Below are 45,834 nucleotides of genomic sequence, written 5' to 3' on the forward strand. Positions count from 1 at the left end.
TTCGGCGGTCGGACAGCTTCCGGGGCGCACGGGCGGCACCGAGAGGCTCGCGCGCGCCTCCGGCCCCTGCCCGGAGCCGGTACGGGTGCTGCACGCGCCCTTCGACGAACAGTGGCTGATCCCGGACCACCGGCTGATCGACGCGGCCCGGCCCGAGCTGTGGCGGGTGGCGGACGGCGACCAGGTGTTCGTGGTGGAGACGCCCACGGACGGTCCCGGCCCCCAGCTCCTCGCGACCTCGCTGCTCCCCCTGCTCCGCCCGGGCCGCATCCGCCCGCTGTACCGCCGCCCGGGGGGCACCGAACCCAACCTCGCGCCCGGTCTCCTCGAGCACCTGCGGACCCGCCTGGGTGTCCCGGTGGAGCCCCTGGACGTCCTCGCCTGGATCCTGGCGGTGGTCCGCCCGGACCTCGCCGTCCCGCTCACCGACGACGCCGAACTGTGGGCCCGTGGCGTCGAGTCGGGCCGCCGCGTCCTGTGGCTGATGCGCCGTGACGGCGACCGTCCGAAGCTGCCCGGTGGCCGCCGCCCGTACGTCCGTGCGCCGCTGCCGTCCCGGCCCCTGATCCTGGACTACGACCGCGACGAGGAGGCCCTGCTCCTTGACGAGGGCCGCGTCTCCCCCGTACCGCCCAAGGCCTGGGACTACGAGGCGGGCGGAGTGCGGGTGCTGGAGCAGTGGTTCGCGGCCCGGATCGCGGAACCGGAGCCGGGCACACTGGCCGCGATCCGCCCGGCGACCTGGCCGCAGACGTGGACGTCGGAACTCCTCGAACTGATCACCGTGCTGGCCCTGCTGGCGGATCTTCAGCCGCTCCAGGACGAGGTGACGTCACGGATCACGGCGGCCGGCCTGCGCGGGGCGGGGGTGCTGCCGGTCCCGGACGCGGCCCGCAGGCCGGCGTCGGTCCTGGACGGCCACGAGGAGGGACCTGAGGGCCAGCTCGCGCTGCTCTAGGCCGCTCCAGACCGTCTAGGCCCTGGGCTCGAAGCCATCCAGGACCCGATCCAGCATCCGCTCGAACACCGCGTCCAGATCGATCGGTCCCGCGTCCTCCATGAACGACGCCGCCAGCCGCGGATACGCCCCCGACGCCACCTGGCTGCCCAGATAGGCGATCCGCACCGCGTTCTCCTGCTCCTGCGACCACGGCAGCGACCGCACCCGCTCGGCCGTGGACAGCTCGTTCGAGACATACGTCGTCACACACCCGTTGAGCATCGCGACCAGCTCGATCTTCGTGCCGTAGGGGGCGTCCAGCGGATCGAGACAGGCGAGGCAGTGCTCCAGATAGCGCAGGGCGTTGGGGCTGAAGCCGTACGCCCCCGACATGAGCCGTGGCATCCAGGGGTGCCGGTGCATCAGCGCCTTGGTCCGGCGGGCGTTGCGCAGCATGTCGGCCCGCCAGTCACCCGTGGGCTCGAAGAGCTCGTGCTCGCCGCTGACCGCGTCCACCATCAGCTCGTGCAGGTCCTCCTTGCGGGGGACGTAGTTGTACAGCGACATCGTCCCGCAGCCCAGTTCGGCCGCGACATGGCGCATCGACACCGCGTCCAGCCCCCCGGCATCGGCCAGCCGCACCGCCGCCGCCGCGATGTCCGCCCTGGTGAACGCGGGTTTCGGGCCACGCCCCGTCCGCTCGGGACGCGACCAGATCACTTCGGGTACGGCCGCTCGGCCCGCCATCGATCATCACCTCGGCCACCATCCTAGTTACGTACAGCGTACGTAGTGCGCTATGGTCCTGCCATGACTTCTACGTACTCTGTACTTAGTGAAGGTCTGGAGAAGCGGTTCGGGGAGGTCCATGCCCTGCGCGGCCTCGATCTCGCCGTGCCCTCGGGCACGGTCTGCGGCCTCCTCGGCCCCAACGGCGCGGGCAAGACCACGGCCGTACGGCTGCTGACCACGCTGCTGCGGCCGGACGCCGGCTCCGGGCGGGTCGCCGGACACGACCTCGTCCGGGAACCGGAGGCCGTCCGGCGCGCCATCGCCGTCACCGGGCAGTACGCGTCGGTCGACGGGGACCTCACCGGGCGGCAGAACCTCAGGCTGTTCGCCCGGCTGCACCGGGTACGGGGGCCGGCCGAGCGGGCCGCCGAGCTGCTGGACCGCTTCGGGCTGACCGGGGCCGCCGACCGGGCCGCGTCCACCTACTCGGGGGGTATGCGCCGCCGCCTGGACCTGGCGGCGAGCCTGATCCGCCGCCCGGAGATCCTGTTCCTCGACGAGCCGACGACCGGCCTCGACCCGGCCGGCCGCACCCTCGTCCGGGACGCCGTGCGCGAGCTGTCGGCGGACGGCACGACCGTGCTGCTGACCACGCAGTACCTGGAGGAGGCCGACCAACTCGCCCACGAGATCGCGCTGGTGGACAAGGGGCGGGTCGCGCACACGGGTTCACCGGCCCAGCTCAAGGCCCTGATCGGGGCGTACGTCGAGATCGTCGTCGCGGACGCGGACGTCCTGGTGACGGCGGCAAGGGTGCTCGACCGGCTCACCGGCGGGGAACCGTCGTTCGACCACGAGCGCAACGCGGTCGGCGCGGTCACCCGGGACACCACGCTCACGCTGCCCCGGCTGGTGCGTGAACTGGACGCGGCGGGAGTGCCGTTGCTCGACGCGAGCATCCGGCCGCCGACCCTCGACGACGTCTTCCTGCAACTGACCAAGGAGCTTGCGGTATGAGCACGCTGACCTACGACGGCACCGCGATGCTGGGCCGTCAGCTGCGGCGGGTCCGGAACAACCCGGGGCTGCTGATCCTGACCCAGACCATGCCGATCACGATGCTGCTGTTCTTCGGCTACGTCTTCGGCAGTGCGCTGGCGATGCCGGGCGAGGAGTACCGGTCCTTCCTGGTGCCGGGCCTGCTGGTGGCGACGGCGGCGAACGGGATCATGACCGGGATGTTCCAGGCGGCCCAGGACGTCCACCGGGGCGTGACGGACCGGCTGCGCACCCTGCCGATCAGCCGGGCGGCCGTGCCGCTGGGCCAGTCGGTCGCGGACGTGGTGGTCACCGCAGCCGGAACGGTGCCGTTCCTGCTGGTGGGGCTCGCGGTGGGCTGGCACGTCGAGGGCTCCGCGCTGCACGCAGTGGGCGCCGCCGGGCTGTTGCTGCTGTTCCGGTTCGCGACCACCTGGATCGGCATCTTCCTCGGCCTGCTCACCCGCAGCGAGGAGGCCGCGGGGCAGCTGGGCGGAGCGACGTTCGTCCTGCCACTGCTGTCGAACGCGTACATCCCGACCGAGGGGCTGCCCGGGTGGCTGCGGACGCTCGCCGAGTGGAATCCGATCAGCGCGGTGACCACGGCCCTGCGGGACCTGCTCGGCAACGCCCCGATACCGCAGGGGGCCGCCTGGCCGGTGGCGCATCCGATCGCCGGGTCACTGATGTGGTGCGGGGTGCTGCTCGCGGTCTTCGCGCCGCTTGCCGTACGGAGGTACGCACACAGCGAGAAGTGAACGCCTCTTGCCGGGAGGGGAGTTCGGTCACCTGGATCGTGCTGCATGCCGTGGGGACGACGGGCAGGATCGCAGCACGATACCGGGCGGCGAGGGCTCAGCGTCCGCCGAACAGCGAACGGCGCAGTCGGCGCAGTGGCGCGAACAGCGAGACACGGCGAACCCGCGCACCCCTGTCACTGCGCTCCTGCTTGGCGGGGTCACGCGCGGTCAGCTCGCGCATCAGTGACGTCGCCTCGGCCGCCTCGCGCTGCGGGACGGCAGGTCCCGAAAGCACCGAGAGATGGCGGTCGAGGCGCGAACTGGTCGCGCTGCTCCCGCAGGTGATCGCAGGGACCCTCGCCCTGCGCACTGTTATCTGTTCCATGTCACTCCCCACCCGTACGAGTCCACCCGGCCCGGGCAGGGTAACCCTATCGCCCCTCCGGGGCACACGTGTATCGGCGTCACAGGATTCACCTTCCCCGCAAGGGTGTTGACGACCCCTCCATGATTACTCTCCGAATCCAGCCGATTTCAGGGCGAGTTGGACAACAGGCTGGGTAGTGGGCTGCGGTGATCCCCCGTCGGGCTCGACCGTCACAGCGAGTGATGTCGCGGACTTGTCGAGTCCGCTCGCGACCAGGGGCGTGTCGGCGGAGAACAGCCCGAGGGAGCGCGGTTGCTCGTTGGGGCGCATGAGCCACAGTTGGCGCACGCGGCCGCTCGGGGGCGCGCTGTACCCGCTCAGGGTGACGACCGCGCGCCCTTCCGATGCGGAAGCGATCGCTGCGATGCTTCGGCCCTGGGCGTCCTGCCCCCGGGTCGCCCGGGCGTCCGCGGCCTGGAGAACGTGGGCGATCTCACTGGCCTGGGCCTTCTGCGCGTCCAGTTCGTCCTGGGTCCGGTCGGCCTGGACGGCGAACAGGGAGGCGACAACGAGGGCCGCGGCCGCGGTGGCCGTCGCGAAGGGCGCGAACAGGGGACGCCGCCGGCGCTGCCTGGGCGGCGGCTGGGCGCCCCACACATGCGGCGGCAGCTGCGACCTGCGCGCCCGGGCCGGTTCCGGCCGCGCACGGGCCGGTTCGGGACGCGCACGGGCCGGTTCGGGCCGTACGGCGGGCTCCTGCGGGATGGTGCGTACGGCGGCCAGCACCCGGTCGCGCATCGCGAACGGCGGCGGGGCGGCGGCCGACCACGCGAGCCGTACCGCGTCCTCGGACAGCGCACGCACGTCCGCCGCACAGCTGTCGCAGTCCTTGAGGTGCCGCTCGAAGCGGGCCCGCTCGCCGGGTTCCAGCGCGTCCAGGGCGTACGGGGCCGCGAGGGAGTGCAGGTCTTCCCGGCGGAAGAGGCTCATGCCGCACCTCCCAGGCACTCCCGCAAGCGGGTCAGTCCGTCACGCATCCGCGTCTTCACCGTCCCCAGCGGCAGGCTGAGCCGCTCGGCCACTTCACGGTACGTGTAGCCGTCGTAGTAGGCGAGGGTGACGGACTGGCGCTGGAGTTCGGTCAGCCGGTCCAGGCACCGGCGCACCCACTCGCGTTCCAGGCCCGCCTCGACCTCCTCGGTCACCTGGTCGAAGGCGGGGTGATGGGACCGGTGCGCCTCGCGCTGGTCGCGTTCACCGGCCGCACGGGCGCTGCGCACCCGGTCGACGGCACGGCGGTGCGCGAGGGTGAGGACCCAGGACAGCGCGCTGCCCCGGCGGGGATCGAACCGCGCGGCGGACCGCCAGCACTCGAGCAGCACTTCCTGTGACACCTCCTCCGACTGCGCCGGATCACGCACCACACGACGTACCAGCCCGAAGACCGGCCCGGCCACGAGCCCGTAGAGCTCCTCGAACGCCCTCTGGTCCCCTCCCGCCACGAGCATCAGAAGCTCGTCCGCCTCCAACTCGCCGCCCCCTCCCGCAAACCCGCACCTGGGCCGTCCCGTCCCACGAGGTACTCGCAACGCACACACCTCCGGATGGGGTTACGGATCAGAAGGCCGAAAACGCGGGTCGAGCAGCAGAAAAGAAGTTTTGAGATTCGACCAATCCGGCCCGCCCACCGCTCCGAATCACCGGCGTCAGGCAAGTTGGACTGAGGACGGACGGCATGACACCTATCTCCAGGAACGGCTCGGGACGCAGCAGCATTGCGACCCTCATCTGTGGCGCGCTGGCCGCCGGTGGGCTCGTAGCCGCCGGCGTGGCCACGCTGGAACCCGGGGCGGCCTCCGCCTCCAGTCACCGGGAAGCCCCGCTGATCTCGGGCGACCCCCAGTACGACAACACGGACGTGTACGCGTTCGTCAGCCCCGACAAGCCCGACTCGACGACGATCGTCGCCAACTGGATCCCCTTCGAGGAGCCCGGCGGCGGCCCGAACTTCTACCAGTTCGCCGAGGACGCGCAGTACGACCTCCACATCGACAACAACGGTGACGGCCAGGGCGATCTGCTGTACCGCTTCACCTTCAAGACGCATGTGAAGAACAAGAAGTCGTTCCTGTACAACACGGGCGTGGTCGAGAGCCTCGACGACCCGGACCTGAACGTCACGCAGACGTACGACATCGAGCTCTTCCAGCTGAAGAACCAGAAGGTCAAGTACAAGACGAAGATCGCGGACGACGTCCCGGTGGCGCCGTCGAACGTCGGCAAGGCCTCCATGCCGAACTACGAGAAGCTGCGGGACCAGGCGGTCTACAAGCTCCCCAACGACTCGGCGTCGTTCGCCGGCCAGGCCGACGACCCGTTCTTCGCCGACCTGCGCGTCTTCGACCTGCTGTACGGCGGGAACCTCACCGAGGTCGGCAACGACACGCTCAAGGGCTACAACGTCAACTCGATCGCCCTGCAGGTCCCGACGGACATGATCGCCGAGTCCTCGCACCAGCCGATCGTGGGCATCTGGTCCACGACCCAGCGCAGGAACGCGCAGGGGTACTACTCGCAGGTCTCGCGCCTGGGCAACCCGCTCGTCAACGAGGTCGTCAACCCGCTGAAGGACAAGGACAAGTTCAACGCGTCCTCGCCGTACGACGACGCGCAGTTCCTGAAGAACGTGACCAACCCCGAACTGCCGAAGCTCATCGAGGCGATCTACAAGATCCCCGCCCCGAAGGAGCCCCGCAACGACCTCGTGGACGTGTTCCTCAAGGGTGTGAAGGGGCTCAACCAGCCTCCCTACGTGCGACCCGCCGAGGAGCTGCGCCTCAACACGTCCATCAAGCCCACCGATTCTCCGAAGCGGCTCGGTGTGCTTGATGGCGACAACGCCGGGTTCCCGAACGGTCGTCGGCTGACCGATGACGTGATCGACGCCTCGCTCCAGGTCGTCGAGGGCGAGCTGGTCGGCTCCAAGAACGACCTCGGTGACGCGGTCGACAAGAACGACAAGGACTTCGAGAAGTCCTTCCCGTACGTGGCGCTGCCGACCGAGGGATCCCGGGGGCCGCTGGCCAAGGGCACGACCTCGGGCAACGACGTCCGCAACCAGCTCGGCGACGCGCTGTCCCCGGCGGGTGCCTCCGGCTCCTCCGGCAACATGAGCCTGATCGCCGGGTCCGCGGGCGCGGGTGCGGCCGGGATCGTGCTCATCGGAGCGGCGCTCATGTGGTGGCGCCGGATGCGGCGACGGGCGTACTAGGCGCCGCTGCCCCCTTTACTGGCGCGGCCCGCACGTACTCATCCCCCACGGTGCGGGCCGCGCCGCACACACGATCACGAACGGAACAGGAGAGGGCAATGTCCGGGTCTACGACCGACAGCGCACCCGAGAACGAGCACGACGGACCGTCGGAGACCGTGGAGCCCTCTGCTCAGGAGTCCTCCGCTCGGGAGCCCTCCGCTCGGGAGCCCTCTGCTCAGGAGTCCTCCGCTCGGGCCGACGACGAGAAGGTCGCCGCCGTGCGGCGGGTCGCGCGGGCCGGCCGGCGCTGGCGGGCGGCTCAACTCGCCGGGTGCGCGGCCCTGTTGGCCGTCGCGCTGACCGGTGGGTCGATCGCCTTCGGGGCGCTGCGGGACGGCGGCACCGCCACCGTCGCCAGTTCGTCGGCCGTCTCTCCCGGCCTGATGGCCAGTGGGGACCTCGACGCGGGCATCAGGGCGATCCAGGCCCATCTCCGCACCCAGCCCAAGGACTACGGCAGCTGGGCCACCCTGGGACTCGCCTACGTCGAGCAGGCGCGGACCAAGGGCGACCCCTCGCGGTACCCGCAGGCCGAGCAAGCCCTGAAGAGGTCCCTGGAGGTGGAGCCCGACAACGGCCAGGGGCTCACCGGTCTCGCCGCCCTCGCCGCGGCCCGGCACGACTTCAAGGGCGCCCTCACGTACGCCGACAGGACCCTGAAGCAGAACCCGTACAACGAGCGCGCCCTCTCCTCCCGGATCGACGCCCTCGTCGAACTCGGCCGCTACGCCGAGGCGTCGAAGGCCGCCGACCTCGCGGACGAACGGCGGCCAGGCATCCCGGTATTCACCCGCTACGCCTACGTCCACGAACTGCGCGGCGACGTCCGCACCGCCCGCACCGTCCTGGAACGGGCCCTGTCCACCGCCACCACTCCGGGCGACATCGCCTACGTGGCCAGCGCGCTGGGCCAACTCGCCTGGAACCAGGGCGACTACGGCACGGCCCTCACCGACTACGCCCGCGCCCTCGCCGCCGACGACTCCTACCTCCCCGCCCTGGAGGGCAGGGCCCGCGCCCAGGCCGCGAGCGGCGACCGCGCCGCCGCGATCAAGGGCATGGAGGCCGTCGTGGCCCGCTATCCGCTGCCCGGGCCGCTCGTCGCGCTCGGCGAGCTGTACGAGGACCGGGGCGGTGACGGCGACAAGGCCAAGGCGGGCGACCAGTACGCGCTCGTGGACGCCTGGACGGCCCTCGCCCGTGCCAACGGCGTCAACGCCGACCTCGACACCGCGATGGCCGCCGCCGACCACGGCGACAAGGCCGCCGCCCTGCGCGCCGCCCGCGCCGAGTGGGCCCGCCGGCACACCGTGCACACCGCGGACGCGCTCGCCTGGGCCCTGCACGTGAACGGCCGGGACAAGGAGGCCCTGCCCTATGCCCGGCAGGCCACCGCCACCGGCTACCGCAACGCGTCCTTCCTCTACCACCGCGGCATCGTCGAACTCGCCGCGGGCGACAAGAAGGAAGGCCGGAGCCTTCTCGGTTCCGCCCTGAAGCTCAACCCCGGTTTCTCCCCCCTCGGCGCCCGCGAGGCCCGCAAGGCTCTCAAGGAGGCGTCCGAGTGAAGCCCCGCCGTCTGTTCGCGTCCCTCACGGCCGTCCTGACGGCGGCTTGTGCGCTCGCGCTGCTCCCTTCCAGCAGCGCGAGCGCCCACCCCCTCGGCAACTTCACCGTCAATCGCTACGACGGTCTCGTCGCCGCCCCCGGCCAACTGCGCGTCGACCACGTCGAGGACCTCGCCGAGATCCCGGCCACCCAGGCAAAGCCGGACATCGAGAAGCTCGGCATGACCGAGTGGGCCGCCCAGCGCTGCCGGAAGGCGGCGGAGGGCAGCAAGGTCACCGTCGACGGCCGTAGCGCCGCTCTCACCGTGCGGGCCGGCCACGCGCGGGTGCGTCCCGGTCAGGCGGGACTCGACACCCTGCGCGTGGAGTGCCGGCTGACCGCCCCGCTGCCCGAGAACGCCACCGTCGCCCTCGGCTTCCACAGTGCGGGCACCGACTCCGGACCCGGCTGGCGCGAGATCACCGCGCGCGGCGACCGGATGACGCTCACGGGGTCGGACGTGCCCACGAAGTCGGTCTCGGACGAACTGACCACCTACCCGCAGGAGTTGCTCTCCTCGCCCGCCGACACCGTGACCGCGTCCCTGCGCGTGCGGCCCGGAGGAGCGGCCCTCGGCGAGGTGCGGTCGGACGCTCCCGCCGCCTCCGTGCTGCCCCGTGGCGCCGACCGCTGGACGCGCGCCCTGGACTCCCTGGTGGCCCGGCACGACCTCACCGTCGGCTTCGCGGCGCTCGCCCTGCTCATCGCGGTCGTCCTCGGCGCGATGCACGCGCTGGCCCCGGGGCACGGCAAGACCCTGATGGCCGCGGTGGCAGCGGCCCGGGGCGGCAAGGCCAGGATGAAGGACGTCCTGCCGCTGGCCGCCTCCGTGACCGTCACCCACACCCTGGGCGTGGTCGCCCTGGGCCTCCTCGTCACGGCCGGCTCGGCGGCGGCGCCCTCGGTGATCGCGTGGCTGGGCATCGCGAGCGGGGTGATGGTCACCGCGGCGGGCGTCACCCTGCTGCGCCGGGCCCTGCGCACCCGCGCGCCCCAGCACGGACACGGGCACCCGCACGACCACCCCCACCCGCACCCCACCAAGAAGACCGAGGAGCGCGCGCTGGTCCTGGTCGCCGCCCACACGGAGGCCGCCCCGGCGACGACGGAGGCGCACACGCACACCCACGCGCCCGACCACACTCACGACCACGGGCACGGCCACACCCACGATCACGGACACCCGCACCCGCACCCGCACCCGCACCCGCACCCGCACGACCACGACCATGACCATGACCACTCCCACGCCCTGGAACACACCCACGGCGGCTTCACGCACACCCACGCAGTCGCCCCCACCCTGCGCGGCACGCTCCTCCTCGGCTTCGCCGGCGGTCTCGTGCCCAGCCCCTCCGCCGTCGTCGTGCTCGTCGGTGCCGCCGCGCTCGGGCAGGCCTGGTTCGGTCTGCTGCTCGTCGTGGCGTACGGGGTCGGGCTGGCCCTGACCCTGACCGCGGCCGGATTCGCCGTCGTCAGGCTGGGCAGTGGAGTCACACGGCTGCTGGACAGGCGCCCCCGCCTGGCCGCGAGCCCGATGACCGCGCTGGTGCGCAGGACCGCGCCCCTGATGTCGGCGTTCGTCGTGGTGGCTCTCGGGGCAGGATTGGTGCTCAAGGGGGCGGCATCCGCACTCGGCTGAGCTACTTTTGTACAGAAATGGCGCGTACAGATATGACGCGTACGGAAATGGCGCACACAGAATTCACGCGCGACATCACGCGGAGTGGAGATTTCGCCCGGATGCGAATGGGGGACGCCCGTGTCCGAAGAACCGGGCAGTGAACGAGTGATCGCGGGCCGCTACCGTCTCCTGTCCCCGCTCGGCGAGGGCGGCATGGGAACCGTGTGGCGAGCCCGCGACGAGGTGCTGCACCGCGAGGTCGCCGTCAAGGAGGTGCGCGCGCCGCACGGGCTGGCGACCCACGAGGTGGAGCGGTTGTACGCCCGCCTGGAGCGCGAGGCGTGGGCGGCGGCCCGGGTCGCGAACCGCAATGTGGTGACGGTGTACGACGTGGCCACCGAGGACGGCCGCCCGTGGATCGTCATGGAGCTGGTGCGCGGCATCTCGCTCGCCGAACTCCTGGACGCGGAGGGCCCCCTCAGCCCGCAGCGGGCCGCGCACATCGGCGCCGAGGTGCTCTCCGCGCTGCGCGCCGCGCACGAGGTCGGGGTGCTGCACCGGGACGTGAAGCCCGCCAACGTGCTGCTGTCGAACGACGGCCGCGTGGTGCTCACCGACTTCGGCATCGCCCAGGTCGAGGGCAGTTCGGCGCTGACGATGACCGGCGAGGTCATCGGTTCGCCCGAGTTCCTGGCCCCGGAGCGGGCGCTCGGCCGCACACCGGGCCCGGAGTCCGACCTGTGGTCGCTGGGCGTGCTGCTGTACGCCGCCGTCGAGGGCAACTCCCCCTTCCGGCAGAACACCCCGCTGAGCACCCTGCGCGCGATCGTGGACGAGGAGCTGCCCCCGCCGTACCGGGCCGGTCCGCTCACGCCGGTGATCGAGGGGCTGCTGCGCAAGGATCCCGCGGAGCGGCTGCCCGCCGACCGGGCGGAGCAGGAGCTGCGGATCATCGGGGCGGGCGGCACGCCCCGGGCGGACGCCGTACAGGCGGGGCCGTACGCGCCGACCGTCGCGGCGCCCTTCCCGCAGGAGCCGCCGACGGCCCCGTACCGGCCCGCGCCCACGCCGGCCTCCACTCCCACCGCGCGCTCCCAGCCCCCGGAGCGCAATCGCCGTGCGGCCGTCGTCCTGGTCGCGGGCGTGCTGGCCCTCGCGCTGGCGATCGCGGGGCTGACGTACGCGCTGCTGAACCGCGACAACGGCGACCCGGACGGGGCGACCGCCAAGGACAGCAGTCCCGCGGTGAGTTCACCCGCGCCGACCACGTCGGACGAGCCCAGCGACACCCCGTCCCCGAGTCCGAGCAAGAGCACGACGAGCGCGCCCCCGCCGCAGTCGGTGGACGTCTCGCTGTCGGGCTCGCACACCGACTACACGGGCTCCTGCCCGCCGGACAGGTCGGCTGCCCCCACCTTCACGGTCACCCTGACGGTCGGCCGGCTCCCGGCGACGGTGACCTATCGCTGGGTGTCGAAGAACGGCTCGGTGAACGGCAGTTGGAAGACGCTCACGTTCCCGGCCGGTGGCGACAGGACGCAGGAGGAGCAGCGGTTCGTCACCACCGAGGACGACAGCGGGACGTTCGAGGACACCATCAGCGTGGAGGTCCGTGACCCCGTGGAGAAGACGTCCGACCCCGTCCCCTTCTCGCTGACCTGCGTGACGGAGACCCCGTCCAACACGGACGAGGCCTCCCCCACTGCGTCCCCGTGAGCGGAGATCAGGCCGCGCTGTTCAGGACCGGGAGGTAGCCGCCGGACTGGCCGGCCGCGGTCGGGTGGTAGGACTCACCGATGTTGAGCAGGTTGAGGCTGTGCAGCCAGGCACTGCCGGAGCAGAGTTCGTGGCCGGTGAAGGCGGAGCGGACGTCGCCCCAGGCGAAGCCGTGGTCCGCGGCCCGCTTGGCGATGGCGGTGTCGAGGTAGTCGGCGGCGTCGTTGATCGCCTTCCGCTTGGTCTCGGAGAGGCCGAGACAGACGGTGCCGAGTTGGTAGAAGCGGGGGTAGCCGAGGACGACCACGTGCGCGTTGGGCGCCCTGGTGCTGATCTGCGAGTAGACGGTGTCGAGTTGGCCCGGGAGGGTCGAGTCGACGTACGCCTTCGCGGTGTTGATCCGGGCCAGGCAGGAGCTGTCGGACTGGAGCACACAGGTCGTCATGACGTCGGAGAAGCCGGCGTCGTTGCCTCCGATGCTGAGGGAGACGAGGGCGGTGGCGGAGTTCAGCGGGGTCAGCTGATTCGCCAGAACATCACCCGTACGGGCGCCCGAACACGCGGTGAACGCGAACGACGAGGGTGAGTGGGCGGCCGCCCAGAGGTAGGGGTAGGCCTTCGTGCTGCGCTTGCAGTCGCCGCTGGAACTGATGTAGCTGCCTGCGCCGACTCCCGAGGAATAGGAGTCTCCCAGGGCCACATAGGGGCCCGCGGCGGCGTGGGCGGTGCCTGTCCCGGTGAGGACTGCGGCGAGGGCGAGGAGGAGTGAGCCGACGTATGCGGCAAATCGGGAACGTCTCATGGAACCTCCCTTTAGCAGGATCTCTGCCGTATCCGTCGTAGCAACGACACGTGGCGACGGGAAGTGTCCATGCCAAAATCGACAATGATTTCGTGGACATGACAGGTTTGTTGACTCCTCCTCAACTCCCTTGTTCTACCCCCATAGATGACCCAGCCTTTACCTCAGCCCGGAGCGGAACGCGACGCTCCCGGTCGTGTGCGCGATCACGTGCACACCCCCCACGGACGCGCGCCCGACCCAGGCGCCGTCGCCCATGAGGAGGACTCCCTCGTAATGGCACAACTGCGTAGCAACACCTTCCGGTTCGCCGCGATAACCACCCTGACGGCCGGCGCCCTCGTCGGCGGGCTCACCGCCCTTCCGGCCCAGGCCGCCCCGGCCGAGGGCAGGGTCCTCGCCGCCGGCTCCCCCACGGCCGTCAAGGGCAGCTACATCGTCACGCTCAAGAAGAACGCGGGCTTCACGTCCTCGTCCGGCGCGGGCAAGGGGCTCATCAAGGAGTACGGCGGGAAGGTCGGGAAGACCTTCGGTTCCGCGCTCAACGGCTACACCGCCACGCTCTCCGCGACCGAGGCGAAGAGACTCGCCGCGGACCCGTCGGTGGCCTCCGTGGAGCAGAACCAGCGGGTCCACGTGGCCGACACCACGCAGTCCAGTGCCCCGTGGGGCCTGGACCGCATCGACCAGGCCGCGCTCCCGCTCTCCGGCACCTACACCTACCCGGACACCGCGGGCAGTGGTGTCACGGCGTACGTCATCGACACCGGCGTCCGCATCACCCACAGCCAGATCAGCGGCCGCGCCTCCTACGGCTACGACGCCGTCGACGGCGACACCACCGCCTCCGACGGCAACGGCCACGGCACCCATGTGGCCACCACGATCGCGGGCTCCACCTACGGCGTCGCCAAGAAGGCGAAGATCGTGGCGGTGCGCGTGCTCGACAACGCCGGCTCCGGCACCACCGCCGGCGTCATCGCGGGCATCGACTGGGTCACCGCCAACCACTCGGGCCCCTCGGTCGCCAACCTGTCCCTCGGCGGCGGCGCGTCCACCACCCTGGACACCGCGGTCAGGAACTCCATCGCGAGCGGCGTCACGTACGCCGTCGCGGCCGGCAACAGCAGCGCCAACGCCTCCTCGTACTCCCCGGCCCGCGTCACCGAGGCGATCACCGTCGGCGCCACCACCAGCACCGACGCCCGGGCCAGCTACTCCAACTACGGCTCGGTCCTGGACGTCTTCGCCCCCGGCTCCTCCATCACGGCGGGCTGGAACACCAGCGACACCGCGACCAACACCATCTCCGGTACGTCGATGGCGACCCCGCACGTCGCGGGCGCGGCCGCGGTCTACCTCGCCGGGCACACCTCGGCCACCCCGGCCCAGGTCGCCACGGCGCTGGTCAACGGGGCCACGTCCAACGTGGTCACCAGCCCCGGCACCGGCTCGCCCAACAAGCTTCTGAAGCTGGTGCGGTAGTACCCGAACAGGTGGCCCCCGGAGGTGACTCACGCCTCCGGGGGCCACACCCGTGTCCACGTCCGTACCGGTCGGCCTTGACGGCTCCCACGGCACTGCGCGACATTGAAGCCCGGCATCCGGCGCTTTCTGGGGGGAAACGTCGCCCATGCAGACCACACGTACCCGGACATCCTCGACGACATCGGGCAGAGACCTGACGCCGCTGCTCGCCGGCGCCGCGACCGCCGTGGGGGGATTCGGCGCCCTGCTCGCGTTCACCGGCTCCGACTCACCGCTGCGCGCCCCGCTCACGCTCTTCTTCCTGCTCGCGGCACCCGCCGCCGGTATCGCCGCCGCACTTCGCGGCTTCGATCCGTTCGCCCGGGCACTGGCCTCGCTGGCCGGCGCGGTCGTCCTCAACATGCTGGTGGCCCAGGGCATGCTGGCCACGCACCGCTGGTCGGCGCGCGGCGGCGTCATGGCGATGGCCGTGATCAGCGCCCTCATCCTGGTGCTGGTGCTGATGCGGCGACGCCGTACGGCGAAGGGCCGGGACATCTGACGTGGACATCAGCGTGTACCGTCCCGGCGAGCCGAGCGCGGCCGACCGGGTGGCGTGGACCGCCCCGCAGTCCAAGGCCCATCTGCACGGCTCGCCGGGCCTGGCGAACCCGTTCCTGTCCCCCGAGTTCGCGCTCGCGGTGGGCCGGTGCAGACGGGGCGTGCGGATCGCCGTCGTACGGGAACAGGGCGAGCCCGCCACGTTCTTGCCGTGGGACGCACAGGAGTTGCTGCGTGCCTGCGGGCTGGCCGTCCGGGAGTTCGACCATCTGGTGGAGGGCCAGGGGCCGTTCGAGACGGAAGCCTCCGGCAGGTTCCCCTCGCCGGTCATGGACGTCGAGCAGGGATACGAGACCTACCTGGCCGAACTGCGGGAACGCTCGCCGAAGTTCACCCGCACCACACTCGCCAAGGAACGCAGACCGACCCGCACGGCGAGCGAGGTGCGCTACGTCCACGACGAGCGCGACCCGGCCGCCCTGCGCGTCCTGATGGACTGGAAGTCCGCCCAGTACCGCAGGACCGGCCGCAGCGACCGCTTCGCGCACGAGGCTGCATCTGCGCATGGCCGAGGCGGCCGCCGCCGACGGCGTCGCCCACCTCGATCCGGGCCGGGGGCAGAAGGAGTACAAGGACTCCCTGAAGACACGGGAACTGACCGTGTCGGAGGGGTGGGTGACCCGTCGGCACCCGGTCGCGGTCGGACACCGCTTCCGCCGGGTTCCGGTGCGGGCACTGCGCAACGCCGTGGTGGCACGTCCGGAGCTGTTCGAACCCGCCGACAGGCTGCTGAAGAAAGTGGGAAAGATCCGCTCGGGCGCGACTGTAACGGTCAAACCAACAAAAACGTGAGGCCTCGGTCCAGGCCTTGCCATACGGGTCCAAACGTCAATACCGTCATACATCACACCCGCACCGTCCCGTCATTAAGCGGCTCCAGGGGAGGGCTCAGGACCGCGACGGGGGCGCGGGGCGCGGTAGGGGGGTGCCGTGCTCGGTGACCGCACATGTGACCGAGTCGTGCCGCGCGACCGGCTGTCGTTTCTCAGAGAACAAGCACAGCACGACGGCGGTCGGCCAGCTTTGCCAGCTCACCCGGCACGTACGGAGATTCCTTCCGGCATGCCGTGAGTGAGAACAGAACCCCCCTTTCGAACCGGAGCGACAAACCGGACCGCCCAGGGGAGGGCGGTCCACCGGACGAGAGGGAACCAGACTCATGAGTTCAGTTCTGCGCCCGGCGACTGCGGGCCAGGATGTGCCGACAGCCAGCCAATACCGGCCCATCTCCACTCACCTGGCCATCACGCCACCGGTGAGTGTCGTCATACCCGCCATGAACGAGGCGGAGAACCTTCCGTACGTCTTCAAGACCCTGCCCGACTGGATCCACGAAGTGGTCCTGGTGGACGGCAACTCCTCGGACGACACCGTCGCGGTGGCCCGCGAGCTGTGGCCCGAGGTCAGGGTCGTGAAGCAGCACGGCAAGGGCAAGGGGGACGCTCTGATCACCGGGTTCGAGGCCTGCACCGGTGACATCGTCGTCATGATCGACGCGGACGGCTCGGCCGACGGCAACGAGATCGTCTCCTATGTGTCCGCCCTGGTCTCGGGCGCGGACTTCGCCAAGGGGTCCCGCTTCGCCAACGGCGGCGGCACCGACGACATGACCTTCATCCGCAAGCTCGGCAACTGGGCGCTGTGCACCATCGTCAACCGCAAGTTCGGCGCCCGCTACACGGATCTCTGCTACGGCTACAACGCCTTCTGGCGGCACTGCCTCGACAAGATCGACCTCGACTGCACCGGCTTCGAGGTGGAGACCCTGATGAACATCCGGGTCGTCAAGGCGGGGCTGAAGGTGCAGGAGATCCCGAGCTACGAGTACCTCCGCATCCACGGCGCGAGCAATCTGCGGGCCGTCCGGGACGGGTTCCGGGTGCTCAAGGTGATCCTCGGGGAGCGGTCGAACCGGCGGGCGCTGCGCCGCCGCGCCCATCACTCGCCGATGCTCGACTCGCGCCGGGGAGAGGTGTCTTGAGCGAGCCCGACGTCTCCGTCGTGATCTGCGTGTACACCGAGGACCGCTGGGAGGACATCCTCGCGGCGGTCGCCTCGGTGCGGACGCAGTCGTATCCGGCCCTGGAGACGCTGCTGGTCGTCGACCACAATCCGGCGCTCCTGGACCGCCTGACCAAGGAGTACAAGGAGTACAAGGACTTTCAGGAGGTCCGCGTGTTCGCCAACGCGGGCCCTCGCGGCCTGTCCGCGGGCCGCAACACCGGGATCGCCGCCTCGCGCGGCGAGGTGATCGCCTTCCTGGACGACGACGCCGTCGCCGAGCGGGACTGGCTGCGGCACTTCGCCGCCGCCTACGCCGACCCGCGGGTCATGGCGGTCGGCGGCCGTACGGTGCCGATCTGGGCGTCGGGGCGCCGGCCGGCCTGGTTCCCGGAGGAGTTCGACTGGGTGGTCGGCTGCACCTACAGAGGCACCCCGTCCGGCCTGATCCAGGTGCGCAATGTCCTCGGCGGCAACGCCTCCTTCCGGCGCGGCGCGTTCGACGCGGCGGGCGGCTTCGCCACCGGCATCGGGCGGGACGGCGACAAGCGCCCGCTGGGCTGTGAGGAGACGGAGCTGTGCATCCGGCTGAGCCGGGCCAGACCGGACGCGGTCCTGCTGATCGACGACCGGGCGGTGATCCACCACCGGGTGCCGAAGGCGCGCGAGCACTTCGGGTACTTCCGCACGCGCGCGTACGCGGAGGGCCTGTCCAAGGCCCTGGTGGCCCGAAGTGTCGGCGCGGACAAGGGACTTGAGTCGGAGCGCCGATACGCCACCCGGGTGCTGCCGGCCGGGGTGGTGCGCGGACTGCGGGACGCCGCGCTGGCCCGGCCGGGGGGCGCGGGCCGGGCGGGCGCGATCGTCGCCGGGGTGCTCACGGCGGCCGGCGGGTATGTGGTCGGCACGGTCCGGGCGCGGCGGGGCGGGACCACGTTCTCGGTCGCGGAGATACAGCGGGAGCTCCAGGGGGAGATTCAGGCGGACATTCAGGGGGAGCGCGATGGCTGAGCCGCCCGTACCGATCCTCATGTACCACTCGGTCGCCACCGACCCGAACGACGCCACCCGCGTGCTGTCGGTGTCCCCGCAGGCCTTCGCCCAACAGATGGCAGCCATCGGCGAGTTGGGCCTTACGCCGCTCAGGACCGCCGACCTCGCGGCCCGCTGGCGCGACGGCCGGCCGCTGCCCGAGCGGCCCGTCCTGATCACCTTCGACGACGGTTACGAAGGCGTCCACCGCCACGCCCTGCCCGTGCTCGCCAAGCACGGCTTCACGGCCACGGTGTTCGTCTCCACCGGCTGGATCCGGGGCGCGTACGACACGGGCGGCGGTCTGGACACCATGCTGGACTGGGACCAGGTGCGCGAACTCGCCGCGGCGGGCGTCGAGATCGGCGGCCACACCCACACGCATCCGCAGCTCGACCAGCTCGACGACACCGCGCTGCGCCACGAGCTGATCCACTCCCGGGAGATCGTCACCGACGAACTCGGCACCGCGCCGGTCTCCCTCGCCTACCCGTACGGCTACTCCAGCCGCCGGGTGCGCGAGGCGGTGCGCGAGACGGGGTACGGCCAGGCGCTCGCCGTGAACAACGGTCTGGCGCGCAGGAGCCAGGGGCCGTATGCGCTCACCCGCCTCACCGTGCGCCGCAGCACCACGGCCGAGGAGTTCGAGCGGCTCGTCCGGGGCCGGGCGATCACCCGGGACTTCGCCAGGGACCGTGCCCTCACCAAGGGGTACGCGTTGGTCCGAAGAGCACGACAGGCCCGCCGGAAGGTCTCCCGTTCCCGTGTCTGACACCACGACCACGACCGAGCCCGAGTCGACCGCGGCGAAGGCGCCCGAGCAGTCGGGGCGCCGTCTTCGGCTGCCCGGCCTCGGCAGGGGCGCCGGCGGCGGCAATCAACTGTTCCGCAACGCCTATGCCCTGATGCTCAACACCGGTATCTCCGCGGTCCTTGGCCTCGGCTTCTGGCTGGCGGCCGCCCGCTACTACTCCGAGTCGGCGGTCGGCCAGGGCTCCGCCGCGATCGCCGCGATGAAGCTCCTCGCGGGACTGACCGCGGTGACCCTGACCGGGGCGCTGGCCCGCTTCATACCGGTCGCCGGCCGGGCCACCGGGCGCCTCATCGCCCGTACGTACGCGGGAAGTTCGGTGCTCGTGGCGGTCGCCGCGGTCGTCTTCCTGCTCACCCTGGACGCGTGGGGGCCGTCGTACCGGTTCCTGCACGGGCCGGTGAACGGCCTCGGCTTCATCGCCGCCGTCGTCGCCTGGAACGTGCTCACCCTCCAGGACGGCGTGCTGACCGGGCTGCGCAGCGCGCTGTGGGTGCCGGTCGGCAACACCGTGTTCTCCGCGGTGAAGCTGGGACTGCTGGTCGCGTTCGCGGTGGTGATCCCGACGGCCGGCGTCTTCGTGTCGTGGGTCGCGGCGATCGCCGTCTCGGTGCTGCCGCTGGGCTGGATGGTGTTCCGGCGTCTGGCGCCACGCCATGTGAAGGCGACCGAGGACCATGCGAAGCCGCCCTCCCTCGGGGAGATCGGGCGTTTCCTCGCGGGTGACTACACCGGCTCGCTGTTCTCGCTCGCCGTGGTCTACCTGGTCCCCGTGATCGTGGCCTCCCAGGTCAGCTCCCAGGACAACGCGTACTTCTACATCACCACGACGATCGGCGGCACCTGCAACCTGCTCGCCATCAACATGGGCGCGTCCCTGACCGTCGAGGGCTCGCACGACCCCTCACGCCTGGCCGCCAACACCCGTGCCGCGCTGAAGCGGATGGCGCGGATCATGCTGCCGGTGGCCGGGATCCTGTTCTTCGGGGCGCCGTGGATCCTCGGTGTGTTCGGCTCGGGCTACGCGGACGCGGCCACCCCGCTGCTGCGCTGGTTCGCCGTCGGGGCGGTGCTCCGGGTCGTCATGGAGACGTACTTCGCGGTGCTGCGCGCGCAGAGCCGCACCTCCGGACTGGCCTGGCTGCAGGGCCTGTTGTGTGCCATGGTGCTCGGCCTGACGCTGCTGCTCCTGCCCCGTATGGGGCTGACCGGAGCGGGCGTCGCCGAGATCTCCTCGCTCGCGGTGATCGTCACTCTCGCCGCGCCCCGGCTGTACCGGACGATCCGGCACGCCCCGGCCGCCGAGGTCCCCGCGGGCACGGCTCCCGACGGCGACCTCGCCGACCTCGGGGCGCGCGAGGTACCGGCCGCGGGACGCACCCGCCGCCCCGGCTGGGCGCTCGACCAGGACACCCTCGCGCTGGGCATCCACGTCGACTTCGACCACCAGGAACGCCGTCCCGACGTGCGCCCGGGTCCCGGCACCCCGCCCACGGGCACACCCGTGCCGGGCGTGACGCGGGACCGGCCGACGTGGGCGTTGCGGAAGCCGGCCGACCTCGGGTTGCCGGTCCAGATGGGGGTCCCCCCGCTCGAGCGCATTCGAGAGTGGGGGAGGGAGCCGGGCTCGGAGTCCTCCCTCGGGCCGTCCGAGGCGGAGGTGGACGCGCCGTTCGAGGTGGCCTTCGAGGTGGCCTTCGAGGTGGCCTTCGAGGTGGCCTTCGACGCGGGCAAGGAGGTCGACGTACCGGAAGAGTCCGCCGTACCGGAGGAGGCGCCGCAGCCTGCGGAGCCGCCGCCGCTGTCCTGGCGGGAGCGGCTGCAGCCCACCTGGCTCGGGGTGTTCCTCGGCTGTCTGCTGGCCGTCGCACTGCTCCTGTACTGGGTGCCGGCGCTCGGGCTGGGCGAGGCCGACCTGGACCGGATGGGCGGGCTCGGGCTGATCTCGGTCCTGCCGCTGCCCACGCTGGTCGGCGCGGCGCTCCTGGTCGTGGTCTTCGCCTCGCTGCTCTGGCTGGGCCGCGAGCACAAGGCACTGCTGCTGGTCACGCTGGTGGCGACCGTGGTCTCGCTGCACGCGCTGCCGGCGGTGATCGAGGCCGAGCCACGGTTCGCCACGGCCTGGCAGCACCTCGGGTTCATCGACTACATCGACCGGACCGGCTCCGCGGTGCCCGACCTGGACGCCCGCTGGAGCTGGCCCGGCTTCTTCGCGGCGGCCGCGTTCGTGGCCCAGGCCTGCGGGGTCACGGACTTCACCGAGATCATCCGCTGGTGGCCCACCGCGATCCAACTCGCCTACCTGGTACCGATGTTCCTGCTCGTACGGCACATGCGGGCGAGCTGGCGGGCCAAGTGGACCGGCATCTGGATCTTCGTGCTCAGCGGCTGGGTAGGCCAGGACTACTTCTCCCCGCAGGGCTTCACCTATCTGCTGTACCTGGTGTTCGTGGCCGTGCTGCTCGTCTGGTTCCGCGCCCCGCGCGTGCTCTGGACGAAGCGACGCCCCGGCGAGGCCGAGGTCGAACCCACGAACCGCCGTCAACGAGCCGTCCTGCTCGCGGTGTTGATCGGGCTGTTCGCGGCGAGCGTGCCCGCCCACCAGCTCACCCCGTTCGTGATGCTCGGGGTGCTGGCGGTGCTCGTCCTGGTCGGCCGCAGCGAACTGCGCGGGCTGCCCGTCCTGTTCGCCGTCATGGTGGCCGCCTGGATCGGCTGGATGGCCGAGCCGTACTGGTCGGGCCACTTCGACGACCTGTTCGGCGGGGTCGGCGGCGTCGGCGGCAATGTCTCCTCGTCGGTCTCCGGCCGTATCGAGGGCGGCAGTTCGACCCACAAGCTGGTCCTGTACGTGCGTGTGCTGCTGGCGGGCGGGGTCATGGCGCTGGCCTGCTACGGCTGGTGGCGGCGGCGCGACCACAAGTACCGGGAAGTCGCGCTGCTGGTCCTGACCTTCGTGCCGTTCCTCGGCTTCGGCATGCAGTCGTACGGCGGTGAGATGGCCCTGCGGGTCTTCATGTTCGCCCTGCCGGGCGCCGGCCTGCTCGCCGCCCTCGCGCTCTTCCCGCGCACCGGGGTCACCGCGAAGGAGCGCGAGAAGGACCGGGTCAGTCTCGCCCCGGTGGCCGCGCTGATGGCGGGTCTGCTGCTCGTCGGCGGCTTCCTGGTCGCCCGCTGGGGCAACGAGCCGTTCGAGCGGATCCAGCCCGGCGAGGTCGCCGCCATGGACTACGTCTACGCCCACGACGATCCGACGGTCCGGGTGCTGTGGCTGAGCAACGACACGCTCGACAACGTGACGCCGGCGATGCCGTGGGGCGCGAAGGACATGGAGAAGGTGTCCTATGTGCCGACGCTCGCGCCGACCGACCCGGTGCTGGTGTCCGGGCTGGTCAAGGCGCTCAAGGACGCCGGCCCGAACTCGTATCTGATGGTCAACGTCAGCCAGGTCACCTATCTGCGGCTGGGCGTGGGCTATTCGGGGACGTGGGAGCCGCGGCTGCTCGGCAACCTCGACAGCCGCAAGGAGCTCAAGCGGGTCCTCACCAACGACGACGTGACCATGTACGCCCTGCGGGACCAGCCCGCCGGAAAGGTCCCGCAGGCCGACCCGGGGCCGATCGGGCCGCAGGTGACCTGGACACCCTGGTCGGTGGTGGGGGCGCTGGCCGCGCTCGCGCTGATCCTGCTGCTCTCGGCCCGTGAGGTGGTGCGGGTCGCGGTGCGGCCGAGTGTGCGACAGCTGCGGTGGCTGCAGAGCAGCTTCTGGTTCGCGCTGCCGCTCCTCGCGGTGTTCCTGGCGGCGCTGGTGCAGCGGTTCCTGACGATGAAGTGACGCCCTTCGGACGACCCTCGGACGCCCTTCGGAGGTCATTCAGAGGGTCATTCGCAGGTCATTCGCAGGTCAAGTGGCTCAGCGGGTGAGCCACTTGACCTCGTACGCCCGCATGTCGAACTTCTTCCCGTCGATCTCGGCGCTGATCTGCCGGTTCAAGGTGTTCACCACCAGAACGGTCTTGTCGGTGGCCAGGACCCGGACGTTGGGCACGTCGTCGGCGGCGACGGAGACGTTCTTGTACGTACTGCCCGGCGCGAAGGCCTTGCCGAACCGGCTGACGAGGTCGAACATCGGCAGCTTCCGTCCGCCGCCGCTGCCGCTGCTCGGCGTCCAGAGACAGCCCGCGCAGTCCGTGCCCTTCTCGTTCTCCGGGTTCCAGTAGAGGGCGGACGTGGTGCCGCCCCTGGCCAGCGCGATCATTCCGGCGGCCTGCACCGCGACCCGGCGGTTCTCGGACCAGCCCTCGCGTTCGTCCCGGCTGTCGGCGGGCTCGACGTAGTACTCGGCCCACCACAGCGGCAGGTTCCCGGTCCGCTGCCGCACCCACCGGCTCACCGCGGTGAACTTGTCGGTGGCCGCGAACTCGTTCGGCAGCAGCTCGTCGTCGTTGGTGTAGCTGGAGCCGTCCACGACCACGAAGTCGGCGCCCGCCTTGTGCTTGTTCCAGTAGTCGAAGGCATCGAGGATCCGCTGGTCCATCGCGCCCCAGGCGCCCTTGAAGGTGGCGGAGGCGTCCTCGGAGCGCGGGTCGACGCTGTCCATCACGAGATACGGACCGCCCACCATGATCTTCGGGTCGACCTTCTTCAGCGCCTTGTAGACCAGGTTGTAGAGCCGGGTGTACCCCTCGTAGTCCCAGCGGGCCTCGCCGTTGTTCCAGAAGCCCTTGAACTCGTTCCAGACGATGAAGTGGCGCACGTCCGGGTAGCGCTTGGCGACCGTCGCGGCGAGCGCGGCGTAGTCCTCGAAGTGCGCGGGGTCCGGCGCGGTCTCCAGCGCCGCCTTGCTCCAGTCGGTCCTGCCGACGCCCGCCTCGCCGCCCTTCATCCAGTCCGGAGCGCAGCACAGGGTGATGGTCGGCGTGGACCCGGAGGCCCGGATGAAGTCGATGCGCCGGTCCAGGTCCTCGAAGTCGTAACGCCCCTTGACCGGCTCGGGGTTGTCGGCTCCCCAGCCCATGATGTGCTGGTTCTGCGGAAGTCCGCCCGTGTCGGCCAGCAGCCCCTCGACGCGCTCGGTGGCGGCGGAACTGCCCTCGTCGGCGCTGAACTGGGTGTGGGTGAAGCCCCAGCCGACCTCCAGGGTGTCCGCGTCCGGTGTGGTCGTCGGGGTGCCGTGGACCCGGTCGCCGTTGCGTGAGGTGCCGTCGGTGCCCGCGCCGCTGCCGGGAAGCGTGTTGAGGAGGGTCACGACCAGCGCCAGAACCGCCGCGCCCACCCCGAGCAGAGCGGTGAGCCGCCACCGTCGTGCCCCCGAATTCCACTCATGACGTCCCATTGAGGGCAACGGTATCCGCGAACACACCTGGGCGGGCAGATGTCGGAGATGCACAGCCTTGTAACAGGAGTTAGCGGACAGACCGGAAACACCGGACGTCGCCGACACGATCCCCGCACTCCGGAAACCGGGTGCGTATGGGGGTCCCGTGCCGGATCATGGGCCGCATGTCTGCCAACCCACACGACGCTCTGCCGATCCGGCTCAACGTCGACGACAGCGACTCACCGTCCGACGTCGTCGACGCGCTGTTCCTCGGCCGCTTCGCGACGGGCGAGCAGCCGTACTCCCACGCGGCCAACATCGACCGGGTCCGCACCGGGGCCACGCTCCTGCCGCCGGGCGCCCGGGTGCTGCGCGTCGCCCGCGACGACGACCGCAGCGCGACCCTCGCCGAGGGCGACGGCTGGACCCTGCTGATCTCCCGCTGGAACCGCGGCGCCGACGTCACCGTCACGGCGACCGACCCCGAGCTGGCCGAGAAGGTCCTCGACCAGGCCACCGACGGCGCGGCGGACGAGCCGGAACCCCAGCCGGAGAACGTGACGATGGGCTTCTGGTACGTCTCCCCCAGGCGCGGCCCGCACCGCACGACCCGGCAGATCTCCGCGGGCACCTGGGACGAGGTGCGGCAGAACTACACGGCGCCGGTCGCGGACGCGATGGACCGCCTGATGAAGACGACCCCGAAGGACATCGCGGGCCGGCTGCTCCTGCTGCACGGCCCGCCGGGCACGGGCAAGACCTCCGCCCTGCGGACCCTGGCCCGCTCGTGGCGGGACTGGTGCCAGGTGGACTGCGTCCTGGACCCGGAGCGGCTGTTCAGCGACGTCGGCTACCTGATGGACATCGCGATCGGCGAGGAGGACGCGACGGGCAAGGGCCGCTGGCGGCTCCTGCTCCTGGAGGACTGCGACGAACTGATCCGCGGCGAGGCGAAGCACACGGCGGGCCAGGCCCTGTCGCGGCTGCTGAACCTGACCGACGGCCTGCTGGGCCAGGGCCGCAACGTCCTGGTCGGCGTCACGACCAACGAGGACCTGGAGCGCCTGCACCCGGCCGTGGTCCGCCCGGGCCGCTGTCTGGCCCGTATCGAGGTGGGCCCGCTGACCCGCCGGGAGGCCACCGGCTGGCTCGGCACCGAGGAGGGCGTGGGCCGCGAGGGTGCGACCCTGGCGGAGCTGTACGCGCTGCGCCGGGGGACGTCACCGACGGCGGTGCCGGAGCCGCGGCCCGGGGCGGACGCGGGGCTGTACCTGTAGTGCTTTGATGGCTGTATGACCTTGTTCGTCGGCACATCGGGGTGGCAGTACAAGGACTGGCGGGGCGCCCTCTACCCCGAGGGCGTCCCCGTGCGGCTCTGGCTGGAGGAGTACGCGGCGCACTTCCCGACCGTCGAGATCAACAACGCGTTCTACCGGCTGCCGACCCGGGAGACCTTTGAGGCGTGGCGGCAGCGGGTGCCGGGGGACTTCGTGGTGGCGGTGAAGGCGAGCCGGTACCTGACCCACATCAAGCGGCTGAAGGACCCCGAGGAGCCGGTGCACCGCCTGATGAGCCACGCGGAGGGGCTGGGCGACCGGCTTGGCCCGGTGCTGCTCCAGCTGCCCCCGACCCTGCGCGCCGACCCGGACCTGCTGGACGCCTGCCTGGCCTGTTTCCCCGCCTCGACCCGGGTCGCGGTCGAACCCCGCCACGAGTCCTGGTGGACGCCCGAGACCCGCAAGGTCCTGGAGACCCGCGGCGCGGCCCTGTGCTGGGCCGACGTACGGGCCCGTCCGGTGACCCCCCTGTGGCGCACCACCGACTGGGGGTACGTCCGCTTCCACGAGGGCCGGGCGCAGGCGTGGCCGCACTACGGCAGACGGTCCCTGGAGACCTGGGCCGAGCGGATCGTGGGGACCTGGCCCGGCAGCGAGGACGTGTACGTGTACTTCAACAACGACCCGAACGGTGCCGCCGTGCGCAACGCGCGGCTGTTCACCTCGCTGGCTCAGTCCTCTCCGTAGGCCGCCCGCAGCGCGTCCCGTACGGCCGCCAGGGCATCGCCCTCGGTCAGCCCCAGCCGCCGGGCCCGCTCGACGTAGGCCTGGGCGGCCGAGGCGAGTTCGCGTTCCGCCGCCGAGCCCGCCGCGGCGACGAACGTGCCGTTGCGGCCCCGCGTCTCGATCACCCCGTCGCTCTCCAGTGCCCGGTACGCCTTGGCGACGGTGTTGGCGGCGAGCCCGAGCGACTCGGCGAGGCCCCGCACGGTCGGCAGCCGGTACCCCACCGGCAGCGCCCCCGCCCGCGCCTGCTCGGAGATCTGCACCCGCACCTGCTCGTACGGCGGCGCACTGCCGTCGATGTGGATCTTCAAGGTCACGAGCCGATTGTCCCGCACCCGCCGGAAAATGAGAGGCACCGGGGCAGTCCTCCCACGTAACGTGCGCCTTCATGACCGTGATCGTGCGCGACCTGCGCCCACAGGACCCGGCCGATGTCGAGAGCTTCGCCCACGTCCGCCATCTCGCCCTCCCGTTCGCGCTGTGGACCCCGGCCGGTGTGCTGCACCGCCTCGTCCACACCCACCCGGACGCGCGCTACCGCTCCCTGGTGGCCGAGGAGGACGGCGAGGTGATCGGCTCGGCCCAGATCGGTCTCGCCCACGACAGCCCGGAGCCGGGCCAGGGCTACCTGAACATCTACGTACGCCCGGACCGCACCCGGCGTGGTGCCGGTGCCCTTCTCGTCCGCACCGCCGAGGAGCACCTGGCGGCGCACGGCGCGACCAAACTGTTCTCCTGGGTCCTGGACGAGCCGCACAACCGCGTGTTCGCCGAGCGGCACGGCTACCGGGCCAGCCGCCCCGCGCACTTCCTGCGCCTGGACCTGGCGAACGCCACCCTGCCCCCGCTGCAGACCCCTCCCCCGGGCGTGGAACTGCGCACCGCCGCCGACTTCGCGGACGACCCGCGGCCCTTCTTCCAGCTGGACGCGGAGACGGCGGGAGACGAACCGAGCGACGTGGACACCGAGTTCACGGACTACGAGGCGTGGATCGAGGAGAACTGGAAGCACCCCCTCCTCGACCATGCCCTGACCACGATCGTCCTCGTCGACGGCCGCCTGGCCGCCTTCAGCGCCGCTCACACCGACGGGGCCGGCCGCTACGCCACCGCCATGACCGGCACCGCCCGCGCCTTCCGCGGCCTGGGCCTCGCCAAGCTCGCCAAGAACGCCTCCCTGCACCGGGCCCGCGCCGCCGGCTGTACGGAGGCGCTCACCGGCAACGACGCCGCCAATGAACCCATGCTCGCGATCAACAAGTGGTTCGGATACGAGATCTGCGCCACGGAGGTACGTCATGTCCGCGAACTCGCCTGAGCCCCGACCGCGCGTGGACGTCGTCCTGCTCAAGGCCGGCCGCACGAAGATCCGTTACGAGGCCGAGCTCCTCACCGACGACGGCACCCGCGTCACGGTCCGCGCGCCCTGGGCGGGAGAGGGCGTCCGCGACTTCGGCTTCGTCCGCTTCGAGCCGGGCGACGTCTTCACCGAGCACTACTGGCGGGACCGCTGGTACGCCGTCAAGGAGGTCCGCACCGCTTCCGGCACCCTGAAGGGCTGGTACTGCGACATCACCCGCCCGGCGACCCTGAAGGGCGCTGAGCTGGTCGTGGAGGACCTGGACCTGGACCTGTGGGTCTCGGCGGACGGCAGGCAGGTGCTCCGCCTGGACGAGGACGAGTTCGAGGAGAGCGGCCTGGCGAGGACGGACCCCGAGGCGGCGTCGGCCGCACTGGCGGCACTGGCCGAGTTGGAGGCGATGGCCCAGGTCAAGGGCGGTCCCACGGCCGACGCTCAACACCGCTTCCCACCCCTCTAGTCGCTCCTGGCCACCACCGCGTACCGCTCGTCCTCCACGGCCTTCCCCCACAACAGGGAGTCCCCCGAGAGCCGCTCCACCAGCACCCTGGCCCCGAGCGGCTCCACCAACCCGCTCACCCTCTCGGCCGATATCCCGACCGACCCCCACACCCCCTCCACCAGCACCAGCCGGCCGCCCGGCCGCAGCAACCCCCACCACCGCCGCAGCGCCCGCCCGGGATCCGGCAGCGCCCACAGCACGTGCCGTACCAGGACGACGTCGAACCGCTGCTCCCCCACGGGCGGCATCGCCGCGTCACCGACGAGGAACGCCGCGTCACGCCCGGCGAGCTTCGCGCGGGCCAGCTCCACCATGGCCGGAGAACTGTCCACCCCGGTTACCCGGTGTCCCTGCTCGGCCGCGAGGAGCGACAGGCTCCCGGTCCCGCACCCGAGATCGAGGACGTCGGACGCTCGCTCCGGGAGCCACCCCCGCAGCCGCTCGGCCCAGGCCCCGCGCACCTCGGGGTCCCGCAAACCGTGATCCGCCTCCTCGTCGAAGGACTCCGCCTCGGCGTCCCAGTCCACGTCCACCACGCCACCCCCGCCGTCACTGTGCTCCGTCTTGCACCCAAGAGTGACACCCGCCACTGACACTCGAATCGTGACAGCCGCCACTGACAGACCGGTGACCGATGAGGAACTCTCCCCGAAAGCGTCTACCTCCGTGAGAACGCGGAACTCGGTAGGCACTGAAGGAGGCAGCCATGCGCCGTACCACCGTGCAGAAGCCCCTGAAGAGGACGGACGCCCGGCGACTTGCCGAGGAGGCCGAGGAGCGCCCCGCGGGACGCCCCGAGGTCCGCAAGGACATCGCGCGGACCTGGTGGCCCGACGGCTGACGGCGGCAGGCACGGCGGTCGGCATGCTCCCTCCGTATCAGACCAGTCGCTTGCGGTAGTGGACGCGGTCGTAGGGCCCGTCCACTCTCCGTTCCACGACCTCATAGCCGAACTTCGGATAGATCTCCTGGTTCTCCCACATCATCGCGTTCGTGTAGAGCCTGACCTCGGGCAGTGCGAGCGTACGCGCGTGTGCCTCGACGAAGCGCAGCAGCCGTCCACCCACGCCCTGCCCCTGGGCGTCGGGCCGGACGGCGATGTTGTCGAGGTACAGGTGGTCCGGGTACCGCTCGACCACGACGAGCCCGATCACGGGGTCGCCCGTCACGAACACCCGCCCCGCGGCGACGTTCGCCGCGTGGTCCCGCTCCATGGGCTGCGGCACCTGTCCGATGCGCTCGATGTAGTGCGCGTACGCCGCGTCGGTCACGGCCTTCACGGCCGGTACGTCGGCCGCGTCGGCGAGTCGGATCTCCTCGTTCGTCATGTGCGCACGCTACCTACCTGATCTCCGTCTCAGCGCTCCCTTAAGAGGGCCATAAAGATCGCCGCCGACCGTCACAGGCTGGGGATTTCACGGTTTCTTTGATCCGGCACCCGTCAGTACCGGTTCCGAGGAGATCCCCCATGCCCGCACGCCGCAAGGCCGCAGCCGCCGTCGCCGTCGGTCTGGCCCCGTTCGTCCTGACCGTGCCGGCCGCCGCTCCCGCGTCCGCGCACGGCTCGATGGGCGACCCGGTCAGCCGGGTCTCGCAGTGCTACGCGGAGGGTCCCGAGAGCCCGAAGTCCGACGCGTGCCGGGCGGCGGTCGCGGCGGGCGGCACCCAGGCGCTCTACGACTGGAACGGCATCCGCGTCGGCGACGCGAACGGACGGCACCAGGAGCTGATCCCGGACGGCAGGCTGTGCAGCGCGGACAACGACGAGTTCAAGGGGCTCGACCTGGCCCGCGCCGACTGGCCGGCGACGAGGGTGCGCAGTGGGTCGTACACCTTCAGGTACCGCGTGACCGCTCCGCACAAGGGCACCTTCACGGTGTACCTCACCAAGCCGGGCTACGACCCCACGCAGCCGCCGGCCTGGGACGACCTGGACCTGTCGCACCCGGTCGCGACGGCCACCGACCCGGTCGCCTCGGGCGGCTTCTACACGTTCTCCGGCACGCTCCCCGAGCGCTCCGGCAGGCAGCTCCTGTACGCGGTCTGGCAGCGCTCGGACAGCCCGGAGGCCTTCTACTCCTGCTCGGACGTGACGTTCGGGGACAACTCCGGTGGCGCTACGAGCAGTTCGGCGCCGGTCCCGAGCGCCTCCGCGCCCTCCGAGGAGCAGATCGAGGACGGCACCGACCAGTCGACGGTCGGGCACCACGGGCACGGTGACGACGACGCCAGTACGTCGGCGGAGCCGGTGGCCGCCGAGACCGAGAGGGTCCCGGTCAACGACGTGAACGCGGCGGGCACTTCGCAGGATCTCGCCGAGACGGGCGGTGACGGCAGCACGCCGTATCTCGCGATGGGCGGCGCGCTCACGCTCGCGGCCGGTGCGGCGATCCTGTTCGGCTCGGTGCGCCGGCGCGCGGTGAACGGCGGCGGGCGGAACGGCCGTTGACCCGATGAACTCCGGGGCCTGACCGGCGGCTCAGGCCGGACAGGCCCCGGCGGCGCTCAAGTGAGCGCCGACGCGCAGGTGGTGGGGGTCGCGTGGGTGGGGTCGAGGGCGTTGGCCACCTCGTGGAAGGCGATCCGGTCGAACAGCCCGATGGCCGCGTGCTCGGAGAGGTCGAGCGGACACAGGTCCTGCAGCAGGACGTTGTGGACGCCGGATCCGCTGAGGAACTGGCTCTGGTACGGCGTCACGACCTCGTCGTACTTGGTGGCGAGGACGGTGTACTTGACGCCGGGGACGGTGTCGCCGCCCGCGTTCAGCTTGGTGAGGAAGGGGGAGCCGACGACCTGGTCGGCGAGGGCCGGGGTGTTGGTGGTGAGCAGGTCCTGGATGCCCGGGAAGTACGGCAGCAGGTTGGTGATGCCGGACAGGGTGGTGCCGTGGTTGTCGGGGGCGATCCCGACGAGGGCGTTCACCTTGGCGGCTCCGCCGAGGAACTTGAGGTAGTAGCGGGGCATGAGGCCGCCCTGTGAGTGACCGACGAGGTCGGTCTCGGCGGCGCCGGTGGCGGTGAGCACCTTGTCGACGAAGGTCTTCAGCTGCTCCGCCGACTTGTCGATGGGGCCGAGGCCGTAGAAGAGGGGCACGCCGGACAGCTGGCCGTAGTCGAAGGAGAAGACGCAGTAGTCGCGGTTCTCCAGATACGGGACGAGCGCCAGCCAGTTGTCGGCGGAGTTCGCGAAGGTGCCGTGGACGAGAACGACGGGGCGGGGGTGGGCGGCGGAGGGCTTGCACGAGTAGTCGTTCAGACCGCTGCTTGGGGCAGTCGCCGCTTGGGCGGCTCCGGCGGCGGGGACGACGGCGACCGCGGCGGTCAGGAGCAGGGCGGCGAGGGGTCCGAGCAGTCTTTTCCAGGGCAGCATCGGGTGATCTCCTTGCGGCTCAAGGGAGTTGCGATGGCTGTACGCCCTGTGACCCGGATCACGAGGATGCTGTTCAATTCGAAAGTTACGGACGAGTAGTGCACTTGTGAAGTTACGCGTCAGTAAAAACTTCCAGTGGTAACTACGCCCGATGCGCCCACTGACGAACCGTCACCACGTGGGCCTGATAGGGCCATCGGGAGCAATGCGCCCCAACCGCTCACGCAGCGCACGCACTTCACCCTCGCCCAGCACATCGGTCCACGCCCGCACGGCTTCCGCGGCGGCCTCCTCCGCCGCCCGGGTGCAGGCCCATCCCCGCTCAGTCAGCACGACGAGCCGGGCCCGGGCGTCCCCGGGATGCGGCCGCCGCTCGGCGTACCCCTTGCGCACGATCTCGTCGACCAGCTGACTCGCGGCCTGCTTGGTCACCCCGAGATGACCGGCCAGCTCGGTGACCGTGGCCCCGTCCGGCGCTAGCCGGGTGAACGCGAAGCCCCAGGCGGGCCGCGCCTCGAACCCCCGGGCGACGACCCCGTCGTTGATGCGCTGGGTCAGGTCACCGGCGGCGGCGAGCAGGGTGGCGGCCAGGGCGAGGGCTTCGGAGTTCTGCACTCGGGCATTGAAACACTCTTGACGAATTGGTCAAGCAGCTTGACCATAGTGCTACATAGTCAACCTGCTTGACCATCTACCACCCCGGGGGTTCCGCATGCCCGTAGTCCGCTCGTCCGAGGCCGTCACCCACGAGATCCACGGCGCCCGTTTCGTCTCGTACGCCACTCCCCTCAGCGGCGCCAAGGAGCTCTGCGCCTGGCGCGGCGAGATCCCCGCGGGGACGAAGGCACCGGCGCACACCGTCAACCGCGAGGAGATCTTCCATCTGCTCATCGGTGAACTCGTGATCACCCTCGACGGCACCGCCCATCGGATCACCGCGGGCGACACGGTGATCGTCAACCCCGGGGTGACCTTCGCCGTCGAGAACCCCACCGATCACACCGCCCTGACCTGGGTCACCACCTCCATCGGCCTGGAGGCGGAACTGGCCGACGGCACCCGCATCACTCCCCCGTGGGCCAACTGACCCCTGCGCCACCGCGCCCCAGCAGCACCGCCAGCGGTCCGAGGAGGCCGCGGACCGCGCCCGGGCGAGAGGCGTGTTCGGCGGGGTCGCGGCCCTCGGCACGCAGGGCGATGAACCGGACCCGGGCGCGTTGGAGACCCAACGCCTCGTACATGCCGTAGGCCCGCCCTGGCGAGGGCCGCCGAGTGGGCGGCGGGTTCGCCGAGGGTGCGGCTGCGGGTGGTTGCGGTGCGGTGCGGTCGGCGTAGCGCACGGTGAGGGGCGGGGTGCGGCAGACCTTGTCGAGGGCGCGCGGCCGGGAGCCCGGTTCCTCGGCGGCGGAGAGCAGCGCGCGCCGGTGCCGGTCGGGGTCCAACTCGTCGCGGGGGAAAGGGCGTTCGACGGCCAGAGAGTGCGAGATACCGTTCGGGCGGCCGGCCTTGGCGCCGACCAGGCGCTGGAGTGTGGACAGGGGTGCGGCGGCGACCCGGCCCAGGGGTCGAGGCCGTACTCGCACAGGGTGCGGGCGGTCGCGGCGCCGACGCCGGGGAGCGCGGCGACGGGCCGGCCGGCGAGGAAGTCCGCCACCGCGTCCCCCGAGAACCGAGCAGGTCACCCCGGGCGGGGCGTCCTTCAGCGCCATGCGGGCCGGCATCGGCCCGGGCCCGGCGCCGATCGCACAGCCCCCGGGCCCGGCGCCGATCGCACAGTCGACGCCGTGCAGGGCGAGGGCGCGGACCTCGATCACCGAGGCCAGTTCGACGGCGTCCCGCTTGAAGTAGCGTTCGGCGCCCCGCAGGTCGGCCAGTGCCCGGTCCGGCGGCAGCGCCTCGACGACCGGGGTGAACCCCTTCGGGCAGGGCCGCCTCCCGCGTCGGCGGCAGCTGAAAGCGTAGCGAGGCCACGGCGCCGCCGAACAGCACCTCGCGCCGCCGCAAACGACGCCTCCGGGGCCGGGCGGCCAGATGCAGGTGCGGGAGATGCCGTTGGGTGTGAGCTGGAGCAGGCACGGCGCGCGCGACGGAAGACGGCTGCACGGGCACCGACGATCCGCCTCTGCGCTGACCGTCCTACGCCTCCCGCGAGGTCCTACTGACCCGCCCGATCCATCATGCACCCTGTTACTGAAAGTGGCGTTTGCGCGACATGCCGTTACCCCTCTCCACTTCGAGTCGCTCGATGACTGCGGCGCGGTGCGCACCACTGGCGCGATTTCCTCCAACCATGCTGCCCAGTTCCGTATGTGACGGCGCAGCACCTGTTCCGGCTACCGCTCCCACCCCTGCCGAATCGATGACGTGTTCGAATCATGTCGCTGACCGGGGCTGATGAGGTTAGAGTAATCGAACGAGAGTACGATGAACATATCGGGTACACGGCCCAAAGGGGTCGAAATGGGGTGGAGTGATGGAGGTGCGGCATGGCGGGCTTCGCCCATCTGCACGTCGCGTCCGGTTACTCCGAGCGCTACGGCGCGGCCCATCCCGAGCATCTCGTGCTGCGGGCGGCCGAGCGGGGCGTGACGACCCTCGCGCTCACCGACCGGGACACGGTCACCGGAGCCGTCCGGTTCGCGCAGGCGTGCGCTAGAGCCGGGGTCCGGCCGGTCTTCGGTGTCGACCTGGCGGTGGAGGCTCTCGCGCCCCCACCGCCCACCCAGCGGCGCCGCACCCCGGTGCGCGGTGGCGCGCACGTCGTCGAGCCGCCGCTGCGGTTCGTGCTGCTGGCCCAGAACCGGGAAGGATGGGCGCGGCTGTGCCGCATCACGTCGGCGGCCCACGTCGGCACCGCGTCCGGCGCGGCACCGGTGGTGGTGCCGTGGGAGGCGCTGCGCGAGTACGGCGGTCCCGGTCTGACCGTGCTGCTCGGACCGCTCTCGGAGCCGGTGCGGGCCTTGGCGGCGGGGCGGGAAGACGTCGCAGTGAAGCTGCTGGCGCCGTGGCGGGAGATCTTCGGCGCTGGGGTCAGGCTGGAAGCCGTAGTGCATAAACGTTTCTCCATCGGCCCTGGATCGCTCCGGCTGGCTGCCCGGACCCTGGCTCTGGCCGACCGCACCCACACCACCGCGGTGCTCTCCAACGCCGTCCGCTACGCCGACCCGGACCAGCACCGCCTCGCCGACGTCCTGGACGCCGCCCGGCTGCTGCGGCCCATCGACCGGCGCCACCTGGACAGCGGACAGCGCTGGCTCAAGGACGAGAAGGCGATGACGGCCGTCGCGCACCTGGTCGCCGAATGCGCCGGAGCCGATGCCCGGCGGGCACGTCGCCTGGTGGCGGACACCGCCGCCACCGCGGCCGAGTGCGCCCTCGACCCCGGAGCGGACCTCGGGCTCGGTACCCGGCACTTCCCGGAAGCATCGCTCTTCGGCGCGGAGCCCGGACCGGGCGGAGCCGCACAACTGCTGCGCCGACAGTGCGAGGCAGGCATGACCCGGCGGGGCCTGGACCGCGACCGAGCGGCACTCGACCGGCTGGACGAAGAACTCACCGTGATCTCCAAGCTGGACTACGACTCGTACTTCCTCGCCGTCGGCCAGGTCGTGGCCGACATCCGGGCCAAGGGCATCAGGGTCGCCGCCCGCGGCTCGGGCGCCGGTTCGATGGTCTGCCACGCGCTGGGCATCGCCACGGCCAACCCGCTCGACCACCGCCTGCTGTTCGAACGCTTCCTGAGCGTGCGCCGGGCATCACTGCCCGACATCGACATCGACGTGGAGTCCGCCCGACGGCTGGAGTGCTACGACACGATCTTCGACCGGTTCGGCACGGAACGGGTCGCCGTCACGGCCATGCCGGAGACCTACCGGGCCCGTCGCGCCCTGCGGGACACCGGCCTCGCCCTCGGCATGGCACCCGCGGATGTCGACCGGATCGCCAAGAGCTTCCCGCACCTGCGCGCCGCCGACATCACCGGCGCCCTCGCCGAGCTGCCCGAACTGCGGCAACTGGCGGCCGAGGCGCACCGCTACGGGCCGCTGTGGGAACTCGCGGAGGGCCTCGACTCCCTGGTCCACGGCATGGCCATGCACCCCTGCGGCGTGGTCATCAGCGACGCGAGTCTCCTGGACCGGCTGCCGGTGCAGCCCACCCCGCAGGGCGACTACCCCATGGCGATGGCGGCGAAGGAGGAGATCGAGGACCTGGGCAACATCAAGCTGGATGTGCTGGGCGTACGCATGCAGTCCGCGATGGCCCACGCCGTCGCCGAGATCGAACGGACGACCGGCAACCACATCGACCTGGACGATCCCAAGCAGGTGCCACTCGACGACGTCTTCGCGTTCAAGCTCATCCAGGAGAGCCAGACCCTGGGCCTGTTCCAACTGGAGTCGCCCGGCCAGCAGGATCTCCTGTCCCGGCTGCAACCCCGCGATCCGCAGGACGTCATCGCCGACATCAGCCTCTTCCGTCCCGGACCGGTCGCCGGGGGCATGCCCGAGCGGTACATCGCCGCACGTCATGGCGGCACTCCGGCGTACGCCCATCCGGATCTGGAACCGGTGCTCGCCGACACCTACGGGGTGACCATCTGGCACGAGCAGATCATCGAGACCCTGTCGGTCATGACCGGCTGCGACTACGCGCTGGCCGAGGTCGCCCGGCGGGCGCTCGGCGAGAAGGACCGGCTGCCGAAGCTCAGGGAATGGTTCCATGGCCTGGCGCGCGCGCGTGGCTACAGTGCGGCCGTCCGGGACGAGGTCTGGAAGACCGTCGAGGCCTTCGGCGCCTACGGCTTCTGCCGCGCCCACGCGGTCGCGTTCGCCGTACCCGCCCTCCAGAGTGCCTGGCTCAAGGCACACCACCCCGCATACCTGCTGGCCGGTCTGCTCGAACACGACCCCGGGATGTGGCCCAAGCGCGTCCTCGTCTCCGACGCCCGTCGCCGTGGTGTGCAGCTTCTGTCCGTCGACGTCAACCGCTCCCAGGTGAAACACACCGTGGAGACGACCGACGGAGAGCAGCGGGGCGTACGGCTCGCCCTCTCCGCGGTACACGGCATCAGCGAGGACGAGTGCGCACGAATCGAACAAGGCCAGCCCTACGGATCCCTCTCCGACTTCTGGCAGCGAGCCCGTCCCAGCAGGCCGGTCGCCGAACGCCTCGCGGAGATCGGCGCCCTGAACTGCCTCCACGACGGCCGCCTCACCCGCCGTGACCTGCTGCTGCAGATAGCCGAACTCCACCGGGCCTCCCGCACCCGGACCGCCGGCAAGGGCCAACTGCCCATCGAGGCAGGCGCGGTCGGAGGAGCGGAGCCGAGTGGTCTGCCGGAGATGACCGGACGTGAAGCCCTGAGCGCCGAGCTGAGCACCCTCGGCATCGACGTCTCCAAGCACCTGATGGAGCACCACCACCGCCTCCTGCGCGAGATCGGCGCGACCGACGCGGCCCACCTGGCCGGCCTGCGCGCCGGCCGGCAGGTCCTGGTCGCCGGGGTGCGGGCCTCCACCCAGACCCCGCCGATCGCCAGCGGCAAGCGCATCATCTTCGTCACCCTCGAGGACGGCTCCGGCCTGGTCGACCTGGCCTTCTTCGAGGACTCCCACCCGGCCTGCGCGCACACCGTCTTCCACAGCGGACTGCTGCTGGTGCGCGGCACGGTCCAGGTGCGCGGCACCCGCCGCACCGTCGTCGGCACCATGGCCTGGGACCTGGACGAGATCGCCGCCGCCCGCCGCGACAACGGCCCCGAGGCCGCACTCGCCCTCCTCGGCGAGAGCCGCCCGCACCCGACCCCGGCCCAGCCGCAGCGGACCCTGGCCAACGGCACCACCGGCGCCCGGTTGCATCCCTACGCCGACCTCCAGCCGGCCGGCACCCGCTCGGCCGACCTGAAGAAGTTCGGCCACCGCAGTCCGGGGAGCGCGGGATGACCACACGTCAGCGGCACATTGCCCACGTCCACCTGCACGCCGCACTGAGCGAGGAGCAGTACGCCGACATAATCGAACTGATGTCTGGAATTACACCTCACGTGCAGGCTTTTCCACCGGACGCCGTCCAACTCGATCTGACGTCAGCGCTTCGGTACTTCGACCTGTCTCCCTACGACGTGGTCCAGATGGCCAAGATGAGACTGAAGGCCCTCTACGGGATCGACAGCAGCGCCGGGCTCGCGGGAAACCGCATGCTGGCGGCCATGGCGGCCGACGCGTCCGCGCCGGGAGAGACCACCTGGGTCCCCGCTGATCGCGTGGCCGACTGGCTGCACCCGCGGCCCGTCACCGCGCTGCCCGGGGTCGGGCGCACCACGGCGGAAACGCTTCACAGATACGGCCTGCACACCATCGGCCAGATCACCGGCCTGCCTTCGGTGACCATGCAACGGCTCCTCGGCATCGGTCAGGCGCGGTTGTTGGCCGAGCGCGCCCGCGGTCGTGATCCCCGCCCGGTCACCCTCTGCGAACCGGCAGTGCACTTGGCCGCCGATGTCGTACTGGAGCGGGACTGCCTCGACCCGGCACAGCAGCACCGCGCAGTTCTGGGACTGGCCGACCGGATCGGCCAACGCCTGCGCGGCGAAAGCCGGATCGCGAGCCGGCTCACCCTCACGGTGCGGTACGCCGACCGCAGCTCCACCACCCGTACCCGCACCCTGCCGGAGCCCACCAACCACTCGCCCGCCCTCACCGTGGCCGCGCTGAGTCTGCTGGCCGGTCTCGGACTGCAGCGAGCGAGAGTACGCGCCTTCATGATCCGCGCAGACGACCTGTTGCCGACCGACAGGGCCTACCACCAGCTCTTGTTGGACCCCGGCGATGCCCGCGCCCGCGCGGCTGAAGCCGCCGCAGACCGCGCCCGTCGACGCTTCGGACCGGGGGCTGTACGCCCAGCAACTCTGGCAAACTGACCAAGGCATTCCAGAAACAGGCTATTCGGACCCGGATGTGTCGGTCTCGGTGGGTTCCTCGGCGGGGTGCTCGGCCGCGACGTTCGACCGGGCGCCGGCGGCCGTCGCGCGCTGCGCGGTCTCCAGGGCGTGCAGGCGCCGCTTGATGTCGCGGAGCTCGGTGAGGAGGGTGTCGGGGCGGTTGATCCTGGTCACGGGGAACTCCTCCGGTTCAAGGGATGTCGGTGGCGGGGGTGACGGTCAGCTGGACCTGCTCCTCGCCCGCGTCGTTGCCCGGGGTGACCTCGATCCCGGTGATCCGTACGCCGAACCGGACGCCCTCGGGAAAGAACATGTCCTTGATGACGACGAGGGCGTCGTCGCCGACCTGGTAGGAGCCGAGGACGGGTTCCAGGTCGGCGCGCACGGTCAGCTCGGGCAGGACGACGGGGGCGGAGACGGCGGCGAGGGCCGAGCGGGCCTGGGAACGCAGAATGTCCGCGTCGGTGACATGGACGTAGGAGACCTCGGTCTCGGTGAGCGGGCGCCCGGTGGCGGGGTCCTCGGCGACCGCGACGAGCTGGCTGCTGCCCTCACCCTGCTCCCCGAGGGCGAAGACCCTGCTCGCGGTGGAGGCGCCGTCGGCCGGCCAGGTGTAGCCGATGAGGTTGGCGCCGTACTCCCACACGTGCGGCGTGCCCTGCTGGCCGAGGTGCGGGGTGCCCACGCGGAGCCTGCGCACGGGACGGCCGTCGCTGCCGTACGCCATGTCGAACAGGAAGTCGGGGCCGTCCTCCAGGCTGGCCAGCTCACGCAGCGCCTCACCGGTGCTCTTGAGGTCGCTGCCGGGGTAGACCAGGGTGCGGGTGATCCCGGAGCGGGTGGTCGCATCGGGGCGGATCCGGATGTCGCCGCCGGGGTGTGCCTGGGCGACGGCGACGAGGTCGCGGGCGATGTCGCACTGGTCGCGGTCGGTGAAGGAGACTGCGGCGGAGGCCAGGTCGGGGGCGGCCGGGTCGAAGTCGGCGGGCAGGACGCGGCGGTGGTCGAAGTAGGAGAGGAAACCGGCCGCCCCGAGCTCCAGATGCTGGTCGGCGGAGGTGTACTTGACGGTCCAGACCACCCCGCCCCAGACGAGCACGCCGTCCCGCTCGACGTAGAGGGCCGCGCGGCCGGGCTCGGTGAGTTCGCGGGGCCGGTGGACCCCGACCCGCGGGTCACCCAGGGGCAACCGGGCGCGGAACTCGCCGGCTTCGTTGAGCTCGGTGCTGAACGTGGCGTCGTACAGGGGGAGTTCGTCGGTGATGGCGCCGGTGGCGAGGTCGGCGGTGTAGTAGGTGTAACGGGTCGGGCGGCCGGTCACTGGCCCACCAGCCAGGTGGTGTTGATGTAGACGATCTGCTCGGCGGGCAGGGCGGTCGTCTGCGGGTAGAGGTTCACGTTGCCGTCGGTGTCGACTATGCCCTCGATGCCCGTCCGGGTACCGCCGAGCACCACGTACCAGTGGTGCCGTACCAGCGGGCGGAAGGCGGCCGGGAGGTTCATGAGGACCGTGGGGTTGGCCGACTGGGCGGCACCGGTGCGGACCGCGCCGCGCAGGTAGGCGACCGAGCCGACTCTGCGGACCGCCGGTGTCTCGTTGTTGTACACGGTCCAGCCGGCGGGAAGGGTGAGAGTGGTCCAGCCGGTGTCGTTGTTGACCGCCCGCCAGCCCGCCGAACTGTCGTACCACTCCAGGTGGTTGGTGTCCCAGCGGTGGATGTACATGCCGGAGTAGGGATACGTGGGGCGGCCGCCCTCGCCCCAGACCCGCAGGATGCCGCCGGCCGCGGAGGTCCAGGGGCGCAGGTCGTCGATGTCGGCGGCGGCTACGGACGTGGCGTTCTTGGCGATCCTGATCCGGGCGAGCGGGATGAGGTCGCCACTCGTCACGGGGTCGATCGGGTTGGCGGCGGCCGTGCCCTTGACGAGTTCGACGGTCATGGCGGTGGTGGCGTCGCCGTACTGCGTGTCCCGCTGCCGGGCGACGACCAGGTCGTTGCGCGGGTTGGCGGTGTCGGCGGGGTTCGTGCCGAGGACGTCGAGGGTCTTCTGCTGGTCGAGGGTGACGAGGTAGGCGCCGGTCGCGCTGGCCCGGGTGCCCTGGATCACCCCCTGGAAGGGAGCGACGGTGACCTTGCCGGAGACGGTGGCGGTGGCCTGGACCCGGCCGGGGTCCCCGGTGGCCGGCCGGATGCCGCTGCGGGCCTGGACCGGGCTCGCCCCGGGCGCGGCGAACACGCCCGTGGCGAGGCGGGCGTCCTCGGCGTCGACGACCCCGCCGGAGATCCAGCCGGAGTCGCGTTCTGGGGTGGGCGTGCTCATGGGAGTGCCTCTTCTGGTCGGAGGGTCACGGGACGGGGAAGGCCAGTACCCGGAGCCCTGCGTAAACCGGGATGGCCCAACTGGGGGGCACACTCACCGTCCCTGAGCCCACGACCCGGACGAACTCCTGGGTGAGGACCAGGGGAGCCGTACCGGCGGGCATCAGCCGGTGGGCGGTGGCGACGGTCGTGGTGGCGAGCGTCGGCCCGACGTTGAAGGCGCTGATGCTGAGGTTGCCGCTCTCGCCGAGCACTTTGATCACGTGGTCGAACCTGGCGTCGGCGGACTGCGCCTGGGCGGTCATCTGGGCGGTGCACATCAGCATGCGCGGATAGGGCGCCGGGGTGACCGTCACCTGGTTGAACAGGAAGTTGGTCCCCTCGGTCGAGCCGGCCTTGGGCCAGCCCGCGTCCGCCGGTCCGAAGAACTCCACCGCCCCCGTGACCGCGGGACGCCAGGCCGCACCGGAGCGGACCAGGTCGAGGCCGGTCTCCAGGTCGTACAGCCGCTGTCCGGAGTAGCCGTCGGGCGGCAGCGACTCGTAGGCCTGCAGCGGCAGCACCCCGCCGGCAGCGACCGTGGACACCCGCAGGTCCCTGATGTCCGCCTGGGTGATGGAACCCGCGTTCGCCCGCACGGTGATCTGGGCAAGGCGCAGGTGGTCACCGGTGACCGTGGGCGCCACCGGCGTCACCGCTGGCGTCCCGGCCACGACGCGGACGAGCATGCCGTCGCTCTCGTCGCCGTACTGGCGGTCGGTCTGCTGGGCCACGACCAGGGCGATGCGCGGGTTGGAGGGGTCGGCCGGGGCCGCCGTCAGCACGTCGAGGGTCTTCTGCTGGGCGAGCGTGATCAGATACGCGCCCGCGGCGGTGGTACGGGTGCCCTGGATCACGCCCTGGAAGGGGCGGACCGTCACATTGCGTGAGGGAGTGGAGGTCGCCTCGACGTTGCCCGGGCTGCCGGGGCCGGGTCTGATGCCGGTGCGGGCCGCGATCGGGTTGCCGGGGTCGGCCGCCGCCGAGGCGAGCACGCCGGTGGCCAGCCGGGCGTCCTCGGCGTCGACGACGCTGCCGGAGAGCCATCCGGAGTCGCGCTCGAAGTCAGCCATGCGGGTGCGGTTCCTTCTGTCTGGGGGCTGTCTGGGGGCCGTCTATGGGTTGTCTGGGGGCCGTCTGGGGAGCTGGGAAGCGCCGGGTCAGAGCCAGGCGTCGCGCCATTCGGCGGTCAGCCGGGCGGCCGGTGCGTAGTCGCGGGCGCGGAAGAGCACGGGGGTCGCGCCCGGCCGGAGCGGGAACCAGTCCGAGCCGGGCCGCAGCGTGGCGCGACGGGAGGCCGTGCCCTGCAGCAGGACCGAGCGGGCGTCGGTGTCGACGACCAGGAACTCGCCGTTCTGGAGGGAGAGTTCGAAGGCGAGTTCCTCTCCGGTCCCGGTGTTGCTGATCACCGGCTGCACACAGGGCCCGGCGATCCGCCAGACGGGCCAGGTCGGGACGGTGCCCTTGTTCTCCAGGAGCAGCCGGCCGCCGGAGGAACCGCTGCCGAAGTCCAGGGGGAAGGAGAGCGGAAAGGCGACCCCGCCGCTGGAGGACGGCAGCGGACAGGTACTGCTGTTCAGTCCGTACGAGTACCGCAGCGGGTCCGGCGCGGTCATGGTCAGGGAGAACTCGAAGGCACCGGACTTGCGGTCGACGATCTTCGTCTCGGCGGTGAGGCGGACCAACGCCCGCCGGACGCGGTGCGGTTCGGTGACGACGAGCGGCGTCAGCGCGCTGCCGTCGGCGAGTACGGCGGCCAGCCGGTCCTTGGCCTCCTCCCGTACGGCACGTTCGGGGGCGATGGCCATGCCCTCCAGGGTGACCACGCGAGGCCCCCGGTAGGAGGGGGCGTCGAACGCGCCGTGCCGTTCGGGGCGGTCGGTCAGGGTGAGCCGGACCGGCGGGGTGGCGGCCCAGCCCTGCTCGCTGGTGACCCACCACTCGACGCCGTCGTCGTCGACGGTGTTCCCGGCCCAGCCGTCCACCTCGAACACCGGTTGCTGGAGTTGCCGCCCGCTCATCGCTTGGCCGCCCAGGCGAGTTCGCGGGCGGTGATGCGGCCGATCTCGTACTCGGACTGTCCGGGGCGGGGGTGGACGTTCACGGTGACGGGCGCGCTCGCCGCGGTGGCTCCCGGCCGGGCCGACGTCCCGCCGGCGACTCCGGCGAGGCTGTAACCGGGTCCGATCACACTGCGCGCGGTCGCGGTGGCAAGCCGTCCGGCGGCTCCCGCGACCCGGCTTCCGGCCCCCTCCATACCGAGGGCGAGCCCTTCACCGACATCCCCGCCGAAACCCATCATCACCTTGGACGGGGAGGAGATCCCGAGAATGCTGCGGATGGGCCCTGGAATGGTGTTGACGATGAAGTTCTTCACCGTGTTGAGAAGGGCCCCGGCCGAGTTCTTGACGCCGTTGATGAGCCCCATGACGAGGTCGCCGCCCAGGCCCATGAGCCGGCCCGGCAGTTCGGCGAAGAAGCCCCAGATCTTTCCGGGAACCCCGCGCAGGAAATCAACAACGGCGTTCCATTTGTCGACGATCCAGTCCCTCACCGTCCCGACCGCCTCCTTGATGCGGTCCCAGTGCTTGACGATCGCGAGCACGGCGATCCCGACGGGCCCGGTGAGAATGGCAACGAGCAAAGGCCAGTTGGCCTTCAACCAGTTGACGACATTCTTCCCGGCGTCGATCAGCCAGTTGATGGCGACCGACGCCCCTTTCATGACCGTCCCCACCACCTGCCCGATGATCTTGAACGCCGCCTGCATGACGGCCTGCACGGTCTTGGACTGCATCGCCATGTCGATGAGCTTGGTGATGAGCGGCATGATGAGGGAGAGGATCGCGCCCAGGATGTTGGCCTTCATGGCGGTGTTCAGGCCGCGTTGGGCGGTGGTCGCGGTGCGCAGTCCCTGACCGAACCGGGAGAAGAGACCGCCGCCGGACGCCGCACTCCGCCCCGCCCGCTGGACATCGGCGGCGGCCCGGGTGGCGGCGGTCCGCACCTGGTTGAGGCCGGCGCTCGCCTGGGCGGCCCCGGTCCGCAGCCGCCCGGTGGCGGTGCCGGCCTGGGTGGCGGCGCCCCTGAGCCGGTCGACCGAACCACTGGCCCCGGTGACGGCGGTCCGCATCCGGGTGACGGCCCCGCCGGTGCTGGTGGCCGCGGACCGCATCTGGTTCAGCGCCCGGGTGAGCGATACGAGTGACGTCTGCATGGTGGTTTGGCTCCGTCGCTGTCGCTGTCGCTGTCGCCGTTGTCGTATGAGTCGCTATCGCCGCAGGGCCTGATCGAGTGAGTTGAGGTCGTTGCGCAGGCCCTGGATGGAACGCCCTGCGCCCCGGGCACTGTCCTCCAGCTCACGAACCCGCTGCAGGCCTGACCTGACCTGCCGGTCCAGGTTGTTGGCCTTGATCCGCAGGGACTTGCTGCGCTGGTCCGCGTCGTTGGCGACCTGACTGATCCTGCTGATCCTGGTCTTGAGGGAAGCGATCTGGCTGCGTACGCGTTGATCGTCGTTGCGCTGGGTCCGGATCAGTTCTTGGGTCCTGGTCCGCCCGGAGATGCTGCGCTGATTCCCGTCGTTGGCGACCTGACTGACCTTGCCGATCTTGGTCTTGAGAGAGGAGATCTGTTCACGCAGCTGCCGGTCGGCGGAGGTCAGGCCGCCCAACCGCCTGTCCACTTCTTGCTCGCGCTTGTGCTGAGCGCGGTTCTCAAGAATTTTGGTCAGCGTGAGTTCGTGTTTGAACAAGCCGTACTCGGCCTGGAACCCGTAAACAGTGAGGGCACCGACGTTGCCTTCGGCCTTCGCAATGCCCCCTTCGGCCTTGCCACCGGTCAGCGGCACGTTCTCGGCGAACCATTTGGCGTCGAAGGCGTTCCTGATGGCGTCCTTGAAGCCCTTGGACGTCACAAAGTCGATGAACCACTGGGGGACCACGGTCGGGCCCGTGACGATCAAGGAACGTCTCCTTTCATGCAGGCCGGTTCAGGAAAGCCACGATTTCCGCGGGGGTCGCGCCCCGCGGCTCGGACAGGTCGGGACCTGATGTCACTTGGGCCGGAGCCACGCCGTCGCCCGGCCGCGGCACCGCCTCCGGATAGTCCGCCGGCTCCGTGTCCTCGTCCCGGTGCACCGTCGCGAACATCCAGTTGGCGACGGCGAGATGGTCGACGACGGCGGCCAGCAAGTGGTCCGTGACCGTCCAGTCCGCCTGTTCACCATGGACCGCCCGGGCGAAGGACGAGTCCGCGGGAAGGTGTTCGACGAGGATCCGCAGACGCCGGGAGGAGAGCCGGCCCCGGTGCCAGTCGAGGAGGTCGACCCCGTAGTGGCGGAGCAGATCCGCCTCCAGAGCCTCGGCGTGCTCGTCGACCAGCGCGCCGAGGCTCAGCCTTCCCCCAACGACATGCCGGTGTCGTTGCCGTACGCCTCCAGGATCGCGGAGACGTCCTGGACACTGGTGTCGTACTTGCCGAAGCGCTCGAACTGCTCCTCCCCGAGCAGCAGTGCCAGCAGCCCGTCGATGTCGTTGTCCTCCAGTGCGGCGATCTGCTTGGCGATACTGCGCGGGAACTCGGTGGGCAGCCGGAACACATCCCCGTCCACCTCGAACTCCCAGCTCTTCCCGACTGCTTCGAGACGCTGGGCACGGGCGGCGTTGACGTTGAAGGGGTGAAAGCTGCTACAGATTTTCTAGTCATTCATAGTCATCCCTAGTCATGTGTCTCACGTACCTTGTTCTCGTGAAGCTTTCGGAGTGGGCCCGTCAGCAGGGCGTGAGCTACCAGACCGCCTGGCGGTGGGTGAAGGACGGGAAGATGCCCGTCCCCGTTCGCCAGGCGCCGTCCGGGACGTGGTTGGTCGACGAGGTCGCCGTCCAGCCGTCCGGGCGTGTGGTGGCGTACTGCCGCGTGTCGTCCGTTGACCAGAAAGCCGATCTTGACCGGCAGGCCGCCCGGGTCGTGTCCGGCGCGAACGGGCTGGGCCTGGCCGTCGCTGAGGTCGTCACCGAGGTGGGATCCGGGTTGAACGGGCGGCGCCGCAAGCTGCACCGGCTGCTGTCTGACCCGCAGACGGCGGTGATCGTGGTCGAGCACCGCGA

General features: G+C 71.0%; 43 protein-coding genes and 2 pseudogenes (1 of these 45 running past the window's edge). 24 read left to right on the forward strand and 21 right to left on the reverse strand.

The genetic code is table 11. The features are described 5' to 3' along the window. Positions 1-958 carry the 3' portion of a type ISP restriction/modification enzyme gene (locus tag ACFVYN_RS21660; RefSeq protein WP_390000944.1) on the forward strand. Its footprint begins 197 nt before the window's first position, so the window shows 958 of its 1,155 coding nt (coding positions 198-1,155); its start codon lies beyond the left edge, outside the window; it ends in the stop codon at positions 956-958. Between the two features lie 15 nt (positions 959-973). Here ACFVYN_RS21660 and ACFVYN_RS21665 read toward each other — a convergent pair whose 3' ends face one another. Next, positions 974-1,687: a TetR/AcrR family transcriptional regulator gene (locus tag ACFVYN_RS21665; protein WP_390000946.1), complete on the reverse strand. Its 714-nt coding sequence runs from the start codon at positions 1,685-1,687 to the stop codon at positions 974-976. A gap of 63 nt (positions 1,688-1,750) precedes the next feature. Between ACFVYN_RS21665 and ACFVYN_RS21670 the strand changes: the two genes are divergently transcribed. Continuing rightward, the gene (locus tag ACFVYN_RS21670) at positions 1,751-2,689 is read left to right on the forward strand and encodes an ATP-binding cassette domain-containing protein (RefSeq protein WP_390000948.1); all 939 of its coding nucleotides are present in this window, start codon (positions 1,751-1,753) and stop codon (positions 2,687-2,689) included. Continuing rightward, positions 2,686-3,468 (forward strand): ABC transporter permease, encoded by a 783-nt coding sequence (locus tag ACFVYN_RS21675; protein WP_390000950.1) that lies wholly within the window; start codon positions 2,686-2,688, stop codon positions 3,466-3,468. Before ACFVYN_RS21670 ends, ACFVYN_RS21675 begins: the two co-directional genes overlap by 4 nt. 97 nt (positions 3,469-3,565) lie before the next feature. Here the strand turns inward: ACFVYN_RS21675 and ACFVYN_RS21680 are convergent, their stop codons facing one another. The 3 genes from ACFVYN_RS21680 to ACFVYN_RS21690 all read right to left on the reverse strand — a co-directional run bounded on the left by ACFVYN_RS21680 (position 3,566) and on the right by ACFVYN_RS21690 (position 5,346). Next, complete coding sequence (locus ACFVYN_RS21680; RefSeq protein WP_390000952.1) at positions 3,566-3,835, reverse strand: hypothetical protein; 270 nt, start codon at positions 3,833-3,835, stop codon at positions 3,566-3,568. Between the two features lie 126 nt (positions 3,836-3,961). Further along, positions 3,962-4,807 carry an anti-sigma factor domain-containing protein gene (locus ACFVYN_RS21685; RefSeq protein ID WP_390000954.1) on the reverse strand — a complete coding sequence of 282 codons (846 nt, stop codon included), beginning with the start codon at positions 4,805-4,807 and terminating at the stop codon, positions 3,962-3,964. Then, a complete protein-coding gene (locus ACFVYN_RS21690) occupies positions 4,804-5,346 on the reverse strand; it encodes a sigma-70 family RNA polymerase sigma factor (RefSeq protein ID WP_390000955.1) in 543 nt (180 codons plus the stop codon). The genes ACFVYN_RS21685 and ACFVYN_RS21690 overlap by 4 nt, the downstream gene beginning before the upstream one ends. A 206-nt stretch (positions 5,347-5,552) precedes the next feature. Between ACFVYN_RS21690 and ACFVYN_RS21695 the strand changes: the two genes are divergently transcribed. From ACFVYN_RS21695 to ACFVYN_RS21710, 4 genes are all read left to right on the forward strand, one after another. After that, a complete protein-coding gene (locus ACFVYN_RS21695; protein WP_390000957.1) occupies positions 5,553-7,088 on the forward strand; it encodes a DUF4331 domain-containing protein in 1,536 nt (511 codons plus the stop codon). Positions 7,089-7,186: 98 nt separating this feature from the next. Next, positions 7,187-8,698, forward strand: a complete 1,512-nt coding sequence (locus ACFVYN_RS21700; RefSeq protein WP_390000959.1) for a tetratricopeptide repeat protein — start codon at positions 7,187-7,189, stop codon at positions 8,696-8,698. Further along, entirely contained in the window at positions 8,695-10,380 is a 1,686-nt protein-coding gene (locus tag ACFVYN_RS21705; protein WP_390000961.1) for a sulfite exporter TauE/SafE family protein, read from the forward strand. The genes ACFVYN_RS21700 and ACFVYN_RS21705 overlap by 4 nt, the downstream gene beginning before the upstream one ends. 120 nt (positions 10,381-10,500) lie before the next feature. Continuing rightward, positions 10,501-12,078, forward strand: a complete 1,578-nt coding sequence (locus tag ACFVYN_RS21710) for a protein kinase (protein ID WP_390000963.1) — start codon at positions 10,501-10,503, stop codon at positions 12,076-12,078. Between the two features lie 7 nt (positions 12,079-12,085). Here the strand turns inward: ACFVYN_RS21710 and ACFVYN_RS21715 are convergent, their stop codons facing one another. Further along, complete coding sequence (locus ACFVYN_RS21715) at positions 12,086-12,880, reverse strand: SGNH/GDSL hydrolase family protein (protein WP_390000965.1); 795 nt, start codon at positions 12,878-12,880, stop codon at positions 12,086-12,088. A 276-nt stretch (positions 12,881-13,156) separates the two neighbouring features. Here ACFVYN_RS21715 and ACFVYN_RS21720 point away from each other — a divergent pair, with 276 nt between their 5' ends. The 7 genes and pseudogenes from ACFVYN_RS21720 to ACFVYN_RS21750 all read left to right on the forward strand — a co-directional run bounded on the left by ACFVYN_RS21720 (position 13,157) and on the right by ACFVYN_RS21750 (position 22,647). After that, a complete protein-coding gene (locus tag ACFVYN_RS21720; RefSeq protein ID WP_390000967.1) occupies positions 13,157-14,365 on the forward strand; it encodes a S8 family peptidase in 1,209 nt (402 codons plus the stop codon). A gap of 148 nt (positions 14,366-14,513) precedes the next feature. Next, entirely contained in the window at positions 14,514-14,909 is a 396-nt protein-coding gene (locus tag ACFVYN_RS21725) for a hypothetical protein (RefSeq protein WP_390000969.1), read from the forward strand. Between the two features lies 1 nt (position 14,910). After that, a pseudogene (locus ACFVYN_RS21730) lies at positions 14,911-15,760 on the forward strand (GNAT family N-acetyltransferase). Positions 15,761-16,127: 367 nt separating this feature from the next. After that, the gene (locus tag ACFVYN_RS21735; RefSeq protein WP_390000971.1) at positions 16,128-16,949 is read left to right on the forward strand and encodes a glycosyltransferase family 2 protein; all 822 of its coding nucleotides are present in this window, start codon (positions 16,128-16,130) and stop codon (positions 16,947-16,949) included. Next, a complete protein-coding gene (locus ACFVYN_RS21740) occupies positions 16,946-17,980 on the forward strand; it encodes a glycosyltransferase family 2 protein (protein WP_390000973.1) in 1,035 nt (344 codons plus the stop codon). Before ACFVYN_RS21735 ends, ACFVYN_RS21740 begins: the two co-directional genes overlap by 4 nt. Beyond that, entirely contained in the window at positions 17,973-18,773 is an 801-nt protein-coding gene (locus ACFVYN_RS21745; protein ID WP_390000975.1) for a polysaccharide deacetylase family protein, read from the forward strand. Before ACFVYN_RS21740 ends, ACFVYN_RS21745 begins: the two co-directional genes overlap by 8 nt. Then, positions 18,766-22,647, forward strand: coding sequence for a lipopolysaccharide biosynthesis protein (locus ACFVYN_RS21750; protein ID WP_390000977.1), 3,882 nt, complete (start codon positions 18,766-18,768; stop codon positions 22,645-22,647). Before ACFVYN_RS21745 ends, ACFVYN_RS21750 begins: the two co-directional genes overlap by 8 nt. A gap of 78 nt (positions 22,648-22,725) precedes the next feature. Here the strand turns inward: ACFVYN_RS21750 and ACFVYN_RS21755 are convergent, their stop codons facing one another. Beyond that, positions 22,726-24,147 (reverse strand): xylan 1,4-beta-xylosidase, encoded by a 1,422-nt coding sequence (locus ACFVYN_RS21755; RefSeq protein ID WP_390000979.1) that lies wholly within the window; start codon positions 24,145-24,147, stop codon positions 22,726-22,728. Between the two features lie 167 nt (positions 24,148-24,314). Here ACFVYN_RS21755 and ACFVYN_RS21760 point away from each other — a divergent pair, with 167 nt between their 5' ends. Continuing rightward, entirely contained in the window at positions 24,315-25,409 is a 1,095-nt protein-coding gene (locus ACFVYN_RS21760) for a DUF5925 domain-containing protein (RefSeq protein ID WP_390000981.1), read from the forward strand. 15 nt (positions 25,410-25,424) lie between these two features. Further along, complete coding sequence (locus ACFVYN_RS21765) at positions 25,425-26,156, forward strand: DUF72 domain-containing protein (RefSeq protein ID WP_390000983.1); 732 nt, start codon at positions 25,425-25,427, stop codon at positions 26,154-26,156. Here ACFVYN_RS21765 and ACFVYN_RS21770 read toward each other — a convergent pair. After that, a complete protein-coding gene (locus ACFVYN_RS21770; RefSeq protein WP_390000984.1) occupies positions 26,141-26,512 on the reverse strand; it encodes a GntR family transcriptional regulator in 372 nt (123 codons plus the stop codon). The two genes, ACFVYN_RS21765 and ACFVYN_RS21770, sit on opposite strands and share 16 nt — an antisense overlap. Positions 26,513-26,583: 71 nt before the next feature. Between ACFVYN_RS21770 and ACFVYN_RS21775 the strand changes: the two genes are divergently transcribed. Both ACFVYN_RS21775 and ACFVYN_RS21780 read left to right on the forward strand, forming a co-directional pair. Further along, entirely contained in the window at positions 26,584-27,513 is a 930-nt protein-coding gene (locus ACFVYN_RS21775; RefSeq protein WP_390000986.1) for a GNAT family N-acetyltransferase, read from the forward strand. Then, positions 27,494-28,015 carry a DUF402 domain-containing protein gene (locus ACFVYN_RS21780; RefSeq protein WP_390000988.1) on the forward strand — a complete coding sequence of 174 codons (522 nt, stop codon included), beginning with the start codon at positions 27,494-27,496 and terminating at the stop codon, positions 28,013-28,015. Before ACFVYN_RS21775 ends, ACFVYN_RS21780 begins: the two co-directional genes overlap by 20 nt. Here the strand turns inward: ACFVYN_RS21780 and ACFVYN_RS21785 are convergent. Then, a complete protein-coding gene (locus tag ACFVYN_RS21785) occupies positions 28,012-28,593 on the reverse strand; it encodes a class I SAM-dependent methyltransferase (protein ID WP_390000989.1) in 582 nt (193 codons plus the stop codon). The two genes, ACFVYN_RS21780 and ACFVYN_RS21785, sit on opposite strands and share 4 nt — an antisense overlap. A 170-nt stretch (positions 28,594-28,763) precedes the next feature. On the opposite strand from ACFVYN_RS21785, the gene ACFVYN_RS21790 reads away from it, so the two are divergent. Continuing rightward, entirely contained in the window at positions 28,764-28,898 is a 135-nt protein-coding gene (locus ACFVYN_RS21790) for a hypothetical protein (protein ID WP_352390865.1), read from the forward strand. Positions 28,899-28,935: 37 nt separating this feature from the next. Here ACFVYN_RS21790 and ACFVYN_RS21795 read toward each other — a convergent pair whose 3' ends face one another. Next, positions 28,936-29,385: a GNAT family N-acetyltransferase gene (locus ACFVYN_RS21795; protein WP_390000991.1), complete on the reverse strand. Its 450-nt coding sequence runs from the start codon at positions 29,383-29,385 to the stop codon at positions 28,936-28,938. A 140-nt stretch (positions 29,386-29,525) separates the two neighbouring features. Between ACFVYN_RS21795 and ACFVYN_RS21800 the strand changes: the two genes are divergently transcribed. After that, the gene (locus tag ACFVYN_RS21800; RefSeq protein ID WP_390000993.1) at positions 29,526-30,506 is read left to right on the forward strand and encodes a lytic polysaccharide monooxygenase; all 981 of its coding nucleotides are present in this window, start codon (positions 29,526-29,528) and stop codon (positions 30,504-30,506) included. A 56-nt stretch (positions 30,507-30,562) separates the two neighbouring features. Here ACFVYN_RS21800 and ACFVYN_RS21805 read toward each other — a convergent pair whose 3' ends face one another. Together ACFVYN_RS21805 and ACFVYN_RS21810 are read right to left on the reverse strand one after the other, a co-directional pair. Further along, positions 30,563-31,426, reverse strand: a complete 864-nt coding sequence (locus ACFVYN_RS21805) for an esterase/lipase family protein (RefSeq protein WP_390000995.1) — start codon at positions 31,424-31,426, stop codon at positions 30,563-30,565. 171 nt (positions 31,427-31,597) lie between these two features. Continuing rightward, entirely contained in the window at positions 31,598-32,041 is a 444-nt protein-coding gene (locus ACFVYN_RS21810; RefSeq protein WP_390000997.1) for a MarR family winged helix-turn-helix transcriptional regulator, read from the reverse strand. A gap of 97 nt (positions 32,042-32,138) precedes the next feature. Here ACFVYN_RS21810 and ACFVYN_RS21815 point away from each other — a divergent pair, with 97 nt between their 5' ends. Continuing rightward, on the forward strand, positions 32,139-32,513 hold the full coding sequence (locus ACFVYN_RS21815) for a cupin domain-containing protein (RefSeq protein ID WP_390000999.1): 375 nt from the start codon (positions 32,139-32,141) through the stop codon (positions 32,511-32,513). 67 nt (positions 32,514-32,580) lie between these two features. Here the strand turns inward: ACFVYN_RS21815 and ACFVYN_RS21820 are convergent. Further along, positions 32,581-33,397: pseudogene (locus tag ACFVYN_RS21820) on the reverse strand (hypothetical protein); the annotation flags it as partial. A 515-nt stretch (positions 33,398-33,912) separates the two neighbouring features. On the opposite strand from ACFVYN_RS21820, the gene ACFVYN_RS21825 reads away from it, so the two are divergent. Continuing rightward, on the forward strand, positions 33,913-37,368 hold the full coding sequence (locus ACFVYN_RS21825; protein ID WP_390001001.1) for a DNA polymerase III subunit alpha: 3,456 nt from the start codon (positions 33,913-33,915) through the stop codon (positions 37,366-37,368). Then, on the forward strand, positions 37,365-38,345 hold the full coding sequence (locus tag ACFVYN_RS21830) for an ImpB/MucB/SamB family protein (protein ID WP_390001002.1): 981 nt from the start codon (positions 37,365-37,367) through the stop codon (positions 38,343-38,345). The genes ACFVYN_RS21825 and ACFVYN_RS21830 overlap by 4 nt, the downstream gene beginning before the upstream one ends. A 21-nt stretch (positions 38,346-38,366) precedes the next feature. On the opposite strand, the gene ACFVYN_RS21835 is transcribed toward ACFVYN_RS21830, so the two are convergent. The 9 genes from ACFVYN_RS21835 to ACFVYN_RS21875 all read right to left on the reverse strand — a co-directional run bounded on the left by ACFVYN_RS21835 (position 38,367) and on the right by ACFVYN_RS21875 (position 45,422). Then, complete coding sequence (locus tag ACFVYN_RS21835) at positions 38,367-38,540, reverse strand: hypothetical protein (protein WP_390001004.1); 174 nt, start codon at positions 38,538-38,540, stop codon at positions 38,367-38,369. Between the two features lie 16 nt (positions 38,541-38,556). After that, the gene (locus tag ACFVYN_RS21840) at positions 38,557-39,687 is read right to left on the reverse strand and encodes a hypothetical protein (protein WP_390001006.1); all 1,131 of its coding nucleotides are present in this window, start codon (positions 39,685-39,687) and stop codon (positions 38,557-38,559) included. Then, positions 39,684-40,688, reverse strand: a complete 1,005-nt coding sequence (locus ACFVYN_RS21845; protein WP_390001007.1) for a hypothetical protein — start codon at positions 40,686-40,688, stop codon at positions 39,684-39,686. Before ACFVYN_RS21845 ends, ACFVYN_RS21840 begins: the two co-directional genes overlap by 4 nt. Before the next feature lie 25 nt (positions 40,689-40,713). Then, positions 40,714-41,799 carry a hypothetical protein gene (locus ACFVYN_RS21850; protein ID WP_390001009.1) on the reverse strand — a complete coding sequence of 362 codons (1,086 nt, stop codon included), beginning with the start codon at positions 41,797-41,799 and terminating at the stop codon, positions 40,714-40,716. 87 nt (positions 41,800-41,886) lie between these two features. Continuing rightward, positions 41,887-42,747 carry a phage distal tail protein gene (locus ACFVYN_RS21855; protein ID WP_390001010.1) on the reverse strand — a complete coding sequence of 287 codons (861 nt, stop codon included), beginning with the start codon at positions 42,745-42,747 and terminating at the stop codon, positions 41,887-41,889. Beyond that, positions 42,744-43,943, reverse strand: coding sequence for a hypothetical protein (locus tag ACFVYN_RS21860; RefSeq protein ID WP_390001012.1), 1,200 nt, complete (start codon positions 43,941-43,943; stop codon positions 42,744-42,746). The genes ACFVYN_RS21855 and ACFVYN_RS21860 overlap by 4 nt, the downstream gene beginning before the upstream one ends. 54 nt (positions 43,944-43,997) lie before the next feature. Beyond that, complete coding sequence (locus ACFVYN_RS21865) at positions 43,998-44,690, reverse strand: hypothetical protein (protein ID WP_390001014.1); 693 nt, start codon at positions 44,688-44,690, stop codon at positions 43,998-44,000. A 13-nt stretch (positions 44,691-44,703) separates the two neighbouring features. Further along, positions 44,704-44,919 carry a hypothetical protein gene (locus tag ACFVYN_RS21870; protein WP_390001016.1) on the reverse strand — a complete coding sequence of 72 codons (216 nt, stop codon included), beginning with the start codon at positions 44,917-44,919 and terminating at the stop codon, positions 44,704-44,706. Positions 44,920-45,119: 200 nt separating this feature from the next. Next, positions 45,120-45,422 (reverse strand): hypothetical protein, encoded by a 303-nt coding sequence (locus tag ACFVYN_RS21875; protein ID WP_390001019.1) that lies wholly within the window; start codon positions 45,420-45,422, stop codon positions 45,120-45,122. A gap of 86 nt (positions 45,423-45,508) precedes the next feature. On the opposite strand from ACFVYN_RS21875, the gene ACFVYN_RS21880 reads away from it, so the two are divergent. Beyond that, positions 45,509-45,834, forward strand: a 326-nt coding sequence (locus ACFVYN_RS21880) for a recombinase family protein (RefSeq protein WP_390001018.1), incomplete at its 3' end; no start/stop codon positions are given.

It is taken from the genome of Streptomyces sp. NPDC058307, assembly GCF_042880295.1.
GTDB lineage: Bacteria > Actinomycetota > Actinomycetes > Streptomycetales > Streptomycetaceae > Streptomyces.

Coding starts and splice junctions, on each gene's coding strand:
- ACFVYN_RS21845 (WP_390001007.1), bottom strand. CDS start 40,688: ATGAGCACGCCCACCCCAGAACGCGACTCCGGCTGGATCTCCGGCGGG.
- ACFVYN_RS21850 (WP_390001009.1), bottom strand. CDS start 41,799: ATGGCTGACTTCGAGCGCGACTCCGGATGGCTCTCCGGCAGCGTCGTC.
- ACFVYN_RS21720 (WP_390000967.1), top strand. CDS start 13,157: ATGGCACAACTGCGTAGCAACACCTTCCGGTTCGCCGCGATAACCACC.
- ACFVYN_RS21695 (WP_390000957.1), top strand. CDS start 5,553: ATGACACCTATCTCCAGGAACGGCTCGGGACGCAGCAGCATTGCGACC.
- ACFVYN_RS21825 (WP_390001001.1), top strand. CDS start 33,913: ATGGCGGGCTTCGCCCATCTGCACGTCGCGTCCGGTTACTCCGAGCGC.
- ACFVYN_RS21685 (WP_390000954.1), bottom strand. CDS start 4,807: ATGAGCCTCTTCCGCCGGGAAGACCTGCACTCCCTCGCGGCCCCGTAC.
- ACFVYN_RS21800 (WP_390000993.1), top strand. CDS start 29,526: ATGCCCGCACGCCGCAAGGCCGCAGCCGCCGTCGCCGTCGGTCTGGCC.
- ACFVYN_RS21665 (WP_390000946.1), bottom strand. CDS start 1,687: ATGGCGGGCCGAGCGGCCGTACCCGAAGTGATCTGGTCGCGTCCCGAG.
- ACFVYN_RS21745 (WP_390000975.1), top strand. CDS start 17,973: ATGGCTGAGCCGCCCGTACCGATCCTCATGTACCACTCGGTCGCCACC.
- ACFVYN_RS21670 (WP_390000948.1), top strand. CDS start 1,751: ATGACTTCTACGTACTCTGTACTTAGTGAAGGTCTGGAGAAGCGGTTC.
- ACFVYN_RS21860 (WP_390001012.1), bottom strand. CDS start 43,943: ATGCAGACGTCACTCGTATCGCTCACCCGGGCGCTGAACCAGATGCGG.
- ACFVYN_RS21790 (WP_352390865.1), top strand. CDS start 28,764: ATGCGCCGTACCACCGTGCAGAAGCCCCTGAAGAGGACGGACGCCCGG.
- ACFVYN_RS21805 (WP_390000995.1), bottom strand. CDS start 31,426: ATGCTGCCCTGGAAAAGACTGCTCGGACCCCTCGCCGCCCTGCTCCTG.
- ACFVYN_RS21765 (WP_390000983.1), top strand. CDS start 25,425: ATGACCTTGTTCGTCGGCACATCGGGGTGGCAGTACAAGGACTGGCGG.
- ACFVYN_RS21855 (WP_390001010.1), bottom strand. CDS start 42,747: ATGAGCGGGCGGCAACTCCAGCAACCGGTGTTCGAGGTGGACGGCTGG.
- ACFVYN_RS21760 (WP_390000981.1), top strand. CDS start 24,315: ATGTCTGCCAACCCACACGACGCTCTGCCGATCCGGCTCAACGTCGAC.
- ACFVYN_RS21725 (WP_390000969.1), top strand. CDS start 14,514: ATGCAGACCACACGTACCCGGACATCCTCGACGACATCGGGCAGAGAC.
- ACFVYN_RS21680 (WP_390000952.1), bottom strand. CDS start 3,835: ATGGAACAGATAACAGTGCGCAGGGCGAGGGTCCCTGCGATCACCTGC.
- ACFVYN_RS21715 (WP_390000965.1), bottom strand. CDS start 12,880: ATGAGACGTTCCCGATTTGCCGCATACGTCGGCTCACTCCTCCTCGCC.
- ACFVYN_RS21735 (WP_390000971.1), top strand. CDS start 16,128: ATGAGTTCAGTTCTGCGCCCGGCGACTGCGGGCCAGGATGTGCCGACA.
- ACFVYN_RS21675 (WP_390000950.1), top strand. CDS start 2,686: ATGAGCACGCTGACCTACGACGGCACCGCGATGCTGGGCCGTCAGCTG.
- ACFVYN_RS21755 (WP_390000979.1), bottom strand. CDS start 24,147: ATGGGACGTCATGAGTGGAATTCGGGGGCACGACGGTGGCGGCTCACC.
- ACFVYN_RS21775 (WP_390000986.1), top strand. CDS start 26,584: ATGACCGTGATCGTGCGCGACCTGCGCCCACAGGACCCGGCCGATGTC.
- ACFVYN_RS21700 (WP_390000959.1), top strand. CDS start 7,187: ATGTCCGGGTCTACGACCGACAGCGCACCCGAGAACGAGCACGACGGA.
- ACFVYN_RS21815 (WP_390000999.1), top strand. CDS start 32,139: ATGCCCGTAGTCCGCTCGTCCGAGGCCGTCACCCACGAGATCCACGGC.
- ACFVYN_RS21780 (WP_390000988.1), top strand. CDS start 27,494: ATGTCCGCGAACTCGCCTGAGCCCCGACCGCGCGTGGACGTCGTCCTG.
- ACFVYN_RS21830 (WP_390001002.1), top strand. CDS start 37,365: ATGACCACACGTCAGCGGCACATTGCCCACGTCCACCTGCACGCCGCA.
- ACFVYN_RS21795 (WP_390000991.1), bottom strand. CDS start 29,385: ATGACGAACGAGGAGATCCGACTCGCCGACGCGGCCGACGTACCGGCC.